General features: G+C 50.1%; 67 protein-coding genes (1 of these 67 running past the window's edge). 20 read left to right on the top strand and 47 right to left on the bottom strand.

Annotated features, from left to right (window positions below):
• The 13 genes from B157_RS0110505 to B157_RS0110445 all read right to left on the bottom strand — a co-directional run.
• A protein-coding gene (locus B157_RS0110505; RefSeq protein WP_157618378.1) for a hypothetical protein crosses the window boundary here: on the bottom strand, positions 1-299 show its 5' portion. The gene continues 175 nt to the left of window position 1, outside the view; 299 of the gene's 474 nt are visible here — the first part of the coding sequence; its start codon is at positions 297-299; its stop codon lies beyond the left edge, outside the window.
• Between the two features lie 382 nt (positions 300-681).
• Positions 682-1,059 carry a hypothetical protein gene (locus tag B157_RS0110500; RefSeq protein WP_020603289.1) on the bottom strand — a complete coding sequence of 126 codons (378 nt, stop codon included), beginning with the start codon at positions 1,057-1,059 and terminating at the stop codon, positions 682-684.
• Positions 1,060-1,066: 7 nt separating this feature from the next.
• Positions 1,067-2,173, bottom strand: a complete 1,107-nt coding sequence (locus B157_RS0110495; RefSeq protein WP_020603288.1) for a hypothetical protein — start codon at positions 2,171-2,173, stop codon at positions 1,067-1,069.
• A gap of 2 nt (positions 2,174-2,175) precedes the next feature.
• On the bottom strand, positions 2,176-2,466 hold the full coding sequence (locus B157_RS0110490) for a hypothetical protein (protein WP_020603287.1): 291 nt from the start codon (positions 2,464-2,466) through the stop codon (positions 2,176-2,178).
• The gene (locus B157_RS36795; protein WP_026308625.1) at positions 2,463-3,497 is read right to left on the bottom strand and encodes a hypothetical protein; all 1,035 of its coding nucleotides are present in this window, start codon (positions 3,495-3,497) and stop codon (positions 2,463-2,465) included. Before B157_RS36795 ends, B157_RS0110490 begins: the two co-directional genes overlap by 4 nt.
• A gap of 99 nt (positions 3,498-3,596) precedes the next feature.
• Positions 3,597-3,740: a hypothetical protein gene (locus B157_RS38220; RefSeq protein WP_020603286.1), complete on the bottom strand. Its 144-nt coding sequence runs from the start codon at positions 3,738-3,740 to the stop codon at positions 3,597-3,599.
• A 9-nt stretch (positions 3,741-3,749) separates the two neighbouring features.
• On the bottom strand, positions 3,750-5,633 hold the full coding sequence (locus B157_RS0110475) for a hypothetical protein (protein ID WP_020603285.1): 1,884 nt from the start codon (positions 5,631-5,633) through the stop codon (positions 3,750-3,752).
• 9 nt (positions 5,634-5,642) lie between these two features.
• A complete protein-coding gene (locus tag B157_RS0110470) occupies positions 5,643-5,918 on the bottom strand; it encodes a hypothetical protein (RefSeq protein WP_020603284.1) in 276 nt (91 codons plus the stop codon).
• Positions 5,893-6,402 carry a hypothetical protein gene (locus B157_RS0110465; protein ID WP_020603283.1) on the bottom strand — a complete coding sequence of 170 codons (510 nt, stop codon included), beginning with the start codon at positions 6,400-6,402 and terminating at the stop codon, positions 5,893-5,895. Before B157_RS0110465 ends, B157_RS0110470 begins: the two co-directional genes overlap by 26 nt.
• 8 nt (positions 6,403-6,410) lie before the next feature.
• On the bottom strand, positions 6,411-7,697 hold the full coding sequence (locus B157_RS0110460) for a putative Ig domain-containing protein (RefSeq protein ID WP_020603282.1): 1,287 nt from the start codon (positions 7,695-7,697) through the stop codon (positions 6,411-6,413).
• A 3-nt stretch (positions 7,698-7,700) separates the two neighbouring features.
• On the bottom strand, positions 7,701-10,571 hold the full coding sequence (locus tag B157_RS0110455) for a hypothetical protein (RefSeq protein WP_020603281.1): 2,871 nt from the start codon (positions 10,569-10,571) through the stop codon (positions 7,701-7,703).
• 103 nt (positions 10,572-10,674) lie between these two features.
• A complete protein-coding gene (locus tag B157_RS0110450; protein WP_020603280.1) occupies positions 10,675-13,419 on the bottom strand; it encodes a hypothetical protein in 2,745 nt (914 codons plus the stop codon).
• Between the two features lies 1 nt (position 13,420).
• Positions 13,421-16,927: a hypothetical protein gene (locus B157_RS0110445; protein ID WP_020603279.1), complete on the bottom strand. Its 3,507-nt coding sequence runs from the start codon at positions 16,925-16,927 to the stop codon at positions 13,421-13,423.
• 266 nt (positions 16,928-17,193) lie between these two features.
• On the opposite strand from B157_RS0110445, the gene B157_RS35005 reads away from it, so the two are divergent.
• Positions 17,194-18,360, top strand: coding sequence for a DUF4062 domain-containing protein (locus B157_RS35005; protein ID WP_169521711.1), 1,167 nt, complete (start codon positions 17,194-17,196; stop codon positions 18,358-18,360).
• 26 nt (positions 18,361-18,386) lie between these two features.
• Here the strand turns inward: B157_RS35005 and B157_RS0110435 are convergent, their stop codons facing one another.
• The 7 genes from B157_RS0110435 to B157_RS0110400 all read right to left on the bottom strand — a co-directional run bounded on the left by B157_RS0110435 (position 18,387) and on the right by B157_RS0110400 (position 22,093).
• Complete coding sequence (locus tag B157_RS0110435; protein ID WP_020603277.1) at positions 18,387-19,352, bottom strand: helix-turn-helix domain-containing protein; 966 nt, start codon at positions 19,350-19,352, stop codon at positions 18,387-18,389.
• The gene (locus tag B157_RS40465; RefSeq protein ID WP_425423194.1) at positions 19,321-19,692 is read right to left on the bottom strand and encodes an HNH endonuclease; all 372 of its coding nucleotides are present in this window, start codon (positions 19,690-19,692) and stop codon (positions 19,321-19,323) included. Before B157_RS40465 ends, B157_RS0110435 begins: the two co-directional genes overlap by 32 nt.
• The gene (locus B157_RS0110425; protein ID WP_020603275.1) at positions 19,692-19,877 is read right to left on the bottom strand and encodes a hypothetical protein; all 186 of its coding nucleotides are present in this window, start codon (positions 19,875-19,877) and stop codon (positions 19,692-19,694) included. Before B157_RS0110425 ends, B157_RS40465 begins: the two co-directional genes overlap by 1 nt.
• 140 nt (positions 19,878-20,017) lie before the next feature.
• Positions 20,018-20,779 carry an antA/AntB antirepressor family protein gene (locus tag B157_RS36790; protein WP_020603273.1) on the bottom strand — a complete coding sequence of 254 codons (762 nt, stop codon included), beginning with the start codon at positions 20,777-20,779 and terminating at the stop codon, positions 20,018-20,020.
• Positions 20,772-21,170, bottom strand: coding sequence for a hypothetical protein (locus tag B157_RS0110410; RefSeq protein ID WP_020603272.1), 399 nt, complete (start codon positions 21,168-21,170; stop codon positions 20,772-20,774). The genes B157_RS36790 and B157_RS0110410 overlap by 8 nt, the downstream gene beginning before the upstream one ends.
• Before the next feature lie 160 nt (positions 21,171-21,330).
• A complete protein-coding gene (locus tag B157_RS39690; protein WP_020603271.1) occupies positions 21,331-21,714 on the bottom strand; it encodes a helix-turn-helix domain-containing protein in 384 nt (127 codons plus the stop codon).
• A 94-nt stretch (positions 21,715-21,808) separates the two neighbouring features.
• Positions 21,809-22,093 (bottom strand): hypothetical protein, encoded by a 285-nt coding sequence (locus B157_RS0110400; RefSeq protein ID WP_020603270.1) that lies wholly within the window; start codon positions 22,091-22,093, stop codon positions 21,809-21,811.
• 41 nt (positions 22,094-22,134) lie between these two features.
• On the opposite strand from B157_RS0110400, the gene B157_RS0110395 reads away from it, so the two are divergent.
• The 3 genes from B157_RS0110395 (at position 22,135) to B157_RS38215 (ending at position 23,549) form a co-directional block, all read left to right on the top strand.
• Positions 22,135-22,542 carry a hypothetical protein gene (locus B157_RS0110395; RefSeq protein ID WP_020603269.1) on the top strand — a complete coding sequence of 136 codons (408 nt, stop codon included), beginning with the start codon at positions 22,135-22,137 and terminating at the stop codon, positions 22,540-22,542.
• On the top strand, positions 22,539-22,829 hold the full coding sequence (locus B157_RS0110390; protein WP_020603268.1) for a hypothetical protein: 291 nt from the start codon (positions 22,539-22,541) through the stop codon (positions 22,827-22,829). The genes B157_RS0110395 and B157_RS0110390 overlap by 4 nt, the downstream gene beginning before the upstream one ends.
• Positions 22,830-22,955: 126 nt before the next feature.
• The gene (locus B157_RS38215) at positions 22,956-23,549 is read left to right on the top strand and encodes a hypothetical protein (protein WP_157618377.1); all 594 of its coding nucleotides are present in this window, start codon (positions 22,956-22,958) and stop codon (positions 23,547-23,549) included.
• Here B157_RS38215 and B157_RS0110385 read toward each other — a convergent pair.
• The 5 genes from B157_RS0110385 to B157_RS0110365 all read right to left on the bottom strand — a co-directional run bounded on the left by B157_RS0110385 (position 23,453) and on the right by B157_RS0110365 (position 26,048).
• Positions 23,453-23,992, bottom strand: a complete 540-nt coding sequence (locus B157_RS0110385) for a hypothetical protein (RefSeq protein ID WP_020603267.1) — start codon at positions 23,990-23,992, stop codon at positions 23,453-23,455. The two genes, B157_RS38215 and B157_RS0110385, sit on opposite strands and share 97 nt — an antisense overlap.
• 98 nt (positions 23,993-24,090) lie before the next feature.
• Positions 24,091-24,627 (bottom strand): DUF4468 domain-containing protein, encoded by a 537-nt coding sequence (locus B157_RS0110380; protein WP_020603266.1) that lies wholly within the window; start codon positions 24,625-24,627, stop codon positions 24,091-24,093.
• A gap of 29 nt (positions 24,628-24,656) precedes the next feature.
• Positions 24,657-25,463, bottom strand: coding sequence for a hypothetical protein (locus tag B157_RS0110375; RefSeq protein ID WP_020603265.1), 807 nt, complete (start codon positions 25,461-25,463; stop codon positions 24,657-24,659).
• Positions 25,447-25,746, bottom strand: coding sequence for a hypothetical protein (locus B157_RS0110370; RefSeq protein ID WP_020603264.1), 300 nt, complete (start codon positions 25,744-25,746; stop codon positions 25,447-25,449). Before B157_RS0110370 ends, B157_RS0110375 begins: the two co-directional genes overlap by 17 nt.
• 50 nt (positions 25,747-25,796) lie before the next feature.
• A complete protein-coding gene (locus B157_RS0110365; protein WP_157618376.1) occupies positions 25,797-26,048 on the bottom strand; it encodes a hypothetical protein in 252 nt (83 codons plus the stop codon).
• 253 nt (positions 26,049-26,301) lie between these two features.
• On the opposite strand from B157_RS0110365, the gene B157_RS0110360 reads away from it, so the two are divergent.
• Entirely contained in the window at positions 26,302-27,414 is a 1,113-nt protein-coding gene (locus B157_RS0110360) for a hypothetical protein (protein WP_157618374.1), read from the top strand.
• Positions 27,415-27,450: 36 nt separating this feature from the next.
• On the opposite strand, the gene B157_RS0110355 is transcribed toward B157_RS0110360, so the two are convergent.
• The 5 genes from B157_RS0110355 to B157_RS0110330 all read right to left on the bottom strand — a co-directional run bounded on the left by B157_RS0110355 (position 27,451) and on the right by B157_RS0110330 (position 30,525).
• Complete coding sequence (locus B157_RS0110355) at positions 27,451-28,539, bottom strand: GIY-YIG nuclease family protein (protein WP_020603261.1); 1,089 nt, start codon at positions 28,537-28,539, stop codon at positions 27,451-27,453.
• A 64-nt stretch (positions 28,540-28,603) separates the two neighbouring features.
• The gene (locus tag B157_RS0110350; RefSeq protein ID WP_020603260.1) at positions 28,604-28,789 is read right to left on the bottom strand and encodes a hypothetical protein; all 186 of its coding nucleotides are present in this window, start codon (positions 28,787-28,789) and stop codon (positions 28,604-28,606) included.
• Between the two features lie 137 nt (positions 28,790-28,926).
• Complete coding sequence (locus tag B157_RS36785) at positions 28,927-29,709, bottom strand: Rha family transcriptional regulator (RefSeq protein ID WP_020603258.1); 783 nt, start codon at positions 29,707-29,709, stop codon at positions 28,927-28,929.
• On the bottom strand, positions 29,702-30,100 hold the full coding sequence (locus tag B157_RS0110335) for a hypothetical protein (protein WP_020603257.1): 399 nt from the start codon (positions 30,098-30,100) through the stop codon (positions 29,702-29,704). The genes B157_RS36785 and B157_RS0110335 overlap by 8 nt, the downstream gene beginning before the upstream one ends.
• A gap of 209 nt (positions 30,101-30,309) precedes the next feature.
• Complete coding sequence (locus B157_RS0110330; protein ID WP_026308622.1) at positions 30,310-30,525, bottom strand: helix-turn-helix domain-containing protein; 216 nt, start codon at positions 30,523-30,525, stop codon at positions 30,310-30,312.
• Positions 30,526-30,790: 265 nt separating this feature from the next.
• On the opposite strand from B157_RS0110330, the gene B157_RS0110325 reads away from it, so the two are divergent.
• Positions 30,791-31,177 carry a hypothetical protein gene (locus B157_RS0110325; RefSeq protein ID WP_020603255.1) on the top strand — a complete coding sequence of 129 codons (387 nt, stop codon included), beginning with the start codon at positions 30,791-30,793 and terminating at the stop codon, positions 31,175-31,177.
• Between the two features lie 355 nt (positions 31,178-31,532).
• Positions 31,533-32,069: a DUF4468 domain-containing protein gene (locus B157_RS0110315; protein WP_020603253.1), complete on the top strand. Its 537-nt coding sequence runs from the start codon at positions 31,533-31,535 to the stop codon at positions 32,067-32,069.
• Between the two features lie 35 nt (positions 32,070-32,104).
• Here B157_RS0110315 and B157_RS0110310 read toward each other — a convergent pair whose 3' ends face one another.
• The 16 genes from B157_RS0110310 to B157_RS0110235 all read right to left on the bottom strand — a co-directional run bounded on the left by B157_RS0110310 (position 32,105) and on the right by B157_RS0110235 (position 48,289).
• A complete protein-coding gene (locus B157_RS0110310) occupies positions 32,105-36,241 on the bottom strand; it encodes a tape measure protein (RefSeq protein WP_020603252.1) in 4,137 nt (1,378 codons plus the stop codon).
• A 214-nt stretch (positions 36,242-36,455) separates the two neighbouring features.
• The gene (locus tag B157_RS0110305; protein WP_020603251.1) at positions 36,456-36,695 is read right to left on the bottom strand and encodes a hypothetical protein; all 240 of its coding nucleotides are present in this window, start codon (positions 36,693-36,695) and stop codon (positions 36,456-36,458) included.
• Positions 36,692-36,955 carry a hypothetical protein gene (locus B157_RS0110300; RefSeq protein ID WP_020603250.1) on the bottom strand — a complete coding sequence of 88 codons (264 nt, stop codon included), beginning with the start codon at positions 36,953-36,955 and terminating at the stop codon, positions 36,692-36,694. Before B157_RS0110300 ends, B157_RS0110305 begins: the two co-directional genes overlap by 4 nt.
• Complete coding sequence (locus B157_RS0110295) at positions 36,946-37,512, bottom strand: hypothetical protein (RefSeq protein ID WP_020603249.1); 567 nt, start codon at positions 37,510-37,512, stop codon at positions 36,946-36,948. The genes B157_RS0110300 and B157_RS0110295 overlap by 10 nt, the downstream gene beginning before the upstream one ends.
• Positions 37,509-37,958, bottom strand: a complete 450-nt coding sequence (locus B157_RS36780; RefSeq protein WP_020603248.1) for a hypothetical protein — start codon at positions 37,956-37,958, stop codon at positions 37,509-37,511. Before B157_RS36780 ends, B157_RS0110295 begins: the two co-directional genes overlap by 4 nt.
• A complete protein-coding gene (locus tag B157_RS0110285; RefSeq protein WP_020603247.1) occupies positions 37,958-39,049 on the bottom strand; it encodes a hypothetical protein in 1,092 nt (363 codons plus the stop codon). The genes B157_RS36780 and B157_RS0110285 overlap by 1 nt, the downstream gene beginning before the upstream one ends.
• Positions 39,050-39,127: 78 nt before the next feature.
• Positions 39,128-40,204 (bottom strand): hypothetical protein, encoded by a 1,077-nt coding sequence (locus B157_RS0110280; protein WP_020603246.1) that lies wholly within the window; start codon positions 40,202-40,204, stop codon positions 39,128-39,130.
• A gap of 86 nt (positions 40,205-40,290) precedes the next feature.
• Positions 40,291-41,202, bottom strand: a complete 912-nt coding sequence (locus tag B157_RS0110275; protein WP_020603245.1) for a hypothetical protein — start codon at positions 41,200-41,202, stop codon at positions 40,291-40,293.
• A gap of 60 nt (positions 41,203-41,262) precedes the next feature.
• Positions 41,263-41,844 (bottom strand): hypothetical protein, encoded by a 582-nt coding sequence (locus B157_RS0110270; RefSeq protein WP_157618373.1) that lies wholly within the window; start codon positions 41,842-41,844, stop codon positions 41,263-41,265.
• The gene (locus tag B157_RS0110265; RefSeq protein ID WP_157618372.1) at positions 41,753-43,540 is read right to left on the bottom strand and encodes a hypothetical protein; all 1,788 of its coding nucleotides are present in this window, start codon (positions 43,538-43,540) and stop codon (positions 41,753-41,755) included. Before B157_RS0110265 ends, B157_RS0110270 begins: the two co-directional genes overlap by 92 nt.
• Before the next feature lie 27 nt (positions 43,541-43,567).
• The gene (locus tag B157_RS0110260; protein ID WP_020603242.1) at positions 43,568-43,774 is read right to left on the bottom strand and encodes a hypothetical protein; all 207 of its coding nucleotides are present in this window, start codon (positions 43,772-43,774) and stop codon (positions 43,568-43,570) included.
• Positions 43,774-44,397 (bottom strand): hypothetical protein, encoded by a 624-nt coding sequence (locus B157_RS0110255; RefSeq protein ID WP_020603241.1) that lies wholly within the window; start codon positions 44,395-44,397, stop codon positions 43,774-43,776. The genes B157_RS0110260 and B157_RS0110255 overlap by 1 nt, the downstream gene beginning before the upstream one ends.
• A 142-nt stretch (positions 44,398-44,539) precedes the next feature.
• On the bottom strand, positions 44,540-46,171 hold the full coding sequence (locus B157_RS36775) for a terminase large subunit domain-containing protein (RefSeq protein WP_020603240.1): 1,632 nt from the start codon (positions 46,169-46,171) through the stop codon (positions 44,540-44,542).
• Positions 46,149-46,601, bottom strand: a complete 453-nt coding sequence (locus tag B157_RS0110245) for a hypothetical protein (RefSeq protein ID WP_020603239.1) — start codon at positions 46,599-46,601, stop codon at positions 46,149-46,151. Before B157_RS0110245 ends, B157_RS36775 begins: the two co-directional genes overlap by 23 nt.
• A gap of 25 nt (positions 46,602-46,626) precedes the next feature.
• Positions 46,627-46,878: an S-adenosylmethionine decarboxylase gene (locus tag B157_RS34980; RefSeq protein ID WP_211224984.1), complete on the bottom strand. Its 252-nt coding sequence runs from the start codon at positions 46,876-46,878 to the stop codon at positions 46,627-46,629.
• Positions 46,850-48,289 (bottom strand): chromosome partitioning protein ParB, encoded by a 1,440-nt coding sequence (locus B157_RS0110235; protein ID WP_020603237.1) that lies wholly within the window; start codon positions 48,287-48,289, stop codon positions 46,850-46,852. The genes B157_RS34980 and B157_RS0110235 overlap by 29 nt, the downstream gene beginning before the upstream one ends.
• Positions 48,290-48,408: 119 nt before the next feature.
• Between B157_RS0110235 and B157_RS0110230 the strand changes: the two genes are divergently transcribed.
• From B157_RS0110230 to B157_RS38205, 13 genes are all read left to right on the top strand, one after another.
• Positions 48,409-48,606, top strand: a complete 198-nt coding sequence (locus B157_RS0110230; RefSeq protein WP_020603236.1) for a hypothetical protein — start codon at positions 48,409-48,411, stop codon at positions 48,604-48,606.
• Positions 48,603-48,902 (top strand): SH3 beta-barrel fold-containing protein, encoded by a 300-nt coding sequence (locus tag B157_RS0110225; RefSeq protein ID WP_020603235.1) that lies wholly within the window; start codon positions 48,603-48,605, stop codon positions 48,900-48,902. Before B157_RS0110230 ends, B157_RS0110225 begins: the two co-directional genes overlap by 4 nt.
• Positions 48,903-48,945: 43 nt before the next feature.
• Positions 48,946-49,131, top strand: coding sequence for a SymE family type I addiction module toxin (locus B157_RS34975; RefSeq protein ID WP_020603234.1), 186 nt, complete (start codon positions 48,946-48,948; stop codon positions 49,129-49,131).
• A gap of 62 nt (positions 49,132-49,193) precedes the next feature.
• Positions 49,194-49,892 carry a hypothetical protein gene (locus B157_RS34970; RefSeq protein ID WP_245565053.1) on the top strand — a complete coding sequence of 233 codons (699 nt, stop codon included), beginning with the start codon at positions 49,194-49,196 and terminating at the stop codon, positions 49,890-49,892.
• Between the two features lie 61 nt (positions 49,893-49,953).
• Complete coding sequence (locus B157_RS0110210; RefSeq protein WP_020603232.1) at positions 49,954-50,286, top strand: hypothetical protein; 333 nt, start codon at positions 49,954-49,956, stop codon at positions 50,284-50,286.
• Positions 50,283-50,465 (top strand): hypothetical protein, encoded by a 183-nt coding sequence (locus B157_RS0110205; protein WP_020603231.1) that lies wholly within the window; start codon positions 50,283-50,285, stop codon positions 50,463-50,465. Before B157_RS0110210 ends, B157_RS0110205 begins: the two co-directional genes overlap by 4 nt.
• Positions 50,462-51,703 (top strand): phage tail tape measure protein, encoded by a 1,242-nt coding sequence (locus B157_RS0110200; protein ID WP_020603230.1) that lies wholly within the window; start codon positions 50,462-50,464, stop codon positions 51,701-51,703. Before B157_RS0110205 ends, B157_RS0110200 begins: the two co-directional genes overlap by 4 nt.
• Before the next feature lie 117 nt (positions 51,704-51,820).
• A complete protein-coding gene (locus tag B157_RS0110190) occupies positions 51,821-52,030 on the top strand; it encodes a hypothetical protein (RefSeq protein WP_020603228.1) in 210 nt (69 codons plus the stop codon).
• 28 nt (positions 52,031-52,058) lie between these two features.
• Positions 52,059-52,364, top strand: coding sequence for a hypothetical protein (locus tag B157_RS0110185; RefSeq protein ID WP_020603227.1), 306 nt, complete (start codon positions 52,059-52,061; stop codon positions 52,362-52,364).
• 5 nt (positions 52,365-52,369) lie between these two features.
• Entirely contained in the window at positions 52,370-52,519 is a 150-nt protein-coding gene (locus tag B157_RS38210; RefSeq protein WP_020603226.1) for a hypothetical protein, read from the top strand.
• On the top strand, positions 52,516-53,334 hold the full coding sequence (locus B157_RS0110175) for an HNH endonuclease signature motif containing protein (protein ID WP_020603225.1): 819 nt from the start codon (positions 52,516-52,518) through the stop codon (positions 53,332-53,334). The genes B157_RS38210 and B157_RS0110175 overlap by 4 nt, the downstream gene beginning before the upstream one ends.
• Positions 53,318-53,761: a hypothetical protein gene (locus tag B157_RS0110170; protein WP_157618371.1), complete on the top strand. Its 444-nt coding sequence runs from the start codon at positions 53,318-53,320 to the stop codon at positions 53,759-53,761. Before B157_RS0110175 ends, B157_RS0110170 begins: the two co-directional genes overlap by 17 nt.
• A 480-nt stretch (positions 53,762-54,241) precedes the next feature.
• Positions 54,242-54,478, top strand: a complete 237-nt coding sequence (locus tag B157_RS38205) for a hypothetical protein (RefSeq protein ID WP_157618370.1) — start codon at positions 54,242-54,244, stop codon at positions 54,476-54,478.
• A 3-nt stretch (positions 54,479-54,481) separates the two neighbouring features.
• Here the strand turns inward: B157_RS38205 and B157_RS34965 are convergent.
• The coding region (locus B157_RS34965; RefSeq protein ID WP_020603222.1) for a transposase family protein at positions 54,482-54,770 on the bottom strand (289 nt) is incomplete at its 5' end.

Here is a 54,770-nt window from a genome sequence, read left to right as displayed (position 1 = left end):
TGGATGACGATATCGCCAATCAGGGCCATCGCTGCGTAATTGCCCTCCATGCGTTTCATACCGAATAATCCTCCTGCTGCGACCGCATCAGGCGCAAAAAGACAAGCAATAATAAATGCCGTAAGCCAGCCAAAAAACGAAGCCTTAAACGGGATTTTGGGCCAGATAAACCGGATGACGAACGCGCCGAAGGCAGCGGCCAGCCAATTGCCCGCGTTGGCCTGCGGATTAAAGTAGGCGATGAGCCAGTCCGCCAGGCCGATAATAAGCAGTATCAGGATGTTGAGTAATCGGGACATTAGACCGTTTTCGTTGATAGTTAGCATTGCTTTTTGGGGCTACTCTGGTGCTGTCTGGGGAAGAACTTGGCGGTTAGTTTGTGCATGGCAGTTGAGCGTTTTTTTTGTTGGCCGCTATCATAAAAAATAGCAATACGCATAGTGACGTTTTGCGTTTTTTAGGTCTTAAAACTTAATTAATTAATAGTTACCGCAACTTCATAATTATAATACCGTGTTAATTAATCGTTCAAAACATACTAGTGCCGATGTCGTGCTATCGCTAATCTGGACAGGCCTGATCCTCATCAGCATAGCGTATTGTGCGCATCTGCTTCACACCCTCTGGTAGGTCAGAGTGAGTTTGGGCTGGTGTTGATCAGGTCCTCTACCGCCTGTTTGCTCATGGTGCGCTGTCTTTTGCGGCCCGCTGGGTATGACCTGGATCAATTTTATTTAAAACGTTAGCCAACCCGCGTCCCGCCTTTGTGAGCGTTCCGGTCTGCTCGTTTTTGCCTAGTACCCGGCTAATAGTTTCCCGGTAGTTTCCGAACTCGTAGCCTGGTTGCTTACGCAGCCAGCCGTTGAGCATATCCATACAGATAGTATTGCCCATCGTGTCGATGCTCAGTGCTACTCTCAGGCATACCTTGTCGAGGTACCCAATGATTTTACTCAGCGAACCCTCCCGAACGGCATTCAGTAGGGCATATACTACCCCAATGGGATAGAAGATGATAGCCAGCACTAGGGCTGCCGGTAGCAGACGTATACCTTTCATCGTGTGCTTACGGGGTTATAGCGGCGATCTGATCGCCGGTTGATTGCACCGTTGCCACGTTGACCATTCGGGGGAAAGCAGTCTGATTAGCGGCCACAATATCGGAGGCTGTCAGGGCTGCGGTCCCTACGGTGTTATCGGTTGCCACGCCAACGCGAACGTTGGCTGGTATGGGTACGGCTAGTGTTCCTGTCTTGGCTCCTGAATTGTAGGTCGTTCCCGCCCGGACGTTGGCCGGAACGGGCAATTCCCCCGCAATGGAGTTGGCGTTGATAAGCGTTACCTGGCTGGTATCCTGCCGAATGGCCAGGCACTTGTTGGCCGTGCCGTTCTTGAACTTGATGTAGCCCGTAACGGGCGTTGCCCCGGTAGCCCCGAACTCAATTTCTTCGACTACCGTCGTACCGTTGGTCAGCGTTCCGTTCACGCCCGCAACAACGTTGGCCGAGTTACCAACGGCGCGGGTGACGGTCAGGGAGCCGGTCGAGGTGTTAGAAGCTCCGATGGCGGAACTTCCCCCGATAGCCGAGCCGTTGATGACCATTGTTCCCAGCCCCGCATTAGATGCACCAACAGCCGTGCTGATGGTGCCGCTCCCCGTAACGTTGCCAGTAATGGTTATCGTACCGGCGGCTACGTTGCTTATTCCGAACGCAGCAGCCCCGCTCCCGCCGGCAAAATTGCCTGTCCAGTTGATTATTCCCGACGAGACATTTCGCACCGCTTCGGTATTGTTGGCCGTTCCGCCGGTAGCATCCCCTGTCGCGTTAATGGTGCCCGTGCCGGTGTTGGATAGCCCGTAGGCACTGGCCGTTACGCTGCCGTACACCGAGCCAACAAAAGCCATCGTTCCCGTTCCGCTATGGTTCATACATTGCGTCGTGCCGGGATACAGGTTAGCCGTTACGTTGAAGCTGCCGGAGTTGGTGAAGCCACCCCCGGCATTGATGCCAGAAGCTGATGTCGTTCTCAGGCTCAATACCGTGATATTCTGGTTAATGGTGACGGTGAAGGCGTTGGCATACACATCGTCAGAACTGGTCGGCAAGGTGCCCGTATTCCAGACCGTCGTATCGTTCCATACCCCCGTTTTGGTTGCAAACAAATTTGCCATGATTATAAGTTTTTTAGGTCGATTAACTCCTGAATCGCTGCCTGTACTTTGCCTAGCGCAGTCATTACCTGCATATCGTTACTGGTGAACACGTCACTGAACACCAGCCCTTTCCGGTATTCCGGCTCGGTCAGCACCTCGATTGTTCCGTCCTCGTTGCGCCGGGCTGGTTGCAGGGATAATACCACACTGGCAGACAGGAAATTAGGTTTCACTAAGGGCGAAACAGCGAGGGAAAGCGTCAGTTCGTTGTAGACAAGTCCGCCTACAACGGTTGGATTGTTAGTGGTCATGGTACGTAAGTTGCAGTTAAGTGATTCGTCCAGGCTACCCCTGTAGCGCGGGTTTTCGTTGTTGATCCGTCTGTTGCAAGTTGTATGCGTGTTATTGTCCAGCTAGTAGCAGAATCTGCCGTTCCGGTCTGGGCTGTGCCGATATAGGAGTAAGGGGAAACGTAATCTGACCGGCGCGTGTAGCTGGTAGCGGGTAGTCCCTGAATACCCTGAATACCCTGAATGCCTTGCTGCCCCTGTTGGCCAGTGTTGCCAGTGTCACCTTTTATTCCAGGCACTCCCTGAATGCCTTGCTGCCCCTGAATGCCCGGTTCTCCCTGCGGCCCCGGTGTAACAGCGATCATGTCGGCCACACCATCAATGTACTCCCTATCGGCAGAAACTGCCGTTCGATCAAGTCCGGTCTGTACCCTGTCCTCTGCCGTAGCGATTGCATCGGCACTAGTCAGGACTGCTTTATCTGTAGCAATTTCTGCCTGAGTAGTAGCAACAGCGGCACTGTCGCCTACCGAAGCGGCACTCGCTGCGGCATTGGTAGCTGCCATTTGGGCATCAGCAACGGCTGAGCCAATCCCACTGGCTGCTGCCTGGGCCTGCTGGGCGTAATAGGCTGCAATACCCGCCGAAGGTGAACTATCAATGATTAACTCGTTAATCTGATATATCTCATTGATAGAGAAATTCAGCACCGTAGCATCAGGTATAGCCACAGGTGTCCTGGCAGATTGAACAATTATTTGTCCCAGGCCAGCCCGGTAATCCGGTTCACCGACATAATCGAAAAATGCCGTAACCAGATATGGGTTCGGCTCAAGGCTAATTGGGAGCAGCACACCTACTAAACCCGTATCAGGATCAAGGGTGTCCAGTTCCAGTTTACTCATAACCCGACTGTCAGCGGTTTTGGTAATTTCCGCATATATAACCAGCGTGTCTGATGGCAACATATATACACCCGCCTTGAGAAAGCGAAATGTCAGGTAGTTTGGGTTGCCCTGTCGGAACTGGGCAAGTAGTTTTACGTTGGCCATTGCGCGTGTTAAATGCTTCGTGAAACGATGATGTAATCAATGAAAAAGGAGGGTGTTGGGTAGTGCATGGGTGGTTGCTGGTTTAGGCTGAGTTTTTTGTTAATTGGCCGAATCGGACTGAGTGAGTGTCAAATCGAAGCTGTAGGCGTTGGTTCGATACAGGTTCCGGTCGGGTAGCTGGGTGACACCCTGCGCGCGAATAAGCAGGGGAAACAGCAGCAGGGAAAGCAGGAGTTTTCTCATGTGGTTCGTCTAGTTATTATTTACCCAGCCGCCATACCCTTGCTTATCCCAGGCGGGCACGATGGATTTTGCCACGTACTGCATAGCACCGCCACCAGCGGGAAAGAATAGCTCGAAAAATTGCACGTCCGGGCCTTTGTAGGTCACATTGATGGCCGAGCCACTTCCCACGCCCGGAATCCGTACCTGATCCGTTCTAGTCGTGCCGTCAGGCTGGCCATACCCGCCCATCAAAAGGACCGTCGTGCCGGTCGAGGTGGTCTTGTAGCGGGCCACGAAGCAGGGCTTATTCTGATTCCAGGAATCCACGCCGTTCAGGCTCTCGAAGTTTCCGGTATTGCCTACCCGTATATCGAGTTGCGTTACCAACGTGGAGCCGGAAATCTTATCGATAATGGTTTCCATATCGCGCCGGGCCGCAAACAAAGCGTCCAGCGTATGAAACTCATGATTCAGATTCGCCTGACTGGTCAGGTTGTATAGTATGCCCTGGTTGGGGCTACCGGCCGCGTAGAAAATGTGAAACCCGGCCTTATCTGTTTCGCCCTCCAGGAAGTGATTCACCATATAGATGGTGCGCATGGTGACGGGCGGTAGCCAGATTTTAGCCGGATCACCCCAGGGGTAGATCGCCCCGAAGGGCTTCGGCCACCGGGCACCCCCTTCGTAATGAAGTTCGGTCATCCTGACGGATGGGATCAAATTACCCCCGTGTACCTGCCGAAGCAGACGGTCATTACCCAGCCAGTGGCCGACTTCGCGGGCTACGGGATTCGGATCCTGAATCAGTTTGTAGAGCTCTACCGCCGTGCTGATATTGGCGTAGGGATGGTTGGGGTTTTCGTAGTCTGCATCGTTGAGAACAACCCCATTGATGCGGCAATCGAAATAGTAGTAGTAGTTTAGATTCACCGTTTCCTCGCTCCAGAAACTACCCGTCATACCGGTATAGGTACGCCCGTTGAGGGTGATGGAACCGTTGCCGCCCCCGATATTGCCCACGTTTGCACTACCTTCGTCGAGAAAGCGCGTGGCAGTAGTCAGTGTATTCGTATTCGGATCACCCTGATAGGCCGACGAACCCAGGCCCGTATCGGCTCCGTTGCGCTTGATAACTTTCAGCAGGACTTTCAGTCGGTTTTGCCGACGAACCGCAATTTCCTGGTAGAATACACCGGAATTGAATAGCTGCTCCACCGTCATGTTACCCGGCTGCGATTCGAGTTGAACGACATCGTTCTTAATTTGCGGCCAGGGAGGGTAGTGGCCTATGTTACCTGCGCCGTTATTGTCGCCGTGGTACCGCCGTTCCCAATAGTTACTCGTTTCCAGATTCGGAAACACAATAACGCCCGGCCCGTATCCGGGTACCGTGCTGATGAACCGCTGTTCGATGTCGGCTAGGTTTTTCTGCCAGTAGTAGTAGCCCTCGTAATCGCCATTAAGCCCCGATTCGGTCAGGTAGAGAAACTTTTTGTTATCCGGTACGCCCGAAAAAGGGTACAACCCCCCGGTCTGGTCGCTGGTCCATTGGGACAATCTTGTCACCCCCGCATTGAGCCATTGCTGATGGGAGATGTAGTCAGGCCGGAAGTCGATACTCAGAAAGTATTTCGATTTGCTACCCCCCATATCGACAAGCTGGAAATTACGTTTGCCCGGTGAGGGCAACCAGGGCCGTCGAATGTTAGACGCTCCGTTCAGCGACACTGCCCCGGAAGGCAATGACGTTACGGGAGTCGTGCCGTAATAGTTTTGGCTATTGGGGGCTGCTTCGGGCCGGTAGAGCGTTTCGCCGTTGAGCTTGAATTTGCCGTAGTTCAGAAATTGCCCCGAAACTATTCCCGGTAGCAACAGGGAGAGAACCAGGCTAAGTTTGATTATCTGTTTCATTGTGTTTGGTTAGTTTGGTACCGAATAATCACCCTGAAATTCGCCGTCACTGCTCGTATTTGCGCTACTCGGCGGTGCAGTCGTGCCACAATCGCGCTGCGCCCCCAGATTGGTGACCGGCACCACAAAGGGTAGCAAATCCTCGAACGTGGCGAATCGGCCCAGCACATTGCTTTCCTCTTGTTGGCAGGTCAAATCGTCGTAGCGAAGCATCATTTCGGTGTCTTTTGGCCAGCCCGCGATACCGTCATTCGGGTTGTTAATTTTCAGTGCGTACGATGCCATAGTGACCGGTGAAGTTTTGGGCACTCAGCGAGTGCGTGTTGGTAGTTAGAATAGTACCGGTAGGCTGCTCGTCGGGCAAATCCGACTGTTCGTAGTACGGTTCGTCTTTCCGGCCCCCGAAGTAGCGAACCCGGTAGCCGTCTGGCTTCACGAAACCTTTCGGGGCATCCTGTCCGTAGTTACCTGTTTCTTCACCCGTTAACTTCTTTACACCGGGCAAAACATCATACGCCATATTCGCACCTTTGGGTACAATCGCATCGGGATTCTCGGTAATGCGAAGAAAAACGCCTTTGGTGGCTGCCGATGAAAATACCGGCAGGTTGTCGCGTATACCTACCTGCGTTCGCGGGTGACCGAAAACGGGCTTTTTTGCCGGTGCCGGTGGCGGTACTGGTGTCGGCTGGTTGTACATAGCCCGAACCTGCTCCTCGCTGAATAGGCCGGTCAACAGGCCATCATCATAAATAATGTGCTGTCTCATATGAATAATTAAGTAGTAACGGGGTAAACCTGCGTGCCCAAATCAGGCGAAGTCGGATAGGTATAGCGAATCTCAATCAGCTCCGAATCGGGCGCGTCGATACTGGCTTTAAACTGCCAGATCGATCTGGTCGGATTCTGCCCGACAAGGCCCAGATTGGCCAGGAAGTAGTAGTGCAAACCCTCGTTGTAATCCGAGTATACGCCCTGGGTTGGGTACATTTCACCCCATGGCGACCGCCAGTTGGCTTCCGCTTCGTTTTTGGTCCTTAGAACCGGCACGGTCAGGTCATTGGCCTGCCACAGTTTCATGCGGATTAAGTACACCTCATCCTGCTGGCCCGGATCATTACCCGACGCGGGTTGGTAGATGAATTTGCGACGAATCAACTCGATACTATCGGCGATGGTGTTAAACGTAAAGTCATCGTGTACCGGATCGGCCTTGCCGTCTGTGACCTGCTTACGGAAATAGCGTGGCTGTTTCTCCCGGCTCGTGCCAGTGAACATGCGCGTCAGAACGTCGAACGAACACCAGTCCGGCAACGCGCCGTACGGCCCGGCCAATGCCGTGGCGTAGAGCAGGCTCCAGGTTAGCGCATCACCATCCGGATCGGAAAACATGGCGGCTGGAAACGGGAAACTGAACGGCTTGCCAAAGTCAGACGACAGGGAGCCGGTCGGAGTTACAAGCACTGGGGCCCGGTTGGGCCGGGCTTCGGTAAACAGAAAATCCGCGTACACCGATTGGCCCGCGCTGTCGGTGTATTTCCAGCCCAGCCGAATGCTCTGGTTAGCGAAACTGGCCGGAATGGTTATTTCCCCCGTCGAGACGTCTACACTTACCCCGCTTGGTAGCGGGGTGTCGTGGTTCACCGAATACCCCGTAATGGTGTGGGTATCGCCTGAATTGTCCGCGAAGGTTCCCTCTGGCAGGGCTATGCTCTGCTGGCCGTAGGTGGCCAGCGTCACGTCGGGCGGCTGCTGACTGAGTGTTGGCGGGGGATTGCCAGCCGGAACGCTGTAGGCGAAATGCCCGGTGAAGTTGCTGCTGCTTAGTGCGTGACCGCTGGTTGGCGTTGGGTTAATTGGTGCCCCGCAATTGGGCAACTGAGCAAACGAGCGACCCTGCTCATCGTAACCCGGCTGATAGCGAATTAACTGGCTGACATCAATCAGGTCGCCCTCTTTGACAACCTGCCCGTACTGGAGGACATACCTGTCTAACACCCCGGTGAGGGGGTTTTCCACCAGGACGGCCTTTCGATCCAGTACGGTATTTGTGTCGATTGGCATGGCTTAGAATACGGTAGTTTTGAGGAACGGTTCGAGAAATCCGGTTGCCTTGCGAACGGCAAAGCCCGTTGAGTCAGACCCAAAATGCAGGTTATCGGGCAGGGCGAATTGCAGGGCGGACATATCGACCGAGGTGTCTTTCCCAGCTGTGTAGGGAGACCAGTCTGATTGTACCCAGTACTGCTGGGTGTTGGGCACTTTCTGCTGGGAGTAGCCCATAACCTGATCCAATCTTAGAATCGGGAAGTTGTACCGGGTTGCCAAAAACTGCTGCGCTTTCACCACACGCGGGTATAGTTCGTGTTCGTAGTGCGAAACGAACGCCATTTTAGCGCGGGGGTATTTTTTCTGAATTTCACGGATAACGTAGTTCATGGCCCCAATGAAGCAACGACGGTCGAAGGGGTCGGCGGGTGCCTGCTCCCAATCCAGATCAGTGTCATTGGGGAATGTATTATCGTTGAAACCATGGTCGAAAATCAACAGATCGGGCGGACCAAACAGCGGGTTGGCGGAATCGTAGTAGGGGATAATTTTCGTTTCGTAGCTACTTGATCTGATTTTGGCTTTTTCGGTGTCGCTCAGCGTATCGGGAACCCCAAAGGCCGGATTGAATTTGGGCTTGTAGAACGATTCATAATTGGCGATAAACTCCTCTTTCTCCGCCGATGTAGCCGCCATGCATAAGGCTTTTGAGATGTACGAGTTGCCATCAAAGGTTCCGTCTTTTCTGCTAATTCGGACGCACGAGCCGCCCTCCGAAAAGTTCATCACGTATATGCCCAAATTCTTGCAGGCGGCTTCGTACTGACCACCCTGAATCAATGTGGCAATAGAGGTGCCTGTAACAAGAGCCTTTTTGCCGATCTGATTCGTATCAACCCGTAGATACTTGGACGTAGTACCGCCGAAAGCCTGATATATGGTCGGTAACACCAGCCCTTCCACCACCATAAACGTAGCCAGCAGGCTGGTCGGAACACTGCATTTGAAAAACGCCGTTTCGGCAGTGGTCTTGAAGGGTAACTGGGGATTGCCCATGCCATCCACCCGGTCGTAGTTTGCCCCGACGCCTAGTTTCTGCTGATTGGCATCGTAGTAGGAAGCGAACGCCCGGAACGTGGGAGAATACCAGGTCAGGGGTTTGGCCGGGATTAGTCCCGACAGCGTATAGCCGCCATTGGCTTCGGGCGTTCCGTTGACGTACTCGAATGTGTTCGGCGTTGTGACTAATGGGTCGTTGTTGAAGAGTTGCTGCGAAACGACGATAAGCTGCGAAAGTGCGTTACTGGCCGACAGGGCCGCATTGGCGGATTGCTGGGCCGCATCGCCCTGGGGAGTGGTCACGTTGAGAGAAAGTTTGTAGGGTAAAAGATTAGCCGGTAAAACGCTTCCTTTCACCAGGCCATAAGTAGCCAGCAGGGAATTGGGTATTGCTAGCCGCACAAAGTAGGTGTCCGGCCCGGTCGTAAAGGCCGAGCTAGGACCCCGGTCGTAACGTACTCCCCTGCGTGGCTTCCGGTTGACACTAAAAAAGCCGACGTACTGACTATCGGTCGTGACGTACACCGTGTTGGGTGTTACCGGTATAAAATGGGAAACTGTGTAGCCCGCGTAATCGGTGATGGTCGAACCCTCGTCAATCAGGCTGTTGGGCTGATTTCCCAGATCCAAATAATTGAATAGCTGCTGGCCAGTGGTGAGCCGGGGAGCCAACGAGTCGAGCCTGTATCCCTGAGCCAGTGCATCACGTCCCTGCTGACTCTCACCCTGAAAATCCAGCACAAACGGCGTGTACAGGTCAGGCAAAACCTCCCCTTCGACCAGCATGAAGCGGTATACCTCCGACAGGGGAATACTGACTTTTATGTGGTCAGTACCGGCCGTGGTAACGAACGTGGCCCGGTCGCGTACCAGCGCGGCCCCGCCCGTTGATTGCCCAGCCTTGTTGAAAAATGCGACGTACTGACCGTCTACGTTGGGGGTATAGGGAGTGAGTTCTTTAACCGGGACTGGATGGGAGATAATCAGATTGGCGTCGCCGACCTCAATGCCCTCGTCAGTGATGTACTTTTGGGGGGTGTTGTGGATACTATTCTTGTCGAATAGCTGAATGCCCGGTGTCAGAAAATTAGTCTTGTCGAAACTGATCGCCTGATTCGCCAGGTGGTAATTCTGAATCGCTTCTTTGAGGATGGTTAAAATCGGCTCCTGAAAACAGCGAATTTCTTTTACTTTCAACAATGCTGTCGTGCCGGGTGATGTACCGCCCCCGCAACCCAGCAGGGTGAGTTTCTGGCATAAAATCCCGATGGCAGTGTCATTGGCCTGCCTGGCAAGCAGGGTGAACCAGGAACCAAGCAGATCATTGGTAGCCGCCGTGAAGAGATTATTCAGCACGGTATTTTTGTCCGTATTGCCAAGGGCGGTTAGCAGCGTAAGTATCCCCTTGTTGACTAATTCATACTTAGCTTTAAGTGTATTGTAATGCAGTACTAAGGTCTGATCCTCGGCGGGGTTATTGATATTGGGCGGCAGCGTGGCCGTTGCCTCATCAATCCGGGCTATTACCTGGGCGGCCGACAGTACCCGCCCGCTCGATTCGGCCTGATCCGGGATGTCATCATCGACCAGCAAAACTTTTCCAGCCACTAACGGCGTGGCCAGCCCGACCGATACCGAATTAAAAACGGTCGTCAGCAGGGCAAAATAGTTTTTGAATGGTACGATTAACGTTTCCCCGCTGTGCTTAGTGACCAGCAGATTACCAGCCGCATCAATATTATACAGCACCGGAATCTCCCCGAACGCGTCGTTGATCTTCTCCCTGGCGTTGTTGAGGAACTCGCCATCCTCTAAGTCTTGGATTTGCATTGGACTGGTGAGCGGCTGAAAGGGGGATGGTTATCAGCGGCTTCACCGTCCGTAGTGAAAGCGTTATTGAATCAAAAATAAGTCGTTTTTCTGAATCGGCAAATTAGGCAGGCTTAAAATCGGAGAAACGGCAGAACAGGAATTTATCAGGATTAGCCTTTGGGTCAATGGTGAATCGGTTCAGCGTCCAGTCAAAAAACAGACTGCAATCTTCACCGGGCAGATTGCCCGCCGGAGTCATGCTCCTTTTGCGGAGCACTATATCGGCTACCTCTGAGGAATCCCGGTAGGTGATGCTTCGCAGGTAGCCATTCACCTGCTCTCCCTCTGGATTGATTACCGTCAGGTAGCCGCAGCGAACATCATCCGGCCCCTGGTTTTTGAGGGCCGCAAAAATAGCCCGGCGCGTCTGGCGAGTGATTCTGACTTTAGCTTTGATAAGTTCGGGTTGAAACAGATGGTCAAAGCCCTCGAAGGCACCCAGTGCAATGTTTCCCGTTTCGCGGATCAGTTGTTTATCGCGGTCGCCGGGCAGGGGGGGGCTTGCGGGGCGCACCTGAGTGCTGACTTTGCTGCTTTGCTTATAGGCCGTGCATTTTATCAGATCAACCGGCTTTTTGTAGGCCAATCCTGATGAGATGAATGGCGCATGTCGGCGGAGCATCCGGGCGGGTGAAAGTTCCAGATTATAGGCCGTTTCCGGGTCAGCCACTCCCTGCACAATGAGTCGCTCATTGCTGCGCAGTTTCACCGATTTTCCCCCGAATTGCCACGAGCAGGCATAGGGCCCACCGGCTACCATGGGCGTAGTGGCCTGCATCTCATAGGTTGGGATGGCACTGAAACTGGAAAACGTCTCCAGTCGTACGCCAACCACTCTGTACGGTACGCCGTCGTTGGCCGTGCCGGTTCCCGAAAAAACAACGGTATCACCATAATAGAGCACGATACCGCCGGGATTGCCGTTAATGACCGCGTTAGTGAACTGTACGTAATGGGCCGGGTAGGGTTTGGCAGGCGTCGGTTGGGCGATAATGAAACTCACCGTATCGGGGTGTGACAGCGGTGCCACGTGCAGCAGAAACCCGTCGTCGTCGTAACTACCCGCGTCGCTGGTGGTTGACACCTCTACGCCGTTCACCACCTGTTTAATGCCCAGCCGCCGGGCAGCCTCAATGGCGGTACCTGCGGCAATAAGCGGGCAGAGTATTTCCAGTGTTGCAACCCGGTTGACCAGCGGGGTCTGGTAGGTGTGGGCCGTGTTAAACTCGTCGGCCACGCCTGCTCCCGAATCCGGATACTTTTCGTAACCCACCTCAATCTGATTGAACAGCAGATCCAAATCGGGCTCTTCTGAATACTCAAACACTTCGTCGATTACCGCAATTTCACCACCCCGGTAAAACCAGGTCCCCTCCTCGATGCGCATGGACTGCACCCCGGTGGTTAAGTCTTTTTCATACAACAAACCCGCTGCGTGCTGAGCCCAAAGGGTCTCCATTAGTTGTTTAGCCGTGAAGGTGGGCACTTTGGCCAGGCCGCGCAGTTGATTGCCCGACGTGATGGCGTACTCGGTGGCGTAGCCGTCCATCGCCTGGTTGACATTCGCCTTATCAATCAATTCGCCATGTACGGTTCCCGACTGAGTGACTGAATCAATGTTGGAGGTAATCGCCCCGAACACATGGCGCAGGGCATCGGGCAGTAAGTAGGCTTTTGTTTTGCTGGCTGCTGCCCGCGTCCTGCGGTCGATCAGGATGCGCAGGTTGCTGGTCTCCACGTAGAATTCCATCCGTTTCAGCGCGTGCACGGACGTGGCCACGATTTTGGTATAGACGAATACCTGCGTTCCGATGGGCAGCGTCAGATCGGCCCGGTAAACGCCCGAAAATGAGTGCTCCACGCTGTTGATAAATCCATTTCCTGATTTTGGCGGACAAAGGGCAACGGCCTGAATGGGCTGATTTGGTTTCTGAATAACGACGACAGGCTGAAAATTGAGTATGCCGAACTTTGATTTATAGATTGAATTTAGTGTGTTGTTGGTAATGGAAACGTTAATCGAGAATAGCCAGTCGATTTCGATATGGTACTCTCCGGCTGTATCAGTGGGGCCAAGCAATGCAGGCGGATCGAAGGTAGCGGGGCTCACATCCCCATACAGGTAATTGACTCCTTTCAGGTTCGAGAGTTCAGGAATGGCGGGTACGGCGGGGGCAATAACAGGTGTTGGGCTGGCCGGAAAGTACATTTTTGGCAGCAGGTAAAATATACCCCCCACGCCAACCCCATCGGTATAAGCATGGCTTTCAACGAACTTTTCGGCCTTGTGGAATTCCCCGCTTTCGTGAATTGTCTGTCCCAAAAGCAGGATTTCCGTGGTCGGTGTTTTTCCGATTGCCGCGTTATCCATTGTCACTATACTTTCCAGACTGATGGGCGTTTCCCAGCGGGCATTGAGCCGGGTATGGTCGTCGTTGGTGACGATACTGATTGATACCCGTCCGGGTTGAATATCAATCGTATCGAAATCCAGCCGTCCGTCATAATCAATCATTTCCGTGCCATCCCTGTCTACTTCAACAACCTGAAATTGTACCACCGCATCGGTACCATACCGGTAATACTGCTGGGATAGTAATTTGTGAGACGATTCACAAACAAAATCCAGCTTCAGGTCACCCTCCGAATAGTTGTAATTGAATCCGTGATATTTCTCGTCAACAGAGCCCGTCAACGGAACGTCGGACCATTTTACCGGCTCGGCAATGGTGGGCGAAATGGCGACCGGCTCGGTGACGCCTATTGTCAGGACGGCTGTTTTAAGTCTAAAAAATGTCTGTGCCATTTTATTTGCTGCCGAGTTGGTGTTTTTTCTGCTGGGCGTTACGCCGGTTGTGCTGCGTAGTGACCAGGTCCACTAATTGCCCGTTCCGAACGTGCCACTGATGCACCTCGACCTGCTCAAACCCTTTCTTAATCTCCGAAGCCACTCCGTTACCTGATTGTCCGACTCCGCTCATGGCGCGGGCAATCAGTGATGCCTGGTGGTTATCCCGGCTGCGGGACAAATTACCCGACAGTTGGCGGGAGCGGGCTGTGCGCTGCATGATCTGACTGCCTTCGGCGTAATCGCCCCGCAGTAGCCGCTCGGTGATGTGGTTGGGATAGATCACATCAGTACGACCCACGTCGATGATTGTCGGTTTGTCGACTACATCGACTTGGCCGTCATGTTGCCAGATTTCCCGGCCTCGATCACCCGCCCAGGCAGGCCCGGCGTAAGTGTCTTTTGCGGCCCCTTCCAGGTTCTTGCCCGCAAAATAAGCAGGGAGGGGGCGTGAAAGAACTAAGCCTAATTGCACGGCTCCTAATCCAGCCACTAAAAAGGCCAATATTGGATTAGCTACAACCTTGGAAACTGATACGGCGGTGTTGAGTATTATATCGAAAATGGCTTTATTTTTTGCGGCTACGTCCTCCTGCCTTTGGAGGGCTTTCCGTTGTGCATCGTATTTCTGCTGAATGGCAGTTTTGGCCGCTTCGTTATCACCAACAACACTTAATTCATATGATTGCTGTTTATCAAGGGCTGTAATCTTATTCTGAGTTTCCTGTTGTTGATTATCAAACAGGCCGTCAACCAGCGTTTGAGCGATGGCAACGGCGGCATCGGCTAGCTGCTCTCTTCTGGCTTTCTGCTTTTTCTTATTTTCCTCATCGTTAGAATCCTCTTTATTGGACTGAGCAATAGCGTTATCAGATTTCTTTTTGTCGAGTGCTATCTTGTCATTGGCCGCATCCTGTTCACGCTGTTTTTTCAGGGCCGCAATCTGTTCATCAGCCGACTGGATTTCTCTTATCGTTCGATCACTGGCTGATTTATATTTCTCTAAATCCTGTATCTTGGATTCAGTTAAAGTATTGCTATTAATCTGATCTTTGTCATAGGCAAGTTGAGCCGCCTGAACCTGATCTCTCAGTTCGTTAATGTCCAGTAAACCAGCAAGGCGATCACCCTCATCCTGACTTATCTTTTTAGCGGCTACATCGCCCCGAACCAGTTTACGTTTCTCATTATAAAACTGGTTAATCTTGACAAGTTGATCGTCGTACTCCTTTGCAGTTTGGTGGTCGATTTCGCGTAATGCTTCACCCGTTGCCATTAATTCCTGTTTCCAAGCTGCTTTGGCAATCTTTAGTTTTTCACGATAGTAATCAGTATCGACCTCTAACAACTCTCTGTCAATATTCTGACTCAGTTTACTCTGAGCCTGACCCGCTAAAGCCAGAATCGCTTTTTGTTCATTGAGCGAAGCAACCATCACCCCTCGTTTACGTTCCGCAAAATCAGAATCGGATAGGTTGCCATCTTGATTGTCGACTGCCAATCCGGCAATTGCTTTGTTGGCATCAGCTTTCGATTCGGATAATGATAGTTTGAGGGAATCGCGTTTGTACTGATTTTGCGCGTCAATTTTGTCAGTCAGTAGCTTTTTATAGTCATCGGTTTCTGACTTTCCGGCTGAACGAAGCATTGTTAATCGTTCATTTATGCCCGAAATGGTGATGCGTTGACGTTCGGATATGAACTTACGTTCGGATATTAGTCCATCCTGTTGGGCTGCTTCGTTAGCCGCTAAGGATTGGTCGCTGGCTGCTTTCTGATTGGAGATACTTTCTCTCAGATTTTTGTCGGCATCCTTTTGGGCTTTGGTGGCCGCTTCCGCTTTTTTGCGATTCGCATCATTGATTTTCTGCTGTATTTCTTCCTTTTTACGATAAGCATCTAACTCACTGGTTCCCGTTGATGCTTGAGCCGCCTGAGTAGCCCTGCCGATAGTCATTGCAGTACTAGGACTCAGGACACCCATAGCCACCCCGTAGGCACCACCAATTACCCCGCCCCGCCGATTTCCTTCGGCATATAATGCCTTAAGTCCAGCGGTGAACGTGCCTAGTTTATCGGTACCTTTATTTAGGAGCCATAAGGCTGCATTTAAAGCGGGTAGAAGTAGCTGAAAAATATTACTTGCCACTCCCTTTATAGCATCCTTAGTGGTTGACCAACGGCCCGAAAAACTTTCGGCCACCTTTTCTGTCGCCCCCATTATTCCCGGCACCTTACCCAAGTTAATCAGGTAATCACTAATGGCCTTACTGTTATCTTCAACGACAGTACGGACACCGTTATACGTAAAAATTACTTTATCCCCTGACTTGCTGGCGTTAATCCCAAATTCTTCCAACCGTCGGTATTGCCCTTGCTCCGCATCCGCAATAGCCTCCACGTAGTCCATAATGGTTTTACGCTTGGCAATGGCAATGTCAGATATTTGTTCTAACTGCTCTTTAGTGGGGATAATACCCGCCGTAACCAGTCGATTAAATGCGTCGGTAACCTCCTCAATTTCGGCGGGACTATGGTTGGCAAAATCAATAATAAGAGCGTTCGCTTCGGCTGCGGCTTTCTTGTTATTTTTCAGTGCATTTTCAGTCAGCAACGCCAATCGTTCGTAATTCTGCCCAACTTCAATAATGGCCGAACCCGCGCTAATAATAGCCGTACCAACACCAGCCGCCGTGCCGTATGTCCCTAGTCCTGTCAGGTCTCCCAGTGAACTAAGTGCCCCGCCCCCTTTGGGATAATTGCCGACGTTTCGGGTGTGTATCTGTTGGCCCTTCTCGATTTTACCCAACAATGTTACCTGTTGTTGGTATTGCTGATTCAGTTTGACAGCCGCCCGGTTCTGCTCATTAATCTGTCCAGTGCCTTTTTTGTAAGCGTCAGGTAATCCGTCCAGTTGCCGCTTCAAATCTCTGACTGACTGTTTTAGGGCATCGGTTGAACCTTCGGCGGCTCTAACGCTTCTACTGGAACTATTAGTAGCAGTCGATAGGCCATTCACAGCGCGGGTGGTTGTCGTTAGTTCGCGCTGAATTTCCTTACTACGCTTTGTGTCCTCCTTTTTGGCAAAATCTAACTTTTCGTACTCATCTTGAAGTATCGCCAGCCGCTTTTGCATTTGGTCAATAACCCGGTTGTTAGCCTCAACAGCCGACTTATTCTGAGCAAGTGTACCATTCAGGCTTTTGTACGTAGTAATGAGTTCTTGGCCACTCTGATTGATTTTGCCAAACTTATCACCCGCTCCTTTTTGGGTGTTATTGAAGGAGGAAACCGATTCACGGGCTTTATTAAGGTCAGTTAGCAAGCCAGCCAGCGACTTACTGATACGCTCGTTAGTGGCGACGGCGGAATCGCCAAACTTCTCGTTGGCTTTTTGAAGCAGTTCAATTGCCCGTAAAATGCCGGATTGGTCGGCTAGGTCTGAAAATAATATCTGGGAATCCATACGGAACGGGGGCCAAAAGGATTATTAAGGGCCGCACCGTCCGTAGTGGGGTAGGTCAAAATTAATGAAAAAGCCCGAATTTCGGTTCGGGCTTACTTTATTGAATCAGCTTCCAACTAATCACCCTCTGCGATTCTATAAGGAGCAGATTGTTCATCTAAATTCGACTTCACAATGATAAGGCAAGTTCGTTTGTGCCTAAAGTACATTAAATGATAAGGACATATGCTAAATTTAGGCTTCTCTCAAAGCTTAATAAGTCTGATATGGCAAAAAATGCTCCTACAGTAATGATTAGCTCGACGTATTATGATTTACGTGATATTCGGCAAGACTTAGTAAACTTTATTGAAAAAGAACTTGGTTACAATGCACTAGCATCAGAGTTTGATAGCTTCCCAGTTGATCCCGACGCAAATACAATTGAAAATTGTCGGCGTCGAGTCGATAGAGATGCCGATATATTAATCCTGGTAATTGGCGGTAGATATGGTTACGTTGATGACAAAACGGCTAAATCTGTTACTAATTTAGAATACCTTACTGCCCGTGCCAAAGGTATTCCGATCTATGCCTTTGTTGATAAGAGAGTATTACCACTTCTGCCGATTTGGGAACAGAATCCCGAAGCAAAATTCGATGGTGCCGTTTCGGATACCAAAGTGTTCGAGTTTATTCGCCAGGTCCGTTCTGTAGATATGGTTTGGACTCACGAATTTGAATATGCGCAAGCAATTATTCAAACATTGAGACTTCAGTTTGCCCATCAGATGAAAGAAGGTCTGTTGGCAATCCAGCGACTGAGTTCAGCTAAAGAGTCAATACCTGAGGGGATCAGCGGAAAAGCATTAAGGTTAATCTTAGAACAACCACTAGGTTGGGAACACTACTTCTTTGCTCAGGTCCTGTCTGATGAAGTAGATAGGCGCTCAGATTTACGGGAGGAACATCGCTTGAGGTTTAAATTCAGTGAAGGGGAAGTTTTAACAACTGCAAATGTTTTCGATTGGGCTGATTTGAAATACCAAGAAATGATTAGAATTGCGGGAGCCGGTTCTGATCTTGTTAATAATCATCTGAAAACTGCTTTAGGACCTCCGGGTCAACCATCAAACATAAAAGCCTTGGTATTCGTGGCTAAAAAGCTGGGGGAAACCTATCAGAGGGCTCTTGAAATATCGCAAGGTATCAGGCATACCTATTGTAAGCAATGTTTGCAACCTTATGTTGATGAGATGGCTACTGGGTTAGATGACCTGATAGATAAGGTGGGTGGATTTGGACCCCTTATAATGACTCAAATTGACAAAGCTTTGTTATCTCCCAAAGAGACACGAGAAGCGATTAGAATTAATTTAGTGTTGGAGTCAACTTTAGGGGAGCATACAGGAGATCTACTGAGAGAATGTTTAGAAAATTGTGAGTATATATGATATAGTACAGAGTTCTAAGGGAAAACTCACCAATTTGCCAGCTTGTATATTACCCGGTCAATTGACGATAGTGAAACCCCGTATTTTTGAGACAACGCAAGCCTAGAAACCTTTTCTGCACGTTCAGCACGAATAGCCTCAACCATTGCGTTCGTGAGCTTAGACTGACTATCCCGTTCGCCAATTGATTGACCTACGGGGCAAATCCTATCAGCCCTCTCCTTTTTCCGTTCAAGAAATATAGTTGCGTCTTTATACAGAAAGTCGGCAAATTTCCGGCACTTGATTGAGCCGCAAACCATAACCCGGCAGATACCTTTACTAGTGTCGTGTGGCCGAATGGTAGCCTTAACCGATACGTTTTTGGTAATAATACCAGCCAGTGTTCTTATAAATGAATCAGTTCCTAGTGCTCCAATCGTTGGCTGCTTACTTCTACCACTAAATGTAATCCACCCATCACCATCAAGATAACCCCTGATAAAATGATGCAAAAGGTTTGGCTCAACGAAATCAGGGAATGTAAGAATGAGTGACTTTCGAGGAATGCACCCCAACTCAGTCAACCGCGCACATAGCCTTATGCTGCTAACTGTCAGAATACACACGTTCGGATTGCTATTGTCACAGAGCAAAGGCCCTTCATAGTCAAGACATTGTTTGAAAGTTTCAACTATGGCCTTATCCCTTAATTGAAGGGCTAAAGAAAACCTTCGACCCGACTTATCATTGTGGCCATCAGCATACATTAATCCCAAAAAATAAGCCTTTGCCTCAGTATCAATCTTATCAAAAAAAGCTTCATTCAGACGGTATTTTCGTTGCTGTTCACAATGAGACCGCTTTTCTGTTCCGTTTTCCCTTAGAATAGCCGCAACCCTTTTTCTGGTAGTCGCAAATTGATTGGCAATGAATAAAATAGTTTGCCCTTGTTGATACGAAGCAACAATCGAATTGACTTCACTTACTGAAAGAATCTTTTTTACTGGCATGGCTATTTTTAGTGTCTATAAAATTCTTTGGATAACTATCTGTTTGTCTATGGCAATCGCCACACAGTGTTTGCCCGTTGGATACCTCCCACAACTCAGGACAAGATACCGCCTGTTCCACTGACTGAATGCCATTATCCTTTACGAGCTGGGAAAACTCAATTAGGTGATGTGCTTCAATCACTCTTTTCCTGCCATTCCTTTTACCACACTCCTGACACTGGAACCTGTCCCGAATAAACACCGCCCGTTTCCACTGCTCATACTGCTCCGTCTTACGAATCAGTTTAACCAGCCCTGTAATAGATATACGGGGCTGGTTAGCAATCGGGGTGGCCATCATTGATCTTCCAGGCTTTTTAACTCCGCGACCAACGCCGTTATTCTTTTGCGGCAATAACGGCGTTGGTCGTCTGGGGCATTAGCGGTAATCAAGTCGGCCAGCAGGTTTTGCCAGCCGGTCAATTGGCGGGTCAACAGAGAAAGCGGGGTAATCGGAACTTGGGGTTGTGGTTGGTTTTCCATGATAAATAATTGGTTGGTTGTGCTCCCCCTTTCTTTGCTCTACCCGGTGTCTAGTCCACTGAACACCAAGAGCGGCCAGCAGGAAAAACAACACGGGGAGCAGGAAGGGACGAAGCGATGAAGGATTCATTGAATTATTGTTATTCTTCTGTATAGGTCAGTTCGGCCATTATTAGCGAGTACAGTCGGTCTAAATGGCCGTAACGCTCTATAGCATCCAGTATAGATTCCTCTGGCCCCTTCATTAGCCTGTACACGTCAATGCCGTAGACGTAAAAGAGCTGTTTATAGAGAAAATTGTAAACCTCCTTCGTACTGGCTTGGCGGGAGTGGCTATAATCCACCACGCGGGCATGAATCGTTTGACGCAGGGATGGGCCGGGCTGACGACCGGGCGGCATTCCGGGTAAACCGAGTTGTTTACCGGGCAATGAGGAACGGCGGGCAGTAGGTCTGGCTGGTTTCACGCCATGCATGATGCTGTCCACGTCGGCCCGTAAAGACAGAAGCATTTCGCTTTGGCTGGCTAGTATCTGATTGCTCTGGCTGACCAGTTGCAGTAAGACCTGTTCCGTAGTGGAAATAACGGGGGCCGATTGACGCAGGGCTTTTTCGCACTCGATGAAATACAACCGGGCCTGTTTACCCTTCTCGTTTCGCTCGACCATTGATAACTGTTTGGCCATGTCCAGCGTCAGGGCGTAGTCAAATTCCTTACCACCGCTTTCTAAATTTTTAGAAAGCGGTACATAGTCCTCATCTTCCAGAAAGCCGTACTTAATGATGCGGTTTTTTATCCAATCAGCAAACTTTGATTTGACTTCAAGAAAATCATATAACTCACGAGCCGATACCACCTCCGAGCCTTGCCCGTTGGTGGAAACTTTGATTAGCTCATTCATGGCTCATCCCGTTCGCGGATAAAGACAGGCGGGAAGCCAGACCAGTCACTAACCCAAACAGGTCATTCTGAATTTCCTGTAACTTGGTCAGGCAGTAATCAGCCGCTTCGTACTCCTGACTTTCCGGTGTTTTTGCCTCCTCGAGCAAATCTTTGAGGTAGGATTGCTTTGAGCCTTCCAGTGCCCAGTACACTAATTCAGCCTCGGATAGATTACCCTTATGCTCCGAAACGGAAAGGGGTAACTTGATCTCCGATTCGGAATAAGATGAGGATTCGACTATCGGTTGCCGATTGTCAGGCGGGGGGGGGATTTGGGGGCCGTTTTGGGCCGCTGGTGGATTGGGGATTGCAGAATCCCCCTTACCCACGTAACTTTGTTCCGTAGACATTTAAACTACCTGTTTGAGGTTTACACGGCCCCAACGCTCGTTCCGCCAAGTCTGACGCGTTGGGGTTTTCCGTGTCTTAACAAAGGATTTTCCTTTGTCTTACTGTTTACAATATTACGTAAACTTCAAATATATTGCAAGTGTTTAGTTAAAAAAATCGTTACTCAAATATTATTCTGACCTTGAGGCCCATTGCCCCGGCGACCTTTTCAATTGTTTCCAGCGAAAGGTTTGATGTTCCATTTTCGTAACGATTGAATGCAGATTCGGATACCCCTATTTTCTCGCCTAACTCCTTTTGAGTGAAGTCTTTCGCCTTGCGGGTTTCTCTAATTAATTCTCCTACCTGCTCTTTAGTACTCATTGGTTGAACTTGGTTTGTGTATTCAAATATACGCACATCACTTGTGATATATTCAAAGTTGGCCCATTTCTTTCTTTTCTCTGTTGTTTTTACATTTAATGTATCTACACGAATTTCGCCAGTTGCTGTAACACTAAATACTATTCTGCCTTGTCTCATTAATATGGCATCATGCAACATTAAATGCCCTAACTCATATGTCTTTGTAAGTCGAAATGTTTTATCGATAGCTTTTTAGTGCCAATCTTCTTTCTGCTACTTGTTTTTCGTTCTGTTATTCTGCTGTTTCTTGTCCAACTGTGTCTTTTCTAGTTCTTTTCTGTTTCTTTTTACCAACTTTTTGTTTCTTTACATCGTTAAATGCTTGTAGATCATCTGCTGCATGTTCACCTGCTGCATGTTTATCTGCTGCACGTTCATCTGCATCAGCATCAAAATCTACATTGTTATAACTAACATCACGAAATCTAATATCGGCTAAGAGGCAGTCGATAGAGAAACGGGTGTAGCAGTCTTGCCAGTAATTTGCTGGCAAGACGTGTCTATTACTTTCTTTCATCTGTCTGCCGTAGTCATCACCACAACTCTACGGACGGAGATATGGATCAGCAAGTCAATATATCTATGGAAATCACGCGGATTGGCAGTGAATTGTCTTCCGTTAGCGTCATTATGCCCACATGGAACAGGACGGGTGATGATGGTAAAATTTACGCCAAAATACCCTTTCTCGGTATTGAAACATACGGCAAAAATGAGGCTGATTTAGGGGTCGCCATTGAAGAGGCTTTAACTTGCTTCTGCCTTGCAGCAGAAAAGCATGGTAAAGGACTAGAGTGCGAGTTAGCCTTCCTAGGTTGGACTCAGTTAACCACTACAGACACCAGCCATTCATTCTTAAAAGCTATTACGGACAACAAAGCATTTGGTTCTGCGCTAAGTACGGGAGACACAAGGGCTTTAACTGTTAATGTGCCGCCGTCACACTTAGTACCTGAATTTGCATGATAGGCGAGTTAGACGATCACTACCCAACAGTTGATTTGATCTTTATGTGCGAATTGATTGAAGGGAGTCACAAGGTAATCGACAGGATCAAGGTAGGAGATACTACTGCCTATATTTTATCAGGTAAGAGGCCGGTCGGAGAAAGGACAATTACAGTACGAGACGTTGGCGATAATTCTGTAGATTATATTTTTGCCACTGGTAACGCAATTAAATTAGGACTAATGGGGCCATTGTTGAAGTGGCTCGAAGAAAATAAGCATTGGAAAGATGGAGGTTATTTTTAAATAACAGCCCTAAAGCCCCGCTTTTAATCTGCGGGGCTTTTTTATGACCTTTCGTATCTAATGTACCTACACGAATTGGCTACGACCTCGTAACAATTACCTTTGCGCGAAAACCTTGTTTCGTCCATGAAATTATTCCTATGTTTCTCAATTGTCTTCTTACTGCCTCTTGCTGCTTTCGCACAACAGGAAGAATTGAATAAGTTTTTAACAGCTTGCCAGTCCATTAACGAAGCAGAGGCCCAGAAAACTATTCGAGACTACTCCTTTAACTATAAACCAGAGAGTGAGTTACTTGACTTCGGCGGCATTAAAGCAGAGGTCGTTGAAACTGACATTCCCGGTTTGAAAGCGTTTGCGGGTTCAGTTGTTTGTAAGATCAAAGCCAACGAGAAGGTTTTAGGTAAACAACTTACTACTGACAAAAAGATGTTCTTTATCATGTATTATGATAAAGTAAGAAAACATTGGGCCGTTTTTGGATTCCGGGATTATCTTAAGCCAGAAGAGGAATTTAGCACATCTAAAGCAAAAGTTGAGTCTGGCAGCTTCTATAGTGCGAAGGAGTTCGTTTACCGAAATTTAGCCTATTGGGCACTAATGGCCGGAAAGGTAAGTGAAGCTCAGACATATACTAAATTAGCACTGGAGGCCGCAGAGACCAATAAAAACGAATCATTCCTGATTGGAAATGAAAAAGTAATGCAGGCAATTTTATAAACGAGTCTTCGCTTTACATTCTTTAGGACGTGGCTTGGCTTTTTGTTCCGGGCCACGTTCCGGGCTTCGGAACGGTCCAGACTGTCGTATTCGGTTTTTAGATCAGCCAGCCGCTTTTTGAGTGCCCCGGCTGATGCGGTGTTGAGGTCGACGAACTGCTGGTTGCGGGCCAGTAATTCCTGATGCCGTTTGTACTCGTCGCTGAGTTTTTTTACGTCGTCTTTCAGCCCGCTGACGCTGGTACTGGCTCCCTTCTGGTTGTTGTTGAGGCCCGCAATCTGGGCACGGGTGTCAGCCAGTTCGCTGCTGAGGCCAACTAGTGACTGTTTGGCCCGCTCGTTCTGGGCAATGGCGGTATCGGCAAATTTGACGCTGGCGGCTTCCAGTTTGGCAATACTGCGCAGGATGCCGGATTCATTGAGAAGATCGTCGTAATTGATCATTGACGGACGGGGGCAAAAAAGGCTTCAATGGCCGCGCACCGTCCGTAGTGGGGTAGGTCAAAAATACAAAATTGGGCAGAAGAAAGGCCAGTCTCAGCTTAAAAATCTGCCGTGTCGGTATGGGTTGCCTTGTTTAGCGATGTCAGCAACTCCATAACGTGGCTGTCAGTTAGTTTGAAAATGCTTGTAACAAAGCCTTTGGTCGTATTTTTCAATGCTTCAATTGGCCCCTGAATGGTATTGGCCACAACGTAGAAATTACTCACCAATACCCGGTACTTTCCATCTTTCACGTCTATGGTGATGGAGTGGCTTACCTGAGTAGGGACAGCTATACCCATTATACTGGGGTTGATTGAAAAAGTCTCCTTACTTGAGAGTTCACCGGTACCGGGATCGTTGAGTTGTAATCCGTTTTTTGGGGATGTGTAGGTATCAATGAGCCACTTTCGGGCACGCTTGAAGATTTCCTCTTTTGATACACCCTCGACGGGCTCAATAATCTGATAGACAACCCGACCCGATTCATTTATGGGCAATACGCCATTTAGCTTCCCATCCTGAACAAAGGTTTTTTGAGCAAGTGAACTAAGGGGCAGGATGAGAAGGAGTAGGTAGAGGAGCTGGTTTTTCATAAAACGCGTGTTTTGCCTGGAATCTTTGATTAACACCGGTTAACAATGGCGTAAGAAGAGTCCCACACCTGAAAACTACCGTCGCTGATCCCCAGTCCGCTTTCGCCATCCGAGTACTGGGTTTTCACGCTGACCGCCCGCCCGTTGATCTGAATGTCCTTGTGCAGCAGCAGCGTCCGCCAGCCCTCGTGGCCAATGGCATCCGTGCGCGGACACACGAACGGCAGGGCCAAATGGCTGCGCAGGCTGACAGGCACCTTCATTCCAGTGGTAATCTGCTCGTACTCCTCGCTTTCGCTTTCGGTCTGGGGTAGACCTGCTTCACACTTAAGCCGTAGCACATTCCGGAAATCACTCATAGCGGGCAGATCGTAGGCGATGGGGCCAATGGCCGACCGGTTACGATAGGAAAAAAGGGCCGAGGTTTGCTCATAGCCCGACCGGCGCAGCCAGAGCCGGTTGGAAAAGAGTGTATTGCCACCCGCTACATTGAGCCGTAACCGGTAATACACTTCTGGCAACAGGGTACCGGCAGGGATACTAATCTGGGGAATAAAGTGCAGCACACCCGGCCCAACGGCCAGATCGGCTAGGGTGCCGATAGCGGGTAAAACGAGCGACAGCCCCTCAGCCGTCACTAGGTCGATATCCCCATTATCGAAAGCAAGGCCCGCTGGCATGGCCAGGTAAAACGAGTACGTTTCGCCCGGTACCAGAATGACCGAAGCCGAACCAGGCGTAAAGGCCCCGCCATCGGGAATACCCAGCAAATCACTGGCCTGGGGTCCGAACTGCGAAAACAGGATAAATCCGAATCGATTAACTAGCGTTGCCATGGGGAAGGGATGCTTTATATTTCTTGTCGACGGCAATCAGGTACTGCCAGAACGCGAAACTCGGCGTATTGTCGTCAACGGGCAAGTGCTCCATCTGGAGCGCGATTTTATTACTCACGTACACCTCCCGAATGGCTTTTAACTGGCTGGCGGGTCCACTCAGAACGGGCGGCTTGATACTTTCCTGAATTTCGTAGGCCAGTGTATTACGCTGATCGTCGAGCGTTGGGTTATCCGGATCGAGCAACTCATCAATCTGTAACATCAGCAACCGCTGCTGCAAACTGACGCGGTCGGCCTCACTATCCGGAAAGTTATCCGGAAAGGCTTCACTCAGTTCGGCATAGATTTTTTTTTTAGAGTTTCCCAGTACTGGCTCACAACCTCATCCGGAATATCCAGCTGAATCGACATTCGCTCGATGCCCTCCGGAGAGTAGTCGGGCCAGTTCTCCCCGTCAACCGTTTCAACCAAACAGCAAAACGCCAGCGAGCGGGCCGAGTACTGTTTGCCCAGCAGGTTAGCGAATAGGAACCGGGTGTTGTTAATGGCCGTCAGCTGCGCATCCAGATCATCTGATCCCACAAGGCCCATTATCTGATCGAAGTGGCGGTCGATATCGTCCTGCGTGGAGCCGACGCCCGACTCGATCAGGGAAAAGTAATCACAAGTTTTTAAGTTGAATCTAAAAAATTGCTCTGTGGCTGTATTCCTTTCATGCGCTTTTCCTTTAGCTTTCAGTTCCGTTGTCTAACTACCTCAACAGATCAGTTTAAAGAGCTACATTATCGCCTTTACACCGTTCTGTAAATATACAATAAAGCAATATATTCAACTCATGTTTACCTTAACACTACCGGGCGCCACGGCATTGCTACATGATTCTTGTTATAAATTGCCAGAATCACGGCGAACCGAATTTAGTTACTATAGTCTGATTCATTCAGCAGTAGGCTCAACATTAGACGACATAGACAAACATTTTGATTTACTATCAGCCCTGATGGGATATGACAGTTCAATCGAATCAACAAACGCAATAAATGCTTTACAGAACTTATTCAGTGAATCCTTAATAAATTATAACCCTGTCGAGTCGCTGCCACTGGCTTGTATGATCTATTCAGTTGACGGACAAACGCACAGTGATTATGATGAGGAAACGCTAAAAGGGCTATTGAAAAAAAAAGACGAAGGGGCAGAAGTTGTTTTTTTTGAATCCAGTCAGAAGATGCCCGAACACCTACGCGCTATCCATGATTTTCATAGTTTAACAGGGTCAGGCATAGGCTTAACAACAGAAGAAATTGACCAACACTTCGCGCCATTAATGGAGTCTTTAGATGGCAACAATATAGAATCTAAGATAAAGGCAGTAAATAACTTTCGTTTCTTATTATTTGACTTGCTACTCAAACAGGCCGCCCCTAATATATTGGCTCTTTGCTGTTTGGTTGACTCATTTTCAGTCAATGGAAAAGATAGTCAAAAATGGGAAGACTATTCGCCAACTGGTATTGAAGAGCTTGCAAAGCAGCTCAGCGAACAAGGCTTAAATCAAGAACACGCTCGTAGTATCAGTCCTCTTTATGACAAAGTTTTAGAACCATTAGAACAGAAGTTTCCGACCCACTTTCCTGATAGAAAAAAGGAAGCGGGCGAACGACTACATAGGGCTCTAATTTTAGAAGCTACGGAACTGCTAGAACCTGACGACACGACATTGGATGCTAAGCGAATGGAGGTTGAAGAAGAATTTATGCAGGCTATCGACCCTCCCATAATAGGAGGAGGTAATAGCGTCTCCGATTCAATCCGTGAAGCTTACCAGAAAAATAAATTCTTGTTACTAACCGAGGGGTTGCCGGTCAATGACAATACGCCTTCGTTTGAATTTTGGTCGTTTATCTACAACCTACAGGACAAATACCGCCGTAAATCTGGCGAATAGTGGGCTTATGCTCCCCCCCCCCCCTTCTTTTTGCCGCTATTGTGTATTTCCCGCATTTGGGATACTAATAGAAGGAAATAGCTTGCCGTTGCGAATTCTTACAATTGACTCTTCGGTAATACCAAACCGTTTACGAATTGACAACAAGGAAGACTTACTTTCCAATAATTGCTTTATTATAATAACCTTCTTCTTCGTCATAGGAGAGAATGAAGAGTTCCTTCTTGAGTTCATTTCACTCAAAATGTTAAAATTTCTTAGCTCTACCCGCCCTCTGGCTTCCTGTAGAAAATCGGCAGGAATTGTCTTTTTGAATAATTCACAATCCGCAGGTGTAAGCTCGATTTGAGTATGGGTTTTGTTATTTTTTATATAGAAAACAGTATTGTATTTATAGCCGAAATGCTCAACAATGTCAATCACCATACCTCCAATTGATAGTAAATATTTTATTTGCTTAACCTGCTTAATATTGAGCTTTTGACTGGCTGGGATTTCCGGTTCATCATACTGCTCAATTTCTTCTTTTGTGATTGTTATAGCCTGCCAACATACACCTTTTTTAATGTTAGTCACATAGCTACTGTTGATGTTCAGGTATTTGCCTATAGCTATGTTTTGCCAGCCTTTAGTTATTAATATTTTTATCTCTTTAGCGGTTTTGTTAGAAAGTTTTGCTACAGGGTGTTTTTCGCCTTTTTGGTCTACCCTAAAAGGGTGGTCTATTTTCATTTTCTGTTGTCGTTTTTTTGCTCTAAACTCTTCGGATTGTTTCATACCTAGAGTCGATTCAGCAACCTCCCGGACATTATAGCCGTAGGCCCGATTGTTAGCTTTGTGCAATTTTATAAGTCTATCCTCGGTGTCCGTCAGTAAGCCAATCGGCTGATTAACTATATCAACTACTTCCAGCAAATTAAACTCAAAAGCGTCGGGGCCGTATTTTTTGTAGGCGCTACTTAAGTACAAACTATGGTGCTTGCCCCTATTCAGTTGATTTCTGTGAGCACGGGCGCGATCATTAAGTTTATGCGAAGAACCGATATAGCATTTTCCATTTACGGTGTTTAGAATCTGGTAAACACCGGCTGATGACCAGTGTTCTTTTGGGATGTTATTTTTCATATCATAAATATTAGCTAAACAAGGCCAGCACAGCGGCCAGCCTTGTTAGCGGTTTAATTCGTACTTACTGATTGTTTAGGGCATTGAGTTCCGCTACTAACGCCGTTATTTTTCGGCGGCAATACTCCTGCTTCTCAACATCGCCTTGCAATTGGATGAGGTCGGCCAATAGGTTTTGCCAGTCGGCCAGTTGGCGGGTCAACAGAGAAAGCGGGGTAATCGGAACTTGGGGTTGTGGTTTGTTTTCCATGATAAATAATTGGTTGGTTATGCTCCCCCTTTCCTTGCTCTACCCGGTGTCTAGCCCACTGAACACCAAGAGCGGCCAGCAGGAAAAACAACACGGGAAAGAAAAAAAGGCGCAGCGGTTGGGGATTCATTAAGTTATTACTCTTCGTTGTAAGCCAGTTCAGCCATAATCAGCGAGTACACCTTGTCCAGATGGCCGTAACGTTCTATGGAATCAATCACTGATTCCCCGCTCGTTCGCATGAGCCGATGGGCATTTACGCCGTACACCTCAAACAGTCGCTTATAGAGGTAGCTGTACACCTCCTGCGTAGTGGTTTGGTGAAACTGGCAGTAGTCCAGTATTCGGCTGTGAATGGTTTGGCGCATTGAACCGGAAGAGCGACCGGGCGGCATTCCGGGTAAACCGAGTTGTTTGCCGGGCAATGAACGGCGGGGCGGTTTAGGCGGTAGTTTGTGGCCGGTTTGCATGATACTGTCCACATCGGCCCGCAACGAAAGCAGCATTTCGCTTTGGCTGGCTAGTATTTGATTACTCTGGCTGACCAGTTGCAGTAAGACCTGCTCCGTGGTAGAAATAACGGGGGCGGGCGGTTCAATGCGTCGCCGGGCATCGGCAAAGGATTTAACCAGCGTTGCCTTAAATTCAACGACCCGTTTAGAATTACGGCTGAGCGTACCCACAAAAAGAGCCTGATCTTCCGTTAGGTAGGCAACCAGTTTATTTTGCTTGCCTCCACCCGTTGCCAAGGGTTCCGTTTCAAACGCAACCCTTCCAAAGTTTGATTCAATAGCCTCCTGATGGGTACGAATCGTTTCTAATAGATTCTTGTGCTGAATCTCCAGTCCGGTAGCGTAGTCGAGTGAGCTTACCACTAACGAACCTTGTTCGTTAGGCGTGATTTTTATCAGCTCATTCATGGCTCATCCCGTTTGCGGATAAAGACAGGCGGGAAGCCAGACCAGCCACTAACCCAAACAGGCTATTCTGAATCTCCTGTAACTTGGTCAGGCAGTAATCAGCCGTTTCGTACTCCTGGCTATCCGGTGTTTTTGCCTCTTCTACAAGGTCTTTGAGGTAGGATTGCTTTGAGCCTTCGAGTGCCCAGTACACTAATTCAACCTCGGATAGATTACCCCTACATTCCCAAACGGAAAGGGGTAACTTGATCTCCGATTCAGAACAGGACGCGGATTCGGCTATCGGTTGCCGATTGTCAGGCGGGGGAGGGGTTTGGGGGCCGTTTTGGGCCGCTGGTGGAGTTGGGGTTGCGCCGGATGCGTCTGACCCGTACTTTTGGTCTGTGTTCATTTTAACTTACCCGTTAGATTGTGACACTTGCCCCTTTGCTATGGACGTCGAAATCTTAGCATTGGGGTTTTTTATTGGCAGTCAGTCAGTTACTTACTTTGCCGGGCAACCCGCTTAGGGTACTGTGCAGCGTTTCTGTCACTAGTTGACTTTACAATATTAATAAAAAGTTTACATATAATCAAACTTAAAGTATAAATTTTTTTACCCTATTTTAGTGTGATATTGATAGTTAACTCAGCGTTTAAAGCGGATGCTATCCTCTTAAGCGTTGATAACGAAATGTTGTCTCTACCCTTTTCGTAGAGCGCAATAGAAGATTTCTTAACACCCATCTTTTCGCCTAATTCCGTTTGTGTAAGATTCCGTTCCTTTCGGAGTTGCTTAATTATTTCCCCTATTTGTTCTGGTGTAATTTCTGACATGAGAATGATGTGCCTAGTTTCTGGGTGTAAAAATAGTGACCTGTTCGATTTGAGCAACAGGTTAGTTACAAACGGCCCCATCATTGAGTGATTGGCTATTTTAAACCTGTTTTGTCATATATCTGTCACTTCTACGTCAGGTGGTCGTCATTTATTTGCAAATATATTTGTGTTTTATTCTTACTATTTCCCGAATTATGTTGTTGATTTGTATATACAATACATATACTCTTATTAGTTAAAGATAATTCTATCTGCCTCCATTATGGCCAATAACAACGATGAGGAGTTTATAAAAATTAACTTTTCCCGTAAAGATCGGAGTACCCATATCAAAGTCCGGGTTGTCACCTTTCGGGATGGTGAGTTTATGATCGCTTATATGCCCTCGCTGAACCTGTCGGGCTATGGCAGTACCGAGCGGGAAGCGGTACTGATGCTTACCGAGGTTGTGGCAAAGGACTATTTGGTCAGTCTGCTTGATCTATCCGAAGCCCAGGTCATGAACGAGCTCCGTCAGTATGGCTGGAAACGTCGCCCATACCTGGATAAGCAGTTGCTCAATACACAGTTTCTCAGTACGGAAAAGTTGATTGAAGATTTCAACCTTCCCGCCGAAACCAAGTTCAATGAGCAATATGTAACAGTCTAATGGGTAACTTAAGAACGGTAAAGGTTGCCTGTTGGATTGCTTTTCTTAAATTTAAGGGGTGTAGTTACAAGTCAACCGAAGCCTCGCATGAAAAATGGCTTTGTCCCGGAAGCTTCCGACCCATTATATTCCGGGGTGCTGAAAAGGAGATACCTCTCTTCCATATCGAAACCAATCTGAAAACTATGGGAATTACAAAAAAGGAGCTTTTCGATTGGATACAAAAAAACTGCTAATAAGTATAACGCCCCGAACTTAAGGGGCTTTTTTTATTGAAGGCATTATTCCATGTACCTACACGAATTGGCTACGACCTTGTAACTAGTACCTTTGTTAGAAAAACTTGTTTCGCGCCATGAAATTACTGCTTAGTATTGTGCTGACGGCCTGCCTGACCACTTTCTCATTCGCCCAAAGGACGTTTATTCAGAATGGCAAGTTGAATGGCATAGTGCCTGTTGACACTACTGGAAAGATAACCTTTCGCCATGTTGAGATAGCTGAAGGTGTCAGTAAAGTAGATATATTCAAACGGGCGCGAAAGTGGTTTTTAAAGACCTACAACCAACCTAAAGATTTGCTCGAAGTTAACGACGCAACAACAGGCGAAGTGTCAGGAAAGGGTACGCTTTCGTTTGTAGAATCAACCGGCCTGTACAATCAAACGTACAACGTTTACCATGTGGTCAGCATTGATGCGGCTGAGGGTAAATACAGGGTAACACTCTCCAGCTTTACTGTACAGGGAACCTCCTACATATTTCCAGCAGAAAAATTCCCTTACGTTAGTCAGAAATTCTTGGATAGATTCTATGGAAACATTGATAAAAAGGTAAACGAGCGACTTTCCTCACTGAAAAAAGCCGTTACGACTGCTGATAATTTCGACTAGTTCTGACCTAAACCCACTAGTGGGCAGCATAACCCTTACACGCTCACCCCCTTCTTACCCAATTGGTGCTTATTGCGCTGAATCAACCGGCGATTATGGGCATCGTGTTCGTGAATATTAAACCCATTCTTATCCCACGACAGGCTGTACTTGGGGTTGTTTTCCAGTGCGTGAGCAACCGCTTCGCCAATAGCCGTAGCGGAGGGGCCGCCATTGGAGAAGGCATTTGCAGCTAAACCAGCTTGATAAGATTCGCGCTGACGGCTTATGTTTTGACCTGCCTTTTGTTGGGCGGCTATGAAGTTGGCCGTACTGCGAGCATCAAACATACGAGGCTTATTAAGGATCATTTCGGTAATGTGGTTCGGGTAAATCACATCATTTCGGCCCACGTTTATTAACGTCGCTTTATTAAGCAAATCAACTTGTCCGTCATGATGCCACAACTCACGCCCCCGCTCTCCGGCAATGGCTGGGCCGGCGTAGGTGTCGTTACTGATTCCGTCGATGTTCTTTCCTGCGAAGTATTGGGGTAGGGGACGGCTCGCCACGATTGCGGCTTGCGCCAATGCCAGCCCACCAATCACGAAAGATAGGGGCACGTTCGGCGGGATGGATGCCAAAGCGGACAACACGCCCTGTGCCCCCGCAATAGCGATATTAAATAATGCAGACTCCCTGGCAGCAACATCGGCCTTGTGGGCTAAAACATTCTTTTCGGCCTGATATTTTTGCTGAATCGCTGCTTTAGCCGCTTCACTGTCGCCTACTAGACTTAACTCGAATGCCTGCCTTTTTTCTAAATCTGCCTGTTGTGTAGCAATACCCTGTTGTCCACTTTCAAAAAGGGCATTAACCAATGAGGCACCCCCCTGAATGGCGGCATTTAAAACATCCCTGGCCATCTGCTTTTCTTCGGCAGACTTCTGCTTTTTGTTCTGGTGTACTTTGTCTGTAACCGCAATATCATTGTCGGCTACCTTCTTTTGTAGGGCTATTGCGTCGTCAGCGTCGCTTTTTTCACGCAACCTTTCTAAGTCCGCTATCTCCTTTTTGTATTCGAATAATTCCTTTTCGGACCCATTAGAAAAGGCAATGTAATTTTTAAGTTGTTCAATCCTATCGTCGATAAATGAGTGAGTCAGTGTCTTACTTTGCTCAATAATTTGCTGAAAAATGGTCAGTTCAGCCTTTGTTTCATTTATATCAATAAGCTGTATTGAGTTACGGGCATCGGTTGGTGAAATTCGCCCGTTCGCTTCGGCCTCCTCAACCTGTTGCCGCAAACTATTGTAGAAAACCTTGCTTTCGGCAAGTCGGGTTTCGTAGTCAGCCCCGGCCTGCTGGTCAATGGTTTTCAGGCTGTCACCGATAGCCCCTAGCTCCTCTTTGAATGACTTTTTAATCGCCTGTAACCGTTTATCCAGATAGTCACTCTGTTCAGCCTGCAAAGCGGTGTCAGTGGCCTTAAACAGTTCAGTTTGGGCTTGCCCGGCTTCTCTCAAAGTAACCTGATCCCGTTCGATTCCGGCCACAATTAACTCATGCCGCTTGTCGATATACGACAAATCGGACATATCGCCTTCGCTACGCTGTTTATCCAGCCCACTTAGTGAAGCGTCCGTTTTGCCCTTATTGCTTTTCAGGTCAAGTTGCAACTGTGAGCGGCTGTATTCAGTGTCGGCTTTTTTCTTCTCTTTCTGAATATTGATATAATCGTCTGTCTCTTTCTTGCCTGCCTTTTCCAGTAATGCCTGACGATTATTAAGGCCATCCAGCGTAATTTTTAGGCGATCTTCAATGAACTGCTGCTCCGTGATTAACCCGTCCTGACGCTGGCTGTCCAGATTGGCTAGTTTATCGCCGGTAACGGATTGGGATTTTCTGAGCGATTCGGATAACTGTTTTTCGGCGGCTGCTTTGGCTTTATTGGCCGCTGCCTGACTGAGTTCGGGTTTGTCACTACCAGACTTTTCGCCCGGTAACGTTGGGTTGATGATTTGGCCTAACTCGGCCTTTAATTTGCCAATCTCCTTCACCACTACTTCCCGCTGTTTTTTGGCCCCCTTCTGGAAAAGGTCAGCCGCAACCGCCTGTTTGTCGGTAATCTTCTTATTGTAGTCGTCAATTAATAACAGTTGCTTCGCGCTATAGTCAGACGAGTTTTCCACGTATTTTCGTAGCGCTCCATTTACTACTCCACCCATGCTCATAATCTGACGAGCCTTGCTTATGACGCTTTCACTTTTCGTGTCAATCTCTCCCTGCAATTCTTTACTTCGCTCATCGGAAATACTCTGATAGCGGTCATTCATTCCACTGAACACCCTAGCTATAGGCCCCTTCAATTCTTTGCCGCTATTAAGCTTTTTCTGGCGATCCTGAATAACGGACATATCCGCGCCCGCTTGTCGGGTTACGTCTGCAATGGCCTGTTTGTTGAGTTCGGCGTTTAGTTGCCGTTGAGCGGCTGTAAACGACAGTACCTTACCCTTGTTGATGTCCAGCGCGTTACCATAGGCATCGAAGCCAGTTGCGGCTGAGGGAGCTAAACTTGTCAGGTTATTGATAACCGTCTGCAACTCCTTCTGCTCATCGGTGGATAGCTTGGATTTGCTTTTCAGTTCATCGTAGCGGGAAAGTAAGCCCGGCATGGTCGATTCCAGCGTGTTGAGGGAATCAGTCTGCTCGTTGAAAATGCGGGTAGACTCAACAAAGGCAGGCGAAAAGTACTCCCGAACCGAACGGGCCATTTTAGTGATATTGCCAATAAATTCACCAGCCTTATCGCCAATGTTGATGCTTTTCAGCCATTCAACGTTCTCATTCCGAAGGCGGGCTAAATTGGCGGCTAGCCCCTCCACTCGCTGTTCATGGTTTGGGTTGAAGGTACGTTCGAGTTCGGCAGCAAATTTGGGCAGGAAGTCCGAAGCCAGTACTTCGCCGTTTTTAAGCATATCGCCTAATTTCTGGGTTGTAACGCCCATTGCTTTACTGGCTATGCCAAAAGCATTTGGGATTACTTCACCCAACTGCCCCCTTAATTCTTCGCTGGCCAAAACACCTTTACTCATGACTTGGCCTATTGCCAGTAACGCCCGTTCCGTGTCTTGGCCCGGCTTTTTGAGCCGCCCCATCGTACCCGTAATGGCGGTAAAAATCTTATCCGTTGCCTCGCCTTCTAGCCGGGTGCCCTTGCTTGATGCCGTTAGGTTGGTATAGGTCTTTTCAACAACTGATAAGTCCTGCCCCAAATCATCCGACACCTTACTGAGCATCGCCTGACGCTGGGTAAATAAATTGGTGTCATTAGAGACAACTTTGAGGGCCGAATCCAGCGAATCAAACTGTAGAATAATTTCACCGGCCGATTTTAATCCCGATAGGATTTTGTCGGCAACGATAGCCACCGAACCCACACCAGCCGCCCCAGCCGCCAGTGAGCCAATACTACTCAGCGAAGAACCGGACGATTGGGCGGTTGGATAGTTGCCGACATTACCGCGAAAGTTCTTTTGCCCTCGTTCAATGGCATTGATCGAAGCAATATTTTTCTGATACTGTGCATTCAGTGCAACAGCCGCCCGGTTCTGTTCATTTATTTTATTTGTGCCCCGGTCGTAACTATTAGGTAATGCGTCCAGCGACCTTTTCAGGTCACGAGTCTGCTGCTTAAGGGCATCGAATGAGTTTTCGGCGGCTTTAACTGTCCGACCGGCTACGGATGTAGCACTGGTAAGGGAGGTTACAGCGCGGGTGGTTGAGGTAAGTTCCCGCTGGATTTCCTTCTTACGGGCAACGTCCTTTTTTTGGGTGAGGTCTAGGGTTTCGTACTCTTTTTGCAGTTCAGCCAGTCGGCTGCTCATCTGCTCAATTACCTTGTTGTTGGAATCAACTAATGATTTGTTTTGGGATAAAATCCCGTTGTTTGCCCGAATTGCTGAGGTTGTTTCATTGATTTCCTTTGCGAATCCGAAGACATCTTTACTGTCCCTTAATCCCTCTAACTGTACTTTGTACTTAGCCAGTAGGGTAAGCTGTTCTTGTACTGTTTTACCTATTCGACTGTTTGTATTTATTACGGATTCGCCAAATTCTTTATTGGCGGCTAACAATCTAGCGATTGAAGCTAATATTTTACTTTCTGAAAAAAGGTCGTCGTGGTCAATCATGGACGGTTAAGGTTGGCGTTGGGGATTGCCGCACCGTCCGTAGTGCAACACCGGGACAGTTAAGCGATTTTTAATAGCCGCGCACCGTCCGGTAGTGGGGTATAGAGGTAAAATTAAGAAAAAAAGCCCACCCTAAAATTAGAGTGGGATTTGTATAGTCACATATCGTTTATTGTTACTTCATAGTTGCCAATTACAGCACCTCAAATGTACTTTACTGCTCCACGCGCCTGGATTCGGGCAGCGTTCGGGGCGAATCGTGTACGGTGATGGTGGCTTTAGGCAGGGTGTAGGTTTGCATAGTTTTTTGTTTCCTCAGTAGTGAATCTACTTTGTTGTAGACGGCTTTTTTGCCCCGCTCATAGCCGTATTTGTACCCCAGCAAAGCGCCGATGCACAGCCAGATGAGGGCTAGTCCTGCGAAAGCAACGATCCTGCGATTTTCGTGTTTCATGGTTTATAGAATCGAATTAGTAACACCTGCAAGGGAATGGCCGCCAGGGGTACAAACAAATATACGCTGTACGGTAATAGGGTCAGGAGGATAAAAACAGCACAGCCCATCCAGAAGCCCCGGCACAGCAAACACGGCTCGGCGGGCCAGTACTTACACCAGTAGCCGTGCGTGTTGAAGTAGTCATCAATCTTCCACTTCTCGCAAAGAATGACTCCGGCCGCGCCGACGAGGGCGGTAAGCAGTAAGTTCAGGAACATAAATCAGCAAAGTAAATTGTAGTTTCAACCCTAAAGCCCCAGTACGGATAGGTTAAATAGCGTTCTTCCAAGCCCGATACATCGAAGCCGGGATAAATAGCCGTAGACCCCTGTACGGTTTGATCGAACGATCGGCCCAGCTCCACTACGCAGTCCAGTTCGCGCAACTGATTCCGTACATCCTGTTTTAACTGCTCCATTGATCGGGCAGGCAGGGGCAATTTGGCTAAGTTGACCCAGACTATGACCGAGAGGGTACGCTTGATGAACAGGTGGTTGACATACTGCTCATCATCGTGGGCGTACAGGCAGGAGAACGATTTGAGCGTATCATTCGGGTAGGCCCGGTAATATTCTCCTCCATCCGCTTTCCGCTGAATCCAGGGCTCCAGCTTCCCATTGACCATCTGGGGTTTTATCCGGCCTAATGTGTGTTGCAGCCAGTCTAGCGTGGCTAGTTGGTCCTTAACATAGCTGACGACCAGATCGACGCCGACCGGGTCAATCCAGACCGGGCCTTCTGTTTCCTCAACGGGGGGTGATAATGCCTGATTCATAGTCCAATTTCTTGCTTTAACACCGCCACAAACTGCGGCTTGATGTGATTGCTCAGCTTCTCTTTCGATTCGGGCATCAGGCCCAGCAGGTTCCCGTACTTACCCAATAACTCACCCGTTTTGGGGTCGTCAGCCTTCAGATCAAATGCCTCGGTGAATACCTCCGTGAAGATGGATTCATAAAAACTGCCCGTGTCCCGCACTGTCACCCGGTCCGAGCGTTGGCCCTTAGACTGTTTAACGGCTACGGTATATTCCGTATAATCCGGCGTGATGTCGGAGCCATCGGCCCGTTTTCCGTCGAATAACTGCGCCCGGTTGAGGTTTTCGATAAAGGCGCTGTTGGCCTCGATCACCTGCGCCATAACCCGGTGCAATAGATCGGGCGTTATCAGCAGCAATTTGGCCACCAGCACCGTGCTCAGATCGCTTGTCCTTCGCGCCATCAGTCAAACAGGGAATCAAAGCGAATACCCCGCCGAGGGGCCTCTACTTTCTGACAGTTGTTACTGGCCAGTGCGTTTTTTAGCTCCGTCAGAGCGTTATCGCGCACCACGGCCAATGCTCCGTTTGTCACCTTGCTGGAACTCTGTCCGTACAAGGCCACGTATGCCTCACTGCGCAGCTGGGCACTCAGGCCGTTCACCCGGTCAGAGCTGGCAATTTCCTCCAGCACATCACAGGCAATCAAATACAGTAGGGCCTTCACCAGTAGATTTTGGCGGTCGCAGTAGGCCTCGATTGTCAGGTTCAGGCCCCAGGTCTGATTACTGATCACCGTTTCATCCGGCCAATTCAAAATGCCCGTTACTAATACGCCTGCTACATATACCGCTTCTATATTGATGTATTTGGAGCGCTCGGCGACCAGGGCGTAATCCGATCCGTTGCAGGAAGAGCAGCCCGCCACCGTGAAAGATTGCTCCCGGCCAATGACCGATACACCCGGCGGCAAATCGGCTTCGTAGTAGCCAATCAGATAATACCCCTCTGAGGGGTTCAGGTACTCACCGAAATTAGCCCAAATGGTACGGTTTGCGGTGTTGCCCGTCAGGTTGATAACGGCCACAGGATCGGCATTTTCGGAGTGAAACAGATAGAGCGGAAAGTCGGTAACAGGACCGGTAAACTGAATACCTCCCCGGATAATCTGGGTTTTGACCAGGCCGGTCGGCATCGTCATACGCCAGGCCAGAAACCGGTTGTTTTTAGTGAGGGCGGCTCCCTGAATATTGGCTTCTTTGGCGAAAACCGATTGCCGGTTCAGCACCGCCGAAACCGTAGGCGTGCCCGAGAGCGACAGGGCCAGTTTGTTGATTGCTCCTTTCTCGATGCGCGAATACCAGGCTAGAAGAGCCTCGGCACTTGTCAGATCCGGCCCCAGCGCATTGATGATATCGGGCCGCAGCAGCTTGTGTGCGTCGGAAAGATAAACCACCGGCGAGGGGGTGGCGGGCTGGCCCGAATCATCAAACAGGTCATTGTACAGCCCTACAAGGCCCGTTAATTGTTTGGTCAGTGACGCGGTATCGTACATAAAGCAGGATCAGTTAGACAAAAAAGCCCCCTCCAAGTCAGAGAGGGCTTTTTTGTCGATAATCAATTAATCAATGGCCTACGTGGTCAGTGCGGCCACGTCGAAACGCTTCAGCGGAGACTCACCGGCCACGGAGGTGAAGTCACAGGCAAACATGAAGTCGGCCGAGAATTTCACCTTGTACAGGATTGTTTCGTTCACGCAGACAACCTCCTGCAAAACACCCCAGTCCCAATCATTGAACACTTCATCCGGCGTCTGGCCCCAGGCCTTCAGCTCGGTTTTGTTTTTGAAATCTTTCCACTGCTCAATGCTGTCACCTGAGCCAATCACGGGCTTATCCTGATAGACCGGATCGATCATGTTAAGTACGCCAATCGAGCCAACGGGCGCGATGTAGTGAACCGGCATCAGCACACCAGGTGCCACCCGGTTCGAGTAATCGTACTGCGTGATCCCCGCCCCGTTCATCAGGCTGGTCGTATCCAACAGAGCGCCGTTGCCGGGATTGCGCAGAATGTTTTGCTCGGCATTCGCTACCGTGTTGGCAATATCCAGATACGGGCCGTCGATGTCCAGCTGCTCCAGAATCGTGGCCAGGTAGGCGTAGAATTTGAGCGTCGAGGGCAGTTCGTACGCACCAGCCTTTCCCGTAAACAATGGATTGGCGTTGGGCGTGGCTCCACCCGGATCGACGGTCATGGTCGTATCCTTGTTGGCATCCGCGTAGGTAACGGCCATCGTGTCGAGTGTCCGGTAGACGGCTTTCTTGGCCATAATGTAGCGGTGCATCAAGGCCTGACTCATCTTGGCGTAGTTGTTCTCGTAGTCCGTGGGATTGATACAGATATCAATCGCCAGGTGCGTACGGGTCAGTGTTTTGGTGCGGGTATCGACGTTGTTGCAGGCGATATCGCAGGAGCGGGCGGTCAGGATCGTGTGGTCGTACTTGTCGAAAATGGGAATTTTCACGGTACGGGTAAACGGCAGCTTCCGCAGTTCGGCAATCAGAGCCGCACCAAATAGGGCATTGGCATTGCGGTAAAACATGTTGATAGCCCCGTAGTGGGACATCCGCTTTTCCAGCGCACCAAACTGAGAGCCGTTATCAATACTGGCAATCATTTCGGGTAAAGTCGTGGCGGTAATTGACATGACAATAAACGGGTTTAAATGAATGAATTAGTTTTTGCACCCGTCCATAGGTGTCCTGGCAATGTCCGGCTTTACGTCCGGCACGGTTACTTTAACTTTTCTTCTTCGGCCTTCACAAAGTCTTTCCAGGCTTGCGAATACATCCTGAGGCCCTGATCGGAGGCCGCTTTGTAGATGTCCTCCTTGGTACTTTTGGCCCCACCCCCGGCCGCACCGCCCCCCGTTCCACCACCCTGCTGCTGATGGCCGGCCGGAGCCAGAAAGATGCCGTGGAACTTCTGCACGATTTCCAAAGGCGTCATCGGCTCGCCGGTGGCGGTGTTCATCAGGGGGGCGTCCGTGCCCTTTTTCTTGAAAAACAATACCCCGGCCTCATCCTCAGCCCCTTCGTAGAGGGCGTTGAACGTGCTGGTTATCGTGTCGATATCCCCCTTGCGGGCAGCGGCTTTCTCGGCATCCGTTTTCAGGTTTGGATTGACCGGAACAGAAGCCGTTTTGAGCGACGAATCGACTAGCCGTTTGACCGTTTTGCCGAAAGAAATTTTGTCTTTCTTTTCCTGCTCTTCTTTATAATCATTCAGGTCCTTTTTGGCCTGATCGATCAGCGCCTGCGCCGTTTCAGACAGCGCGTCGCCTTTGAGCATCTTTTCCAGCTTCTGGATCTGGGCTTCGGTGAAGGGTAGCTTACCCTCATCGGAGAGTTTCTGAACGAAAGCCGCCGTACCGATACCGTCCGGCTTTTTCATGCCAACGGCCGCCAGCATCCGGTCCATCGCTCCGTAGAACTTGGGCGATTCCGAATCGGCAAACGCCTTTTCCCGTTTGGCCAGCTCGGTCGTAAACTCCGTATCATACTCGGTTTTGGGCTTCACGATCAGCCCCTTTCCGGTCAGGTACGTGGTGGCACGGGCTTCGAGTTTAGGCAGCAGGGCTGCTTCGATTTCCGGAGTGATCTGCTCATCGGTGAGCGCGGTAACATCTTCAAGGGTAAGTGGCATAGTTGTGTCCGTCCGTAGACGCTATGGTTAGTTGGATTATTGATTACTGATGAACGTGAATTACTTGCTGGGATCATGAATCACGATGGGGTCCATGCCCAGCAGGCCGTAGGTCGTGTAGCCACCCACTTTAGCGGGCGTGCTGTCGATCTTGTGCTTTTCGGGGTCGATGGGCTGCACCAGACAGTTTTTCAGGTCATAGCCGATCTTATTGCCGCTACTATCGGTGTTGAACTTGGGCAATACGACGACGACTTTATCATTCGGCAATCCAGTCCAGTTGGTCAGCTTGCTCAAATCGAATTCCTGCTTTGTGTCCAGATTACCAAAGGGAAAACTGGTTGCCTGTTTGGCCAGCGCTTCGGTTTGCAGGGCCTGTTTTTGCTGTTCAGCAGCATCCTGCAACTGCTTTTCTTTTTCCTGATCGGCTGCTTTCTGTTCGGCCTGCTGTTTCTGAAAGGCAGCAATGCCTTCCGCTACACCGGCCTTTATCCGTGCGTCGATTTCGTCAGCACCCAGCGAGTCGGCCACCGTTGATTTGGCCTGCTGGTCAATTGGCGGCTCCTGACGGGCCTGATCCGGTGGAGTTTGCCCCTCCTTGGGGGTTACCGCTGGTTTGTTGGGGGTTGCGCTCTGTGACATATTCTTTTATTGCGTCTAAAATTGTGGTTACTCGTTGGGAATAGGGAGCCAGTACGCCAAACCGCTCGATGGGTAATTGATTTTCCCGCTCGAAGCGTTTGACATACCCCATCAGGCCCACCGCTATGGCGTAGCCTTCGGGATCAATGACATTGATCTGACCCGCCACCAGCCCTTCCGGTGTCCGGTACGGATAGGGGTTTAGGTCGGTCAGCATCTGAAAGCGCAAACCACGGGAACTGTCGCCCCGTGCGTAGTAATCCTGTTGCAGGTTGTCGATCTCCTCCACCAGCCAGTCGGAGCCGGTCTTTTTGGCCATCTCCGATAACTGCATCAACAGATCGCCCGACAGCACCGAAAACCGCCTGCCGTAATTGACAGTACACCCCAGATAAGCGTTACCGTACCGGAGCCGCAGCAGGGCATCCAGAATGCGTCGGTGCAGAATTTCGAAGTATTCGGCCAGGTAGTCGCCCACCTGCCGGGCCGATTCGAGAATCGACATAATCTGCGATTCATTCAGGGCCTGCTGATTCTGGGGGCCGCCCTCGCTACCCGTGGCCGTGCGCCGGATTTTAGCCCTGAGCTTTTCAACCTTCTCCTGAATGTATTTCAGGCTATCAATCGGGGCATCGATCCAGCCAGCCGGTACCCGCCAATCGGCATCTTCCTTTTTCTGGGGAGCCGGTATGGGAATGCCGGAGCCGGGACCGCCCCGTGACCGCCGTTTCTTACACTGGGGACAGGGCCGTTTGATAGGGGCCATGTCGGGGGTATAATTACCCATTGTATCCGTTCCCGGATACAACAAAACACCCTCCTGGCAATAGGGACCGTCGGGGGCCTGATAACCACAACTTTTGGCCTCTTCTTCCAGGTGCCAGAACTGCGCAAAGGCGGCTTTTAAATCGTTGCTGTGTTCGGCGGCATCCCAGAAGATATAGCGGTTGAGCAGCCCCAGCGAAGGCCGTATCATCGTGTTCGACGCCAGAGGGTTACCCGCATCCACGTCGGCCCACAGTTTCCAGGCCGGACAGAACGGCAACCCGTGGGGCACACTGACCAGTTGTCTCCACTCGGATTCGCCCCCCAACTTTTCGTAGACCTGAAAATTCTCCCCGTCAAACAAGGCTCTGCGTTTCGGCTGCTTGATATCGAAGTAGGCGAAGCGGAGCAGACCCGACGTGTTGCGGCCACCGGCCTGCGCATCGACACCCTCAGCCGCCACGATCTTATCACTGGGTAGCAAATAGACGTACGGCTCGGGAAAGTCGGTAGTCTGCTCAGCGGGCAAATCAACTACGACCAGCGAGTTGGGCGCCGAAAAAAGCGCGTTGTGACACTTCTGGGAAATAAACCCGGCCACGTCGATATCCTCAATGAACTGCTCGGCATCGGTCTGTAATTCCTCATCAGAGAGCTCAATGGCGATGTATCGATCCTGCGCTCCGTGAACGGCCGCTGCCGAATCGGAAATATCATCGACCAGTTCATTCGAAACCAGGGGCCAGACGATATCGCGCAGCACCTGCTCACGGGTTGACAGCGAGGGAATCGTTGGCTCCAGATACTCGGCGACCCACTTTCGGAAATAGGGCGACGCCGAAGCCGCATCGGGTGCCGCTTCGGCGTGGAGCCGGTGGCGCTGATCGTCAAGTTGTGCCTGCTGAAGCAGCTTGAGATCAGCGCGTTTCACGATAGGGTCGTTTGGAGTCAGGGGCATCTAAATTCCTTCGCTCAGGGGTACGGTATCGTCGACTACTTCCCATGTCGGGTGGGCGGGGGTTTGCAGGGCCAGGATAGCTTCGGCGTGACCTGCCTCGAAATCCTGCACCCGGCCCAGACCGGCCCCACCCGGTGGGTCCAGTTCCCGAAGCCTCACGCTGGGCCTGGCTTCGGGAAGTTCGGCCTGTTTGTTGGTCTTCCCCATTACAGTAGGTTATGGTTGAAGCCCAGATCAAACACGATAGTATCGCGGAACCACCCCTTGTCAAGCTCAAACTCAATAGGAAACATCGTCAATTCATGCAGTTGCATACCAGTCGGATCGCCAATAAAAAAGGCGTGGGCGGGGATGGGTCCGAAATCTTTCGACATCAGCACCTGCCGGGTACCCAGAAAGAAATAAACTCCCAACGAGTCAAAATCGACGTTGGCATTGCCCCAGTTCATTAGGTCCTCAGCCTGTGAGTATTGTGTGGGATTCAATCCGTTCCACTGGGCCTTGAACATGGGAATGGTCTGCCCCATCACGATACTGCGGCCATTGGGCGTACTGTTGTCATTGGAGCCTTTTTTGACTGCTTCGGTCGGCGGTAATTCGGGCGCAAAGTGCTTGAATTTGGGTACCACGATTTTGGCATCGGTCGAAAGGGCCATCTGCGTATCCCAGCTGGCTTTGAGCATAGCAGCGGGTTGATCAGCAAAGGGGGCAGCGGCAACGGGGATTTTCTGAAGGCCCAGCCGGGAAGCTTGCAGCAGAAGCGTCGTGCAATTGGAGGCCGTAGGCGTGACTAGGGGGCCGGTCAGGGTATTACAACTCAGGAACTTCATAGACGGTTGGTGATTAACTTATTGGAAAAGTCAATGGCTGGCACCGTCCGTAGTGTCGCGTATGGGACAAAAATAACAAAGTAAGCAAACTAAATACAACAATATCCACCAATTCTTTATAAAGTAAGCCTTATTAACAATTTCAGGAGTTATCAAAACCACCGAACGCACGGCGGTGGCCCGTAAGCTCGAAATATTCCCGCATGGCTATCGGGTCACCGAAATCGGGGGAACGACCGGCGAGCAGAATCTTCTGGGCATCCTTGTTATTGATACGTAGCCGTTTAGTAGGATCGGACTCAATCTTGCGAATAGCACGCAGATCGGCCACGATCAAATCCCGGATATCGACAACTTTCCCTTTCAGCTTGGTTTTAGTGGTGTTATGCCGGTTATGGTTGTAGGTGGCCACGCCGGACGTGAAAGTGCCCGTTTCGACGCTTTCATAAATCCACGTATTATCCTGATTGAGACTCACGCGCATAGCCCCCTGGTTAACCCGGTTACCGTTGCGGTAATACACCTGCGTTTTCAGATTTTCGTAATTCTCTTTCACCTTCGTCTGGGGGTCATCCATTGTAGTTCCGTTGTTAAGGAAACCGACGTATCGGGGCCGGAGCGCCAGCACGTCGCCCCCCACCCCGTTCTGATCGACGAGAACGTTATGTTCCTGGATGCCAAATTTCAGGCGCAAAAACTCAATAGCACTGACAGCCTCCACGGAGTCGTTTACTTTCAGGACGACACAGCCCACAATCTCCCAGCCGATCCAGGCGTAAATCACTGTCCAGTCCCGGCCAAATTTGGCAATATCGGCGGTGATGTAGCGGGTCGGGGCAGCACTGCCCAGTGGCACCGGCAGGTAGTTGGTAAAAATGGACGATACCGAAGACGGATTATACAGGGCCGATCCGTCGAAGCGCACTTTCCAGTTACCGCGCAGTAGTTTGTTCTGCTCGGCCTCGGGTAGCGATAGCAGGCCCGCCAAATAACCGGGATCGTTCTGCAGCAGTATCTTATTTTGATAGATAGAACCGGGAATAAACGTCAGGGACTTTGGTTTAACCCCCGCGTTATCACCTGAAAACATATGGGGCGCTTTGTCAATCACCTCCTCGGGCGTATCACCCCAGATCATCTCGTCGTTTTCGACCGCCATATAACGCAAAGCCCCGATTCGTTCGGGTATCGGGTAGCCATACTGCGGATTGGGGGAGCCATCTTCGAGCTGTTCCACCTGATCGATCCACCACTCCAAGAGTTCAGCCACAAAACTATCGGGGTCTGGGTTGCAACTGGCCTTCATGAACGAGCGCAGACCATTGGCATGCGGATTTCGATTCCGCGAAATCATGTAGAAGAACTGGTGACGGGTAAAGTGGGTGAGCTCGTCGAAGTAGATGGCGGGTACCTGCGCCCCCTGCCAGGCGTGAATATCGGATTCGTGCTGGAGGTGACGAAAAACGATTTTGGACCCGTTGTAGAACGTCCAGTCCATGCCCGACAGGTGCCCGCCACACAGTGGATAGAGTCCGTTGGATGTGCTCTTTAGTCCACCCGGATTGGCGATCTCGGGATAGGTACGGCGAAAGAATACCGATTCAAAGTCCGGCAGTTTGGCCACGTAGGGCAATGGGTCGATGAGCATAGCGTAGGTTTTGCCTACGCCCGCTGCGGCTCCCGCAATTGTTATATCGGCCGGTGAGCCAATGAACTGCGTCTGAAAGCCCGGCTGGGGAGCAATAACCTTACTATTGTCCTGGTAGTTGCTCATCGGGTTCAATGTCAATGGGGATCGTCGGGGGCAACGGAGCCATTCGCCCACTATCGGGCACCATCAGTACAACCGACAGCGGGTTGCCGTCCTTATCACCCAACCGGATGGGTTGCGGCACCCGCCCCTCTGTACGGTTTAATATTTCTTTGATGGCTTTAATGTCGCCGTTAAGCGCCTGTTGCAGCAGCCGGGCGGCAATGGCCTGGTTGATGGTCTGGGAGGAACCGGTCGACAATTGCGTCGTTGTGACCGAAAATTCACCGTCCTTATTAACTTTCTCAATGGTAAACTTCAGCTCCGATACGTCGCCGTATTCACGCAGGAACTGCGTAATGGGTCCTGACTTGCGTCCTGGTTGGCTGGGCTGATTATAACTGGAGAACCGGGTATCAATACCGATCTCCTTCATCTCTTCCGGGGTGCGCATAGCCGTTTTTTTGCCGTTTCGACGGCTATGGTGATGCTAAAAAATCCTCTAGCAATTCGAGGAAAATAACGTACTTATCCCGCATGCAGCTGGAGAGTTCCAGGTAACTGGTGCCGTGCTCGGGAAAAGTGTGCACCGCCAGGTGCGACTCACCAAGCAGCCACAAAGCCGTCCAGCCTTCGGGCTCAAAATAATGCTCTGAATAGTTAAGCACGTTGAAGGTCGCGTACCGCAGTATCCGGTCGAGTTCAGTCTTCAGCAGGGCCGGATTCGTCATCGGGATCCATTCCGAATGATTCCAGATCTTCGGGTTCATAAACAATTTCGGGAAAATAGGTTTTGATTTGGCGGGGGTCGCCCTTATAGAATACCAGTACCTGCTGGTGAGTCTTGACCACCTTCCGGTGTTTCATCTGGCTACTGGCCCGGATGGCCGCGTTACCGGCCTGCTCAATCAGGATGCATTCATTGTAAAAATGAAGGCCCGCCGACCGCATGGTCTGAATAACGTCCTGGGGGAAACCGTAATACGCGCCGGTCTTTTTATCGCGCACATCCCCGCAGACGATGACGGCAAATCGATTCGGCTTCAGACAGAGGACGGCATTGGTGAATGCTTCGTGCAGAATGGCGTAAAAGCCAGCGTAGGTCTTCTGATTGCTGGCATCCTGGGGACTATCCGAATACACCTCCAGATCAAAATAGGGCGGGCAGGAAAACAGCAGATCCTGCGATTCGGCGGGCAGGTGCTGGGCAACGTTACGCCCATCATCGCAGATGTAGCGGCCGGGTAGCCCCTCGGTATCGAGCCGGGTTTGATTCAGATCGGCCTGCTCTTGCCGCAGTTCGATGCCAGTGAAGGTCATGCCCGTGGCCGCCGAGACAAAGCCAAACACCGAATCACCCGCGAAGGGATCAAACGCCCCGCCACCCGCAAGGCCAAACCACTGCACAATGATTTCCGACAGAACCGGATCGAGCAGCGATACGCCCACCGGTAGTTTGGTCAACCGTACGTAGTGGTCACGTTCGAACTCCTGTGCCGTCAGTTTACGCCCCAGCTGTTTCTCGACGCCCGACTTTTGGCGGTAATAGCCGGGGTCGTCGCCGGACTTACTTTTCCGGAGCGTCGCGTTCCGACTTTCGCCAAAGTCACCGATCCGGGTCCGCCACTGCTCCTTCCGCTCCTTCCAATAGCCCTGACGGGTATCCAGAATGGAGAAGGGAGGCACAATGAAGCGCTCCGACAGCCCGCCGGTGTTCTGTTGTTCGCCGGTCACCTTTTTGGGCTCACCAAATCCGATATCGTCCAGGTCAATATCGAAATCTGCCGCCAGCGCATCAATCACCTCCGCATCAAAGTTCAGGTTAACCTCACTGACTTTGTTGTCAAGCAGAGCCAGTTCCCGGCCCGCCTTCGAATTGAGGTCGATGTCCGTTCGCTTCACGACCACCAGTTCATCACCCGTCGTTTCAATGACCCGGATTTTCTCCAGCCCAATAGCGACGGCGGTCTCGGCGGTTTTGTTACCGGCAATAATGTTGTTGTTTTTATCGATCAGGATGGAGCGTCCCGCCCCGTGCTGGCGCAGGGACTTATCGAGCAGGAATGCCCCCCGCTCGGTGCCCCGATTGGCATTGCGCTCATCGGGTCGCAGGTCACTAACTTTAACGGGCTTGGGTTTCATTTCGACAAAGGGATGAAAACACAAATATATACAACATAATACAATTTATTTTTTTGTCTTTTTGTTTGTTTTTTTACCTTACATTACCGTATTTTACAATGTATTCTAAAACATTAAAAATGGAAAATTCAACACAAACCCCCGCTCCCGTTACCCCGGTCGAGCTTTTGAAGCGCCAGTTGAGTGACTGGAAAACATTACGCGCTGAATTGCTGGAGCAGCACCAGCTAGATCGTTCGGACGAACTGGCCGAACAGATCACTTACTGTGAGGATAAGATTGATTCGCTAACATCTGAACTCCGTAAACTGGCATGAGACAGCAACTGATGAAGATCGCCAACGCCCTGCGCAAGACGGGGCTGAGTCTTTCCAAAGCCCTTAAGCGCGCCTGGGCCACGATTAAGCTACGTACTGAGATGCTGATTCGCCCCGTATCCTTTTCCTACCGAAAAGAAAACGGCGAGCACCGTTTCGCTACCGGCTACTACGACCCGAATGTGTTGGAAACAACTGGACATTTTAAGCCCTCCAGCCCCCTGGTTATTAAGTATTATGATACACTGGCTGAGGGCTGGCGAAGTTTCCGGGCTGACCGGCTGATAATCAATTAACCACAAACGCGGCCCCGGCCAGCGTCGGGGCTCTCCCTCCCCGATGATGGTCACCAACCGACAAAAAAAAGTACAGGCCGAAGCTCGCAATGACTACCGAAATCGATGCACCCGTTTTTTGCCAGCTCTCAAACTATCGGGCCACTGGATGGCCAGCGCCGGTTTTTCGGTCGGCGATCAGGTCAGCATTGAGGTCAGCGACGGCCAGTTGATAATTCGCAAAATTTAACCATTACCCCGATGGCCGGACGGGGATTATCTCCGGCCACTACTTCTTTCAATCAGTCAATCATGGCTAACAACGCCCCCGTTCCTGAGCAACTCGAAAAACTGTCTGCTCTATTACCTTATCAAACCCTCGACGAAGACACCGGCGAAATCGTGGACATCTTCAAGTATTTGGAAGGCCACCCCCGTCAGTACCGCTTCGATGCCAAGGATGGCTCGTTCAACATCAACGGCGACAGGCCAGTGGGCAAAACACTCACCTTTCAGCCGATCGCGTGGAGGATTTTCACCGACAATATCCTGAACATGGGTACCAAAAACTGGGCGGAGCTATTCTTTGTGGATGAGCGCAACTGCGTATCGGCCGTCCTGTTTCACGGCTTTTCGGTGGATAATATCTTTCGATTGATTGAGCCGCTGTACTACGATGATCTGACGCTGGCTGATGTGGTCATTACGGCCACGCCCGAGCGGAAGGAAAACACCAAGATTCAGCCCAAAGGGGTGTATTACATCTGCTCGTTTTCCTATGCCATAGCCGATGCCGCCCAGACCAAAGCCCTGAAAGCCTACGCCCGTGAGCGGCCTATTTTCCGGCAGGAGACCCTGACCGACATTGCCAACATCAAAACGGCCATGAACTACTTCAATCCGTTCGCCGGTGGCCGCATGAATGGCAAGCTGGGCACCTATCAGCCAACAGGTGCCGAACCCGCCCCCACTGATCTGTTTCTGGAAGCGGGTACTGACCCTGCCAAATAATCAACCTCACCCCGCCCGGCCTTTCGTAACACGGGGCCGGGCTTAAACGAATCGAAAAGATATGGGTAATGGATATGACGGCAACCCTTACGCCAGCGAGCAGGGGCCAGCCGATGACGAAACAGACGACGTAATCAACCACATCGAACGGGCTATTGAGATAATAGAGGAGGGTATGGGGTACTGGGCTACGGCTAGGTTCGGGGAACTGCCAGATCAGTTCGAGCCGCACTACGAAGCGCGTAACGAGCTGCGCGATGCGTTGGAGGCATACCGGTCCATGTTGACGCCCGAAACCGAAACGAAGCCTGGCAATGAGTGCCGATTCTGCACTAACTGGGTAGACGTAGAAAATGGCGTCGATACTTGCGCCAATTGCCAGAAAATAACATGACCACGCTCATATCCGAAGGTTCCCGCGTCCGGGTCACCATTGAGCGCGGGGGCCTGCACATTCGCAATTACTACGCCACCGTGATCCGGTGGTCAAAATCCGGCAAACTATACGTAAAATCTGACAGTGGGATGTCACGGCTCGTTTCCGCTGAATCCTGTAAACTCATCAAAGCATGAACACCGAAACACCAACCATAGAAACCGAAGAAATAGCCCACAACGCCGTCGTGATGGCCGGGCCTGCCAATACCCCGATCAAGTTCGACGTCGCCAAAGCCGATATTGAGCAGATGAAGACCCACGCGGCCGCGCTGACTATTGCCGGACCCGACGATAAGGCTGGATTCGACCGGGTGTACCAGCTCCGGCAGGTCGTCAAGAAACAGCGCATCAGCGTTGAGAAGAAAGCCAAAGAGCTGAAGGCGCCCCATATTCAGTACAACCGGGAGGTTGACAGCGCCATGAAGGAGCTGACCGACCCGATGACCGGGATTGAGGATGGATTATCCCGCAAAGAAACGGCTTACATCGTGGAACGGGAACGGCTGGCCAGAGAACGGATGCTGTTCCTTCAGCAACGCACCGAGGGCCGGGTCAATCAGCTACGGGCCTACGGCTTCGAGTGGAACGCTACGCAGGAAACCTACGACTTCGACCGGAAAGAGGAACTGGGCTATCTGATGGAGATTAATTTCGATGACATCAAAGGTTTCTCCGATGAGGAGTATGAGCCAATCTGTGAACGGGCCTATTCAGCCCATGAGCAGGAAGTGAAACGTATCGCCGAACAAGTCGAAGCCAAAAGACTGGAAGCCAAACGCATTGCTGATGAACAGCAGGCCGAAGCCAATCGGCTGACCGCTCAGCGATTAGAGCAGGTAGCCGCCCAAAAGCTGATCGACGATCAGGCGGCCGAATTGAAACGTCAGCAGGATCAGGTTGAAGCCGACCGTAAGGCGTTGCAGGATCAGAAGGATGAAGCCCTGCTGAAGACGCGCACGGCCAAACTACTTGAGTACGGATTCGTTGAGGTGGATGGCAGCTTCGAGCGTCCAAACGTCAGCATTCGCCCGCTCTACCTGCTTCAGTACACGGAGGAGCAGTTCACCGACATCCTGCGCGAAACGGTCGAATACTTTCAGAAAATTGAAGCTGACAGTCTGCAAGCCATTCAGGACAATGCCGAAAACCTGCGGCTCAGAACGCTGGCTGAGAAAGAACGTCGCAAAGCAGATAAGGAGCGCACGGCCCGGTTGAAGCCGGAGAAGAAGGATTTCAACCAGTACCTGCGTGACTATAGCTACCATAACCGCGTAGGTTACGAACAGCCTGAAGTCATTGAATTGATTAATCGGTTCAATAGCGAGGTGCTGGCCGTAGTCGAAACGTTCCGGGCTCAACTGGATGCCCTATGAACGAAATAATAACCTTTTTCCAGCAGGCCGGCATGGGGGAGTTCTTGTGTGGCATCATTGTCATCGCCTTCGTGCTGCGCGCTGTCTGGGAGATTCTAACCGGTAAAGACTAATCCAATGAGCCGCCACGCCAACGCCGGACTACTGATCCGTACCGGCTCCGGGAAACTGGCCATCTGGTACCACCGGGATAAGCCGTTTACCCATACCGATGGCAAAACCAGAGTGCAGGTTACGCTGCTCGATGATGACTACCGGCCGCTGGCTGATACAAAACCCGTACTATGCAATCCTGATCTGTGTACGCAGATCGGCTTCTCTGACTAATACATAAACCACTAAACTAAGTACGATCATGCCCATTACAACTGTCAAACGCGGAGAAAGAGTATTCCGGGAAGCTGAATTCGGCACGGGCGATATCATCATCATGAAGGCGAAGGAATGCGATCAGGCATCTTACGATGATATGATTATCCTGACCCAAGATGGCAGCAAAGGCGAAATAAGTAGAGATGCTGGGTACGCTGGAAAAACGACTGATGAGATACCAATGACCTGCGTGCCGATATCGCTCAAGTTCAATAGGGCTGCCAGCGTTCGGGTGCTGATTGATGATCTGATTGAGATTGAGAGCAATTTGATTACAGCTGGCAAATAACGGCTATGAAAATCCACTTCTTCACCCAGGCCGATAACCAGCCGATAATTGCCCCCCCCCCCGCTGCCGAAAAACCCAGACCCGCCACCACTGAGCGGGTTCGGGCCGCGCAGATCAAGTTATTAGAAACCGTATTTGGTAAACAGAAGCTATGAAAACCAGAAATCGAAAAGACGGGTGGACCGACGCTGATAAGCAATACCTGCGAGACAAATTCGAAACGCTCACCAATCAGCAGATTGCCACTGCGCTCAATCGTTCGGTCATCAGCATTCAGACAATGGCCAGCAAGGAACTTGGTTTGAAACGGTCATCGGGGGCCCTGAGCAGACGGCTGGTTGAAACGTGGAAAAATCGTGACGGCACCTGGTTGGAATCAGAGAAGCAGTACCTGGTTGACAACTGGCAGGCCAAAACAAAAGAAGAGATGGCTACTGCGCTGGGCCGTACACCCTCAGCGGTCAAATCAATGGGACAGAAGGAAATGGGTCTGAAGAAAACCAAAGAGTCACTCAGGGCCATTATGAAGCGCAAGGGTAATGGCGGAACATTCAGGAAGGGCAATATGCCCTACAATACGATCTACGGTGACGAGCAGGTAATCCGCATCCGGAAGAACAAAAACGGCCCATCCTACAAGTGGATACGCACAGGCTTCAAACAGTGGAAGCAGTACCACGTCTGGGTATGGGAAGCCACCAACGGCCCTGTTCCGGATGATCAGATGGTTACGTTTCGCAACGGTGATCAGATGGACTGCTCTATCGAAAACCTGATGTTGACAACACGGGCCGAGCACGCCATCCGGCACTCGGCCAGCCTTAACTTAACAGACGGTTTTGTAGCCAATACAATAGCTTATAGAGACAAAGAACTCAAAGAAGAGATACTTAAATACCCGGAACTCATCGAATTACAACGGACTAAAATCCAGCTAAACCGCCTTATCAAGCATGAGCAAACCACTTGAGGTCAGACTTGAAGACCGTCTGCGGACGATGAAAGACAAAACTTTTCTCTATAATTCCTATCCGGTCAAGGTGCTCTCCTACAAATTCGACGGGGAGTACTGCACCGTGGTCACCAGTGGCCCGTGGGTAACCCGGCCTAACGTCCAATTGCTGAAAGTGCTGGATGAGTTTCTCGAAACGGATGAGGAAACGCTACCCGCTGTTGTGTCGCAGAACGTAGAATATGAACGGCCCAAAGTGGAGATGCTTGGCTCATTCAAGCAGCTGACGGATATCCTGATGGAGAACATCAAAAAGGTGCAGGAAGACAAAGGCTACGTCGATCAGGCACAGCAGGTCAGTCAGAGCGTGAAGATGATTGTCGAGCTGGCAAAAACGGAGATTGAAGCCGTGAAGGCTGTTAATGAAATTGTCAGGAATCGTTAATCTCACCGCGACTCATTACCGTCTAGTCAATAAGTTACCGATTGATATGATTTTTGCACAAATTGTTCATGATTGTTTCTTGATTAGTCAAGGGACAAGCTCTTATGGGTTAGAAAAAACGCCAGTTTTGATAAGACTGGCGTTTTTGGTTTTCCCGATCCTCATTTGATGAGTAGTTAGCCTTGACCCGCAGGATGGCCTGGCCCAAATAGGGGTATATGGACAACGATGACTCGAATAGGGCCATCGTTTTTTGTGACCTACTGGCTCAACAGTGAGTCCTAAGTACGTGTTTTTCTAACCCAAAAGTGCGACTATTTAAACCAGCAAAGCCCCGTCTTCTCTAGCGGGGCTTTGCTATTCTATCTACTTCGGCCTGCCTTAATTAAGCAATAAGGAATAGCGGCAAAAGCAGATCGGCAATGCCAACCCGCCCCCGACGATGGAATTACTCGTATCACGCTGCGTACAATCCCTGCTATGATCCCGCACCACCACCCTATACCAACCCATCACTCGCTGCTAATCATCGCTGTGCTGTTACTCTGTTATCAACTGAAACCAGCCACGTACCAGGGTAAGGGTACAGTAGGCGGGCTGCTGGCCGGGCCGCCGGTGCGGTGTGGTGGTGGGTGTAGCGGTGGGGCTGGTCAGGCTGCTGATCGACCGATAATAAAAACACCCGGCTCAAGATTGGCCGGGTGTTTCCTTTATTAGAGTTTATGTCAATTTAGGCTTAGGATGATTAGGATACTGAACAGGCTTTCGTGTCACTCTGAAATTGTGCAAGCCAGCGCACAAGTGAATCACCGTACCCACAAAATCGCTTTTTCGCAACCGACATGCATCCCGAACGATTCGATATCGTTTCGTACTCCCAATCACGTGTTCAACCTGAACCCGAATTCGCGATACCGCTTGGTTGTAGGCTTTCTGCTCCATACTCAATTCCTGGCCACGAGGCTTCTTGATGGGTTGGTACAACCAAACCCCCACGGGCTTGTAACCC

Origin of the sequence: Spirosoma spitsbergense DSM 19989 (genome assembly GCF_000374085.1) — a bacterium.
Lineage (GTDB): Bacteria > Bacteroidota > Bacteroidia > Cytophagales > Spirosomataceae > Spirosoma > Spirosoma spitsbergense.
The sequence above is the reverse complement of the archived record's forward strand: the minus strand, read 5'-3'. Positions and strand labels throughout refer to the sequence as shown.

Coding starts and splice junctions, on each gene's coding strand:
- B157_RS0110500 (WP_020603289.1), bottom strand. CDS start 1,059: ATGAAAGGTATACGTCTGCTACCGGCAGCCCTAGTGCTGGCTATCATC.
- B157_RS0110495 (WP_020603288.1), bottom strand. CDS start 2,173: ATGGCAAATTTGTTTGCAACCAAAACGGGGGTATGGAACGATACGACG.
- B157_RS0110490 (WP_020603287.1), bottom strand. CDS start 2,466: ATGACCACTAACAATCCAACCGTTGTAGGCGGACTTGTCTACAACGAA.
- B157_RS36795 (WP_026308625.1), bottom strand. CDS start 3,497: ATGGCCAACGTAAAACTACTTGCCCAGTTCCGACAGGGCAACCCAAAC.
- B157_RS38220 (WP_020603286.1), bottom strand. CDS start 3,740: ATGAGAAAACTCCTGCTTTCCCTGCTGCTGTTTCCCCTGCTTATTCGC.
- B157_RS0110475 (WP_020603285.1), bottom strand. CDS start 5,633: ATGAAACAGATAATCAAACTTAGCCTGGTTCTCTCCCTGTTGCTACCG.
- B157_RS0110470 (WP_020603284.1), bottom strand. CDS start 5,918: ATGGCATCGTACGCACTGAAAATTAACAACCCGAATGACGGTATCGCG.
- B157_RS0110465 (WP_020603283.1), bottom strand. CDS start 6,402: ATGAGACAGCACATTATTTATGATGATGGCCTGTTGACCGGCCTATTC.
- B157_RS0110460 (WP_020603282.1), bottom strand. CDS start 7,697: ATGCCAATCGACACAAATACCGTACTGGATCGAAAGGCCGTCCTGGTG.
- B157_RS0110455 (WP_020603281.1), bottom strand. CDS start 10,571: ATGCAAATCCAAGACTTAGAGGATGGCGAGTTCCTCAACAACGCCAGG.
- B157_RS0110450 (WP_020603280.1), bottom strand. CDS start 13,419: ATGGCACAGACATTTTTTAGACTTAAAACAGCCGTCCTGACAATAGGC.
- B157_RS0110445 (WP_020603279.1), bottom strand. CDS start 16,927: ATGGATTCCCAGATATTATTTTCAGACCTAGCCGACCAATCCGGCATT.
- B157_RS35005 (WP_169521711.1), top strand. CDS start 17,194: ATGGCAAAAAATGCTCCTACAGTAATGATTAGCTCGACGTATTATGAT.
- B157_RS0110435 (WP_020603277.1), bottom strand. CDS start 19,352: ATGCCAGTAAAAAAGATTCTTTCAGTAAGTGAAGTCAATTCGATTGTT.
- B157_RS40465 (WP_425423194.1), bottom strand. CDS start 19,692: ATGGCCACCCCGATTGCTAACCAGCCCCGTATATCTATTACAGGGCTG.
- B157_RS0110425 (WP_020603275.1), bottom strand. CDS start 19,877: ATGGAAAACCAACCACAACCCCAAGTTCCGATTACCCCGCTTTCTCTG.
- B157_RS36790 (WP_020603273.1), bottom strand. CDS start 20,779: ATGAATGAGCTAATCAAAGTTTCCACCAACGGGCAAGGCTCGGAGGTG.
- B157_RS0110410 (WP_020603272.1), bottom strand. CDS start 21,170: ATGTCTACGGAACAAAGTTACGTGGGTAAGGGGGATTCTGCAATCCCC.
- B157_RS39690 (WP_020603271.1), bottom strand. CDS start 21,714: ATGTTGCATGATGCCATATTAATGAGACAAGGCAGAATAGTATTTAGT.
- B157_RS0110400 (WP_020603270.1), bottom strand. CDS start 22,093: ATGAAAGAAAGTAATAGACACGTCTTGCCAGCAAATTACTGGCAAGAC.
- B157_RS0110395 (WP_020603269.1), top strand. CDS start 22,135: ATGGATCAGCAAGTCAATATATCTATGGAAATCACGCGGATTGGCAGT.
- B157_RS0110390 (WP_020603268.1), top strand. CDS start 22,539: ATGATAGGCGAGTTAGACGATCACTACCCAACAGTTGATTTGATCTTT.
- B157_RS38215 (WP_157618377.1), top strand. CDS start 22,956: ATGAAATTATTCCTATGTTTCTCAATTGTCTTCTTACTGCCTCTTGCT.
- B157_RS0110385 (WP_020603267.1), bottom strand. CDS start 23,992: ATGATCAATTACGACGATCTTCTCAATGAATCCGGCATCCTGCGCAGT.
- B157_RS0110380 (WP_020603266.1), bottom strand. CDS start 24,627: ATGAAAAACCAGCTCCTCTACCTACTCCTTCTCATCCTGCCCCTTAGT.
- B157_RS0110375 (WP_020603265.1), bottom strand. CDS start 25,463: ATGGCAACGCTAGTTAATCGATTCGGATTTATCCTGTTTTCGCAGTTC.
- B157_RS0110360 (WP_157618374.1), top strand. CDS start 26,302: ATGTTTACCTTAACACTACCGGGCGCCACGGCATTGCTACATGATTCT.
- B157_RS0110355 (WP_020603261.1), bottom strand. CDS start 28,539: ATGAAAAATAACATCCCAAAAGAACACTGGTCATCAGCCGGTGTTTAC.
- B157_RS0110350 (WP_020603260.1), bottom strand. CDS start 28,789: ATGGAAAACAAACCACAACCCCAAGTTCCGATTACCCCGCTTTCTCTG.
- B157_RS36785 (WP_020603258.1), bottom strand. CDS start 29,709: ATGAATGAGCTGATAAAAATCACGCCTAACGAACAAGGTTCGTTAGTG.
- B157_RS0110335 (WP_020603257.1), bottom strand. CDS start 30,100: ATGAACACAGACCAAAAGTACGGGTCAGACGCATCCGGCGCAACCCCA.
- B157_RS0110330 (WP_026308622.1), bottom strand. CDS start 30,525: ATGTCAGAAATTACACCAGAACAAATAGGGGAAATAATTAAGCAACTC.
- B157_RS0110325 (WP_020603255.1), top strand. CDS start 30,791: ATGGCCAATAACAACGATGAGGAGTTTATAAAAATTAACTTTTCCCGT.
- B157_RS0110315 (WP_020603253.1), top strand. CDS start 31,533: ATGAAATTACTGCTTAGTATTGTGCTGACGGCCTGCCTGACCACTTTC.
- B157_RS0110310 (WP_020603252.1), bottom strand. CDS start 36,241: ATGATTGACCACGACGACCTTTTTTCAGAAAGTAAAATATTAGCTTCA.
- B157_RS0110305 (WP_020603251.1), bottom strand. CDS start 36,695: ATGAAACACGAAAATCGCAGGATCGTTGCTTTCGCAGGACTAGCCCTC.
- B157_RS0110300 (WP_020603250.1), bottom strand. CDS start 36,955: ATGTTCCTGAACTTACTGCTTACCGCCCTCGTCGGCGCGGCCGGAGTC.
- B157_RS0110295 (WP_020603249.1), bottom strand. CDS start 37,512: ATGAATCAGGCATTATCACCCCCCGTTGAGGAAACAGAAGGCCCGGTC.
- B157_RS36780 (WP_020603248.1), bottom strand. CDS start 37,958: ATGGCGCGAAGGACAAGCGATCTGAGCACGGTGCTGGTGGCCAAATTG.
- B157_RS0110285 (WP_020603247.1), bottom strand. CDS start 39,049: ATGTACGATACCGCGTCACTGACCAAACAATTAACGGGCCTTGTAGGG.
- B157_RS0110280 (WP_020603246.1), bottom strand. CDS start 40,204: ATGTCAATTACCGCCACGACTTTACCCGAAATGATTGCCAGTATTGAT.
- B157_RS0110275 (WP_020603245.1), bottom strand. CDS start 41,202: ATGCCACTTACCCTTGAAGATGTTACCGCGCTCACCGATGAGCAGATC.
- B157_RS0110270 (WP_157618373.1), bottom strand. CDS start 41,844: ATGTCACAGAGCGCAACCCCCAACAAACCAGCGGTAACCCCCAAGGAG.
- B157_RS0110260 (WP_020603242.1), bottom strand. CDS start 43,774: ATGGGGAAGACCAACAAACAGGCCGAACTTCCCGAAGCCAGGCCCAGC.
- B157_RS0110255 (WP_020603241.1), bottom strand. CDS start 44,397: ATGAAGTTCCTGAGTTGTAATACCCTGACCGGCCCCCTAGTCACGCCT.
- B157_RS36775 (WP_020603240.1), bottom strand. CDS start 46,171: ATGAGCAACTACCAGGACAATAGTAAGGTTATTGCTCCCCAGCCGGGC.
- B157_RS0110245 (WP_020603239.1), bottom strand. CDS start 46,601: ATGCGCACCCCGGAAGAGATGAAGGAGATCGGTATTGATACCCGGTTC.
- B157_RS34980 (WP_211224984.1), bottom strand. CDS start 46,878: ATGACGAATCCGGCCCTGCTGAAGACTGAACTCGACCGGATACTGCGG.
- B157_RS0110235 (WP_020603237.1), bottom strand. CDS start 48,289: ATGAAACCCAAGCCCGTTAAAGTTAGTGACCTGCGACCCGATGAGCGC.
- B157_RS0110230 (WP_020603236.1), top strand. CDS start 48,409: ATGGAAAATTCAACACAAACCCCCGCTCCCGTTACCCCGGTCGAGCTT.
- B157_RS0110225 (WP_020603235.1), top strand. CDS start 48,603: ATGAGACAGCAACTGATGAAGATCGCCAACGCCCTGCGCAAGACGGGG.
- B157_RS34975 (WP_020603234.1), top strand. CDS start 48,946: ATGATGGTCACCAACCGACAAAAAAAAGTACAGGCCGAAGCTCGCAAT.
- B157_RS34970 (WP_245565053.1), top strand. CDS start 49,194: ATGGCTAACAACGCCCCCGTTCCTGAGCAACTCGAAAAACTGTCTGCT.
- B157_RS0110210 (WP_020603232.1), top strand. CDS start 49,954: ATGGGTAATGGATATGACGGCAACCCTTACGCCAGCGAGCAGGGGCCA.
- B157_RS0110205 (WP_020603231.1), top strand. CDS start 50,283: ATGACCACGCTCATATCCGAAGGTTCCCGCGTCCGGGTCACCATTGAG.
- B157_RS0110200 (WP_020603230.1), top strand. CDS start 50,462: ATGAACACCGAAACACCAACCATAGAAACCGAAGAAATAGCCCACAAC.
- B157_RS0110190 (WP_020603228.1), top strand. CDS start 51,821: ATGAGCCGCCACGCCAACGCCGGACTACTGATCCGTACCGGCTCCGGG.
- B157_RS0110185 (WP_020603227.1), top strand. CDS start 52,059: ATGCCCATTACAACTGTCAAACGCGGAGAAAGAGTATTCCGGGAAGCT.
- B157_RS38210 (WP_020603226.1), top strand. CDS start 52,370: ATGAAAATCCACTTCTTCACCCAGGCCGATAACCAGCCGATAATTGCC.
- B157_RS0110175 (WP_020603225.1), top strand. CDS start 52,516: ATGAAAACCAGAAATCGAAAAGACGGGTGGACCGACGCTGATAAGCAA.
- B157_RS0110170 (WP_157618371.1), top strand. CDS start 53,318: ATGAGCAAACCACTTGAGGTCAGACTTGAAGACCGTCTGCGGACGATG.
- B157_RS38205 (WP_157618370.1), top strand. CDS start 54,242: ATGATCCCGCACCACCACCCTATACCAACCCATCACTCGCTGCTAATC.